A 54,994-nucleotide genomic window follows, 5' to 3' on the forward strand; every position below is an offset into this window, starting at 1 on the left:
GACGGTGATCGCGGGTCTGCTGACGGTCGCGGTGCTGGTGCTGGTGGTGACGGCGGTGCCGTTCATGCGCAAGTTCGTGGTGACGCGGGTGCGGGCGCTGTTCGCGGGCGTGGTGCCGCGCATGCTGGACGTGCTCCAGCGGCCGCAGAAGCTGATGACGGGCATCGGCGGGATGCTGCTGCTGACGGGCTGCTTCGTGATGTGCCTGGACGCGTCGATCCGCGCGTTCGGGGGCGGCGAGGCCATCAGCTACGCGAGCATCGCGGTGGTCTTCCTCGCGGGCAACGCGCTGGGGTCGGCGGCGCCGACCCCGGGCGGCATCGGCGCGGTGGAGACCACGCTGACGCTGGGGCTGATCGCGGCCGGGCTGGAGAAGGAGGTGGCCATCTCGGCGGTGCTGCTGTTCCGGGTGATGACCTTCTGGCTGCCGGTGCTGCCGGGGTGGATCTGCTTCAACTTCCTGACCCGCAAGGAAGCCATCTAGCCGGTCCCCTTCGGAAGGTGCCGGGCCGGGTGCGACCCGGGGCGCCGGGGCGGGGAGCGGGTCAGAAGGCCAGGAGGAGGGTCGCGAGGAGGGCCGCAGAGCAGCCGACCTCGATCGCGCCCACGGCGGTCCGGGAGCCACCGGTACCCGCCCCGGGGCCGCCCGGCTCCGCGCACCGCCCCCGCCGGCGTGCGGGCCGTACCGCGGCCCGGGGCGGGCCCGGCGACCGGGACCGCACCCGCGGCCCGCCCCCCGTTCGGGTCAGCGCGCGGGCGGCCCGGCCGAACCGCGCACAGGATGGGTGCATGCCGAGAAAAGCCTTGCGGGTCACCGCTTCCGCCGCCCTCGCCGCCGCGCTGCTCTCCACCGGCGCCTGCGCGGGCGGAGGGGACGACGGGGAGAAAACGACGGCCGGCGGCACCAAGGAGGCCAAGCCCCTCAAGTGGGCCGCGTGCGAGGCCCCCACGGCCGCCGAGGGCGGCGGCCAGGCACCGGGCAAGGACTGGCAGTGCGCCACCCTCGACGTCCCCCTCGACTACGCCGAGCCCGAGGGCGAGACCATCCCGCTGGCCCTGATCCGCGCCAAGGCCCGCGACGAGAAGAACCGCATCGGCTCCCTCGTCTTCAACTTCGGCGGCCCCGGCGGCTCCGGCCTCACCACCCTCCCCGGCGCCGCCAAGGAGTACGAGGCGCTGCGCGACCGGTACGACCTGGTGAGCTTCGACCCGCGCGGGGTGGGTCGCAGCGCCCCCGTGCTGTGCGAGAACGACAAGCAGCTCGACGCCTACTACGCCCAGGACTCCTCGCCCGCCACGCCGCAGCAGGAGAAGGCCTTCGTCGACAACATCAAGAAGTACCGGCAGGCCTGCGAGCGGAACTCCGCCAGGCTCCTCCCCCACGTGGGCACGTCCAACGCCGCCCGCGACCTGGACCGCATCCGCCAGGCCCTCGGCGACGAGAAGCTGAACTACTTCGGCATCTCCTACGGCACCGAGCTCGGCGGGGTCTACGCCCACCTGTTCCCCAAGAACGTCGGCCGGGCCGTCTTCGACGCCGTCGTGGACCCGACGAAGACCTCAGAGGAGGGGGCGCTGGGCCAGGCCAAGGGCTTCCAGCTGGCCCTCGGCAACTTCGCCCAGGACTGCGTGGACCGCGGCGACGCCTGCCTGCTCCAGGGCTCCACCGCCAAGGAGATCGAGGCCGGCGTCATCGCGCTCCAGAAGCAGCTGGCCGCCAAGCCCATCGCGGGCATCGGCGACCGGCAGCTCACCGAGAGCGCCGCGACCAACGGCATCGCCCAGGCCCTGTACTCCAAGGAGCTGTGGCCACTGCTGGAGCAGGGGCTCGACGAGGCCGGCGGCGGCCAGGGCCAGCTGCTCATGGCACTCTCCGACGCCCTCAACGGCCGCGACCAGCAGGGCCGTTACAGCAACATCGGCGCCGCGAATACCGCGATCAACTGCGCGGACTCCAAGGACCGCTACACGCTGGCGCAGACCAAGGCCGAGCTGCCGTCCTTCCGCGCCGCCTCGCCCGTCTTCGGGGACTTCCTCGGCTGGGCCATGATGAGCTGCACCGACTGGCCGGTCCCGGGCGCCTGGGAGACCCCCGACGTGTCCGCCCCGGGCTCCGCCCCGATCATGGTCATCGGCAACACCGGCGACCCGGCGACCCCGTACGAGGGCGCCCGCAAGATGGTGGAGCGGCTCGGCCCCGGCGTCGGCGTGGAGCTCACGTACAAGGGCGAGGGCCACGGCGCCTACAACAGCGGCGACCCGTGCGTGCAGCGGGCGGTGAACACCTACCTGCTGGACGGGAAGACCCCGGCCGCGGGCACCGTCTGCACCGCCGCCCCCGACCCCACCGGCACGCCCGTCACCCCGGAGCAGTCGCCGCAGGGCACCTGACCCGGCCGCCCGCTCCGGCCAACGCCGCAGGGGCCGTACCGCGCGTGCGCGGTACGGCCCCTGCGGGACGGTCCGGGGTCTAGTAGACCGGCTTGTCCGGCTCGATCTGGTGGACCCAGCCGATGACGCCGCCGCCTACGTGCACCGCGTCGGCGAAGCCCGCGGACTTCAGGACCGCGAGGACTTCCGCACTGCGGACGCCCGTCTTGCAGTGCAGGACGATCCGCTTGTCCTGCGGCAGGTCCTGGAGGGCGGTGCCCATCAGGAACTCGCCCTTGGGGATCAGCTTCGCGCCGGGGATCGAGACGATCTCGTACTCGTTGATCTCGCGGACGTCGATGATCTCGATGGGCTCGTCGTTGTCGATCCACTCCTTGAGCTGCTTGGGAGTGATCGTGGAGCCGAGCGCCGCCTCCTGCGCCTCCTCGGACACGACGCCGCAGAAGGCCTCGTAGTCGATGAGCTCGGTGACGGTCGGGTTCGGACCGCAGACCGCGCAGTCGGGGTCCTTGCGGACCTTGACCTGGCGGTACTGCATCTCCAGCGCGTCGTAGATCATCAGACGGCCGACCAGCGGCTCGCCGATGCCCGTGAGGACCTTGATGGCCTCGGTGACCTGGATGGACCCGATGGACGCGCAGAGCACGCCCAGCACGCCGCCCTCGGCGCAGCTCGGGACCATGCCCGGCGGGGGCGGCTCCGGGTAGAGGCAGCGGTAGCACGGGCCGTGCTCGGACCAGAAGACCGAGGCCTGGCCGTCGAAGCGGTAGATCGAGCCCCACACGTACGGCTTGTTCAGCAGCACGCAGGCGTCGTTGACCAGGTAGCGCGTGGCGAAGTTGTCCGTGCCGTCGACGATGAGGTCGTACTGCGCGAAGATCTCCATCACGTTCTCGGCTTCGAGCCGCTCTTCGTGGAGGACGACGTTCACGTACGGGTTGATGCCCAGCACGCTGTCGCGGGCCGACTCGGCCTTGGACCGGCCGATGTCCGCCTGGCTGTGGATGATCTGGCGCTGCAGGTTCGACTCGTCGACCTCGTCGAACTCCACGATGCCCAGCGTGCCGACGCCGGCCGCGGCCAGGTACATGAGGGCGGGCGAGCCGAGGCCGCCCGCGCCGACGGCCAGCACCTTGGCGTTCTTCAGGCGCTTCTGGCCGTCCATCCCGACGTCCGGGATGATCAGGTGGCGGGAGTACCGACGGACCTCGTCAACGGTGAGCTCAGCAGCTGGCTCTACCAGGGGTGGCAGCGACACGGGGACTCCGTAGATGTGAACGTCTGAACGGTGGTTCTCTCGGTAACACTGCCACGCCCTTCTTCATTCCGAGACACCCGGTCCGATCCGCGAGACGATTTCGTCCCAGTACCCGGGCAGCGAAGCCCAGGGGTCCCGGGCCGCGGTGCCGCGCCGGTCCGTGAACCACACCGTGCCGGCGCCCTGCCAGCGGGCGATCCGCACCGCCTCCTCCAGGTGGGTGCGCGGCACCCCGTGGACGAGGTGGCAGAACCGCTCGGCCGGGTGGTCGGCCGTCCACTCGGCCACCTGGGACCAGCGGTAGTCGGCCCAGGCCCCGGAGAAGGTGACCAGCTGGTCGGCGGCTTCCGTGTAGCCCTCGTACGGATGGATGCCCTGGCCGAGCACGATCCGCAGCCCCGGCCCCAGGCCCCGCAGGGCGTCCGAGACCCGGCGCACCGCGGCCAGTTCGGCCTTGCCCGCCGGGGCCCGGCCGAGGTAGAAGCCGCCCACCCCGTACCAGTCGCGGTAGCGGCAGGCGTCGGACAGGAGCTCCCCGAATGACCGTGTGCCGTCCCGCATCGCGAGATGACCGAGCAGCGTGCCGCCCGCGCCGCGCAGCTTCGCGGCCACCTCGGTGCAGTGCGGGTCGGGGCGGCCGCCCGGCCCGTCCGCCACGTTGAGCACGGCCCAGTGCAGCGGGGTGCCGGGCCGGGTCAGCTCGGCCCATTCGACGGGGGCCAGCAGCGGATGGGCGTAGCCGGGGATGCCGAGACCGGGGCGCGCGGCCCCGGTCTCGGCGGCCACGGCGGCACCGGGAGGCGTGGTCAGATGCGGCACGCCGCCTCCATCCAGATGTCCGCGAGGGACTCCTCCAGATTGATCCGCGGCCGCCAGCCGAGCCGGTCGCGGGCGGTGCGCACGTCGGCCTGCTGCCAGGCCCCGCAGCCGTCGGGGTACGGGTAGGGCTGGGGGGCGGCGGCGAGCTGTTCGGCCGTGGCCTCGGAGCGCGGGGAGCCGATGGCGGAGAGCCCGGCGGGCCGTCCGGGGTGGGCCCGGTCCTGCTGCGGACCGCCGTGCGCGAGGTCCAGCTCGTGCAGGGCGCCGCCGTAGCCGGCGACCCGGGCCAGGACGGCGGCCGCGTCGCGCAGCCGGACCGCGCGGCCGGTGCCGATGTTGACCACGCCCTGCGCGGCCGAGAGGGAGGCGGCGTGCACGGCCCGCGCCACGTCCCGTACGTCCACGAAGTCGCGCTGCACGCCCAGTCCGCTGAGCTTGAGCTCGCCGTCCCCGTTCTGCATGGCGCGGCGCATCGCCTCGGCGAGGCGGCCGAGCGGGGAGCCGGCGGGGGTGCCGGGGCCGACGGGCGAGAAGACCCGCAGCACGACGGCGTCCAGGCCGGAGCCGAGGACGAGCTCGGTGGCGGCCAGCTTGCTTACTCCGTACGGGCCGCCCGGTCTCGGCACGGCGTCCTCGGCCGTGGACGATCCGGGCTGGCTGGGCCCGTACTCGGCCGCGCAGCCGAGCTGGACCAGCCGGGCGCCGCAGCCGCTGCGGCGCAGCGACTCGCAGATGGTGGCGACGGCGACGGTGTTGTGCCGGGTGAGCTCGCGGGCCCCGCCGCGGGTGGCGCCGGCGCAGTTGACGACGACGCCCGGATGGACGGCGTCGAGGAAGCGGGTGAGCGCGCCGGGGCTGCCGGTCGCGAGATCGAAGCGGACGTCGGCGTCGTCCCCGCGGCCGAGCGCGGTGAGCTGGACGGCCGGGTCGGCGAGCAGCCGGTCGGCGACGTAGCGGCCGAGGTATCCGTTGGCTCCGATCAGCAGCACCCTCATCGCGTGGCCCCTCGGTTGGTTGGCTGGCCGGTCATGTCCTGTGTCTCCTTGCGGTGGTGGGTGGGGCGGGGAAGGGGTACGCGCTCCGGCGTCGGCTCCGGAGGGCGGTTTTTCCGTCACGGGACGGAGCTCAGGGCCGCGCGTGCGCGGACGCGCGGGACAGGGCGAGGACGGCGTGGACGAGGAGCCCCGCCGCGGCCGCGAGGGCGGCCGCCGGGACCGGGACGAGGGCGAGGGCGAGCGCGGCGGCGACGGGCCGCCGGTCGGCGCCGTGCCGCAGCAGCAGCCGGGTCAGGAACAGCAGCACGGCGAGCGGTACGGCCGCCGTGAGCGGGGCCCCGGTGAGCACCGCGGCCCCGGCGGCGGCCGCGGTGAACACCGCCAGGGCGCCGACCAGCAGCGGCCGGGCCCGGTCGGAGAACTCGCCCAGGCCGCGGCTGCCGGCGAGCCCGCGGCGGGCCCGCCCGGCGAAGGCGGCGGCGGCGAGGTGGCCGGGGGCCGCGGCCAGCGCGAGGGCGAGGGCGAGGCCGGCCCCGTGCCGGTGCGCGGACCAGCCGACGGCGGCCGCGGCCAGCAGGTGGACGGCGGCCGGGAAGCGGCCGGGGGCCCGGCCGGGCCACACCAGGGCGGCCACGGCGGCGAGGACGGCCGCGGCCCCGGCCCAGGACTGCCCGGCGGCGGCCGCCGCGAGGGCGACGGCGCCCGGCAGCAGGGCGCAGCCGAAGCGCCGCAGGGGGCCCGGCCCGGCCGCGGCCCGGGCCCGGGCGGGGAACGGTCCGGTCCCGGGTGCGGCGGTGTCCTCGGCGCGCGGGGTACGGGCGAAGAGCTCCTCGGCGAGGGAGAAGACGTCGCGGTGGCGGAAGCGGGCGGCGGTGCGGTCGCCGATGCCCCGCGCTTCGAGCCCGGCGGCGATCTCCAGCGGGTCCACGGCCCGTTCGCACAGCTCCCGGTGGCGGTGCAGGAGGGCCTTGACGGGGTCGCCGGCGCCCCGCCGGCGTGCCGGCGCGTACGGTCGTGCGGACCCGTCGGCGGCCGGCTCCCCCGACAGCGGCAGCGGGACGGAGTGCGGCGCGGGCCGCACCGGGCCCGCCGGGCCGGCCGCCGGGGCGGCGGGGACGTCCTCGGGCCGCGGCGGTGCGGTCGCGGTGTCCGCCGGAAGGATCTCGGGGTCGAGGGTGGTCATGCGGTCGCCTCCGGCACGTGGGCCCAGGTGGGGGTGGTCCAGTGGCCGGGGACCCGGGCCTCCGGGGGCTGTGCGAAGGGGATCTCCCCGTCCGGGCGGGTGGCGCCGGCGGCGAGCAGGCGCAGGTATATCTCCCGGAAGGCCGCGACGTTCTGCTCGACGGTGAAGAGCTCCAGGGCCCGGGCGCGGGCCGCCGCGCCGAGCCGCCGGGCCCGGGCGGCGTCCCGCAGCAGGGAGAGGCAGGCGTCGGCCAGGGCCCGCGGGTTGCGGGGCGGGACGACGAGTCCGGTGCCGCCGATGACCTCGCGGACGGCGCCGACGTCGGTGGAGACGGTGGCCCGGCCGCAGAGCATGGCCTCGGCCAGGGTGATCGGGAAGCCCTCCGTCACCGAGGACAGCACCACCACGCGCCCCGACCCGTACGCCTCGGCGGCGGAGGGCGCCTCGGGGCCGCCGATCTCCTCGAAGGTGACGGGGTTCTCGCCCGCGGTCACGGCGTCGACGGCCTCGTCGGGGAAGAGCTGCGCGGCCAGGGAGCGGCAGTCGGCGAGGTAGTCGGGGTCCGCGGCCGTCGCGAAGAGGCGCAGCCGGGCGCCGGGTTCGGCCGTGCGGACCTCGGCGAAGGCGTGCAGCAGGCCGACGAGGTCCTTGGCCGGTTCTATCCGCCCGACCCACGCGAGCGTGCCGGGCTCCCCGCCGTCGGCGGCCTCCCCGACGGTGGCGAATCGGTCCGCCTCCATCCCCGGGTGGACCGTCCGCACCCGGTCCCGGGCGGCCCCGCACCGCTCCTGCCAGCGCCGGGCGTGCGCGTTCCCCGGGGTGAGCAGGTCGGCCCGGGCGTAGATCTCCCCGGCGAGCCGGATGTGGAAGGCGGTGAGCAGCGCCCGGACCGCGGGCCGGGCCCCGGGGCCGCGGTCGAGGTAGTGGGCGCGCAGCCGCACCCCGTACTCGGTGACCAGGAGCGGGACCCCGAAGAAGCGTTTGGCCAACAGTCCGGGCAGCGCGGCGACCCCGCCCGCCGCCGCGTGGCAGACGTCCACCGCGCCGAGGCCGTCGTCCCCGTACCAGTCCAGGGACAGCGGCCGGAGCATGCGCTCCACTTCGTCCGCGCACTCCAGCAGGTCGGGTACGCCGGCGCTCTGCACGGCGCGGTTCACGCCGGGCGCGCGGCAGGCGCCCTCCAGCGCGCGGACGGCGGACTCGGAGCGCAGCGCGGCGTACAGCCCGCCCTGTTCGCGGGCGAGTTCGGCCAGTCCGTACAGGCCGGACGCGAAGGGCTCCGGTTCGCCCGCGCAGACCCCGCGGACCAGTTCCCGGTAGCTCGCGGTGAACCGGCGGCGCTCGCTTCGGGAGTGTGTCCGCCCGTCGTCCGCGGGGGCCCACAGCGGGGCGGTGCGCACGCCGGTGACGTGCTCGGGCAGCGGGACCAGGGTGCGCTCCTGCTCGGCGCTGCGGCTCAGTGCGTACAGCTCGAATTCGTGCTGCGGGAGCCCGCGCACGAGCCGGTCGCACCAGAGCCTCGCCTCGCCGGTGGCATACGGATAACCACCTTCCGTGAGCAGTGCGATCCGCACGAGTGGCACCCCCGATCTCCCGTCCAGGCGGTCGCCGTCGGTCTGGCGACCCGCCGCGGAAGAACTCAAGCGGATGCGCCGCGGACGCGGCGGACGGTTGTCCGTCGCGCCACCGGAAGGGGTGAAGAGTCGTAACTTTCCCGTACGGTTCGCGTTCGAGCGCGCTAGGAACGGTCCCGTACGGGGCCGGGGTCCGCCCCGGGCGGGGTCCGCCCGGGGCGGGCGGGGGCGCTCCGGGCCGTCGCCTCCCGGCGGGCGGCGCGGCGGGCGGCGGCGAGGGACGGGTCGAGGGCCGGTACGGCGGCCAGCAGGCGCCGGGTGTAGGGGTGGGCGGGGCGGTCGTAGACCTCGTCGACCGGGCCCTGCTCGACGATCTCGCCGGCGCGCATGACGGCGACCCGGTCGCTGACCTGCCGGACCACCGCCAGGTCGTGCGCGATGAAGACGAGCGCGATGCCCAGCTCCCGCTGGAGCTCCGCCAGCAGGGCGGTGACCTGGGCCTGCGTGGTCACGTCGAGGGCGGACACCGCCTCGTCGCACACGATCAGCCGGGGGTTGGGGGCGAGGGCGCGGGCGATCCCGACGCGTTGGCGCTGGCCGCCGCTGAACTCGTGGGGGTAGCGGTCGCGGTGTCCGGGGTCCAGGCCGACGCGGCGCAGCAGTTCGCCGACCCGGGCCCGGATCGCGTCCTCGTCGCGCTCGCCGGCCGCGCGCAGCGGATCGGCGACGGACTCGCCGACGGAGCGTCGGGGGTTCAGGGAGGAGACGGGGTCCTGGAACACCATCTGGACGCCCGGGGCCACGCCCGCGACCTCCCGGCCGGCGTGCCGGACCCGTCCCGAGGTGGGCTCCAGCAGACCGGTGAGCATCCGTCCGAGCGTGCTCTTGCCACTGCCCGATTCGCCGACGACGCCCAGGGTCTCGCCGGCCCGTACGGTCAGCGAGACGCCGGCGACGGCCGCGACGGCCCGCTTCCCCCGCCCGAAGTCGCGCCGCAGGTCGACGGCTTCGACCACCGGCACGTCCGCGCCGCCCCGGTGTGCGGCGGCCGCGCCCCGGGGGGACCGGGGCGCGTCGAGCCGCGGGACGGCGTCCAGCAGGGCCCGGGTGTAGGGGTCCGCGGGGGCCGACAGGACGCGGGCGGCGGGGCCCCGTTCCACGGCGGCCCCCTCGCGCAGGACCAGCAGGTCGTCGGTGTTCTCGGCGGCGACGCCCACGTCGTGCGTGACCAGCAGCAGGGCCAGGCCGCGCTCCTCGCGGAGCCCGTGCAGCAGGTCCAGGATCTGCGCCTGGACGGTGACGTCCAGCGCGGTGGTCGGCTCGTCGGCGACCAGCAGTCTCGGCTCGCAGGCCAGGGCCATCGCGATGAGCGCGCGCTGGCGCATGCCGCCGCTGAACTCGTGCGGCCGGGAGCGGCGTGCCGCGTCGGGGATGCCCACCCGGTCCAGCACCTCGACGGCGCGGGCCCGGGCGGCCCGGCGGGAGACGTCGGCGTGGACGCGGTGGACCTCGGCGATCTGGTCGCCGATGGCGTAGTACGGGTCCAGGGAGCCGAGCGGGTCCTGGAAGACCATGGCGGCGGTTGCGCCGCGCAGCCGCCGCAGTGCGGTGGCCGACGCCGTGGCCGGGTCCGTGCCGTCCACGCGGACGGTGCCGGCCAGCCGTGCGCCGGTGCCGCGGTGCAGGCCCAGCAGGGCGGCGGCGACGGTGGACTTGCCGCTGCCGGATTCGCCGACGAGGCCCAGCGCGCGGCCCGCCTCCAGGGTGAAGGAGACCCCGTCGACGGCGCGGGCGTACCCCGGCGGCCCCGCGACGGGGAAGTCGACCACGAGGTCGCGCACCTCGACGAGCGGCGGGGCCGCGGGCGGTCCGGTCACGGGCCGTCCGGCGTCGAGCGGCTGGGTGTCGGGCGGTGCGGTCACGAGAGGGCCACCCTCCGGTCGGCGACGGCGTACAGCAGGTCGGCGACGGCGCCGGCGATCACGACCGCCGCGCCGATGGCGAGGACGACGCCCACGACGACGGGCAGGTCCACGACGCGGACCCCGTCGATGAGCGTCTTGCCCAGTCCGGGGATGCCGAAGAGGGACTCGGTGAGCACGGCGCCGCCGATCATCGTGCCGAAGTCGACGGCGGTGAGGGCGATGACGGGTGCGACGGCGCCCCGCGCCGCGTGCCGGGTGACCAGGGCCCGCTCCCCCACCCCGTAGGCGCGGAAGGTGCGGATGTGGTCCTCGGCCAGGGTCTCCAGGGTGGAACTGCGCGTGATGCGGGCGTACTTGGCGCTCTCGAAGAGGCCGAGCGCGATCCAGGGCAGCAGCAGGTTCCAGGCCCACTGCTCGGGGTCCTCGGTCAGCGGCACGTACGTCGGGAAGGGCAGCCACTGGAGGTAGGCGCAGACGGCCATGAGCAGCAGCAGTCCGAGGATGAAGACGGGGGTGCCGGTGGCCGCGAGGGTCAGGACGGTCAGTGCCCGCTCGGTGAACCCGCCGCGGCGCAGCGCGGACAGCAGTCCGGTGCCGACGCCGACGGCGAGCCAGATCACCAGGGCGCCCAGGGCCAGCGAGACGGTGGCGGGCAGCCGTTCCAGGAGCAGTTCGGTGACCTGCCGGTCGTTCTGGTACGAGAAGCCGAGGCAGGGGGCGTCGCAGTGCACGACCAGCCCGGCGCCGCCGGAGTAGTCGCGGCCGGCCAGGATGCCCTGGAGGAAGTGCAGGTACTGCACGGCGACGGAGTCGTCGAGCCCGAGCTGGGTGCGGACCTGGGCGATCTGGGCCGGGTTGCAGCGTTCTCCGCAGGCGAGGCGGGCGGGGTCGCCGGGGGCCACGTAGAAGAGGGCGTAGACGGCGACGGACAGGGCGAGCAGGACCAGGACCGCGCCGCCGGTCCGGGTGAGCACGAAGCGGGTCACGCCGAGCGCTCCTTTCTGGTGCCGACCCGCAGGCGCGAGCCCTCGCGCGGGTCGAGGGCCGTGCGGACGGCGTCGCCGAGGACGGTGAAGGCGAGCACGGTGACGAAGAGCAGCCCGGCGGGGAGCAGGACGTAGGCGGGGTCGGCGCGGAACCAGGTCTGCGCGCTGGACAGCATCTGCCCCCAGGACGGGGTGGGCGGCTTCACGCCGACGCCGAGGAAGGAGAGCGAGGCCTCGCCGACGATGTTGGACGGGACCATGATCGCGGCGTAGGTGATGACGGGGGCGGCCAGCGACGGCAGCAGCTCGCGGCGGGCGATGCGCAGGGTGCCGTTGCCGGACAGCCGGGCGGCCTCGACGAAGTCCAGCCCGCGCAGGGCGAGGGTCTGGGCGCGCACCATGCGGGCGGTGCCGCCCCAGCCGAGGAGTCCCAGGACGAGGATCAGCAGCAGCGGGCGGGGGAAGTCGGGCGGGACCACGGCGGTCAGGGCGACGGCGAGCACCAGCATGGGCAGGGCGATCATCACGTCGGTGACCCGGCCGATGAACCGGCCGATGAGCCGGCCCGGGACGCGGTGGCCGAGCGCGGCGGTGAGGCCCGCGGTGACGCCGAGGAGGACCTGGAGGGCGGTGGCGCCGAGGGCGACGAGCAGCGAGATCCGCGCGCCGTGGAGGAGTCGGGTGAACAGGTCGCGGCCGCTGCCCGGTTCGACGCCGAGCCAGTGGTCGGCGGAGATCCCGCCGAAGGAGCCGAGCGGGACGCCGCCGCGGGCGGAGTCGACGAGTTCGTCGTGGTAGGCGTTCGGGTCCTGCCCGGTGAGCTGTGCGATCAGCGGGGCGGCGACGGCGAGGAGGACGAGGAGGGCCAGGACGCCGGCGGCGGCCAGCGCGGACGGCCGTCCGCGCAGCCGCCGCAGGACCTGGCGGCCGGTGCCCGCCGCGGGGGCGGCGGACCCCGCGGCGGGCACCGGCCGGTGCGGCAGGACGCTCACTTGACGGAGACCTGCGAGATGTCGAGGACGCCGGTCCAGTCGCTGATGACGACGTTCTTGACGTCCTTGCCGACGAGGCGCTTGTAGACGGGGTGGAAGAGCGGCACGTCCAGGGCCTGCTCGCCGATCTTCTTGTCGAGGGCGCCCCAGCGCTTGCCGGCGGCCGCGAGGTCGGTGAGCTTGGCGATCTCGTCGATCTCGGCGTTGACGGCGGGGTCGTTCAGCTGCGCGTGGTTGTAGTTGGAGCCGTTGGTGACGATCTGGCGGCCGTCGAAGATCGGGGCGAGGAAGGGGCCGCCGGACGGCCAGTCGGCGCCCCAGCGGGAGATGAAGAAGCCGGGCGTGTTCTTGACGTCCCAGCGGGCCTCGTTGAAGGCGTTGGTCTCCAGGCCCTCCAGCTTGACGGTGATCCCGGCGGCGGCGAGGGCCTGCTGGACCGCGGTGGCTATCTCGGGGCTGGTCTGCCGGTTCTGCGCGTTGGAGTGGGTCAGGGTGATGGTGAGCCCGTCGGCGAAGCCCGCCTCCTTGAGCAGTTCCTTCGCCTTGGCCGGGTCTCCGGTCCTGCCCGCCGGGAAGTGGTCGTAGGGCGTGAAGCCGAAGGCCTCGCGCTCGGGCAGGAAGGTGGTGGCGGGTTCGGCGAGCGCGGAGCCGCCGGCCGCGTTGACCACGCTGGTGCGGTTGACCGCGTACGCGATGGCCTGGCGGACCTTCGGGTTGTCGAAGGGGGCGACCTTCGGGTTGAAGGCGAGGTAGTTGACGTAGCCGAAGTGGCCGGTGCCGACGCGCGCCTCCAGCTCCTTGTTCGAACCGATCTGCGCGAGTTCGGCGGGGCCGAGGTTGGTGTCGGTGGTGACGGCGGCGGCGTCGGGGCCGGAGCTGGTGGACAGGCGCTGGTTGATGACGGCCGCGTCGAGTCCGGAGCGGACGTCGATCGTGTCCGGGTACGCCTTGCGCTCCTCGTCGGTCTTGGGGTCCCAGTGCTCGTTGCGCTCCAGCAGCAGGGTCTCGCCGTCGCCGGTGTTCTTGACGACCTTGTACGGGCCGGAGGAGACGGGGTGCTCCTCGTAGGTGACGCCGGTGTCCTTGGCCTTGGGCACGGGGGTGAACTGCGTCTGGGTGGCGACGAAGGGGAACTCGCCCTCGGGCTTGCGGAGTTTGAAGACGATGGTCTTCGGGTCCGGGACCACGATGGAGTCGAGGCCCTTGCCGCCGTCCTTGTACGGGCCCTCGTAGCTCTCGCCGCCGACCAGCCAGTCGCGCAGGTAGGGGGCGCCGCCGGACAGCTCGGCGGCGAAGGACCGCTCGATGCCGTACTTGATGTCGGCGGTGGTGATCGGGGAGCCGTCCTCGTACTTCAGGCCGTCCTTGAGGGTGTACGTCCACTCGGTGGCGTCCGCGTTGGGCCTGCCGAGGTCGGTGGCCAGGTCGGGGACGACCTTGGCACCGGCGGCGCCGTCCTCGCGGTTGCGGGTGGTGAGCGTGCGGAACACCAGCGAGGGAACGTTTCCGCCGCCCGAGGTGTAGAGCCGGGCCGGGTCGAAGTCGCTCTGCGGCTCGTTGTTGAGGACGGTCAGGGTGCCGCCCTTCTGCGGCGCGCCGGCGGCGCCGGCCGGGCCGGCCGGGCCGGCCTTGGCCGTACCGTCCTCGGGCCCGCAGGCGACGGCGCCCCCGGCCAGGACGAGGCTGACGGTGACCGCGGCGAGGCGGCGGGTTGTCTGATGGCGGGCCGGTCGGGACGACGACATGGAAAGAGGACCTCTCGGCGTGAAAGTGGGAAGGGAGGGGCCACGCGAGGGGCAGCGATCATCGGTCGGTCGACGTCGTCGGAGGACGCCGGAACAGGGGAAGGCCGCGCCTGCGGGCATGCGTGCACCCGGGCGCGGCGGAGGAGCAGGGGGTCGCGGCGCGGACGGGTCGGCGTCAGCGACAGAGGATGTCGGCCACGCTGTGCGCGGTCACACCGAGCAGCGCCAGCTCAATGGCGGCGCTCGCGTTCACGGTGTGGAGGTGCGACATGCGGAGAACCATGACCGATGATCGGACACGTTGTCAACGCGGGTTTGCGCCTCCCACCGGCCCGTTCGCGTCAACCTCCCGGGTACACCCAGGGGTTGGGCCTGCACTGGACGCCGTCGATGTCGAGGGACTTCGTCTGCTGCTGCATGATCGGGGCGAGCGCACCGGGGGTGCGGCAGCTCACGTGACCGTGCCCGAGCCGGTGCCCGACCTCGTGGTTGATCAGCATCTGCCGGTAGGCGAACATCTGGTCCGCGCCGAAGGTCACCGATCCCTGCGCCCAGCGGAACGCGTTGATCATGACCCGGTCGGTGGCGGCGGAGTCGCAGGAGACGTTGTCGACGGTGGTGTCCAGCCCGGACTTGGCGCACCAGGCACCGGTGGTCCCCGGGCTGGCCAGGGTGATCACGAAGTCGGCCTCGCCGCCCGGCACCCGCTCGAAGGTCTTGGTGTCCCCGTGGCCCCAGCTGCGCGGGTCGTTGAGGGTGCGGTGCACGGCCTCGGCGAACAGCTGCGGGTCCAGGCCCAGCCCCTGCTCCACGTCGACCCGGTAGCGGATCAGCTTGCCCTTGCCGGGGGCCTTCGCCACGCCCGGCACGGTGTCGAAGCCGCCGGGACCGGCCAGCTTGGCGTCGATCGGCAGCTGCTGGGCCATCTTCTGCTCGTACGTCGGCTCGACCGCGGCGGCCGGCGGCTGCGCCGCCCCGTCCGGCGTGAGCCGGTCCTCGGAGCGGGAGCCGGCGACGTGGCTGTCGGAGGCCCTGCTCGCGGCGCCGCCGGGCGCGGAGGCGGTGGCCGTCTTGGCGCCGTCGCCGTCCGCGGCCACCTGGCCGGCGACCACGACGGCGAGCACGGTGGTGACGGCCGCGGCCGCCATGCCCGTGTACGTACGGACCTTCAGCCCGCGGCCGGAACCGGAGCGCGGGGCGTCCGGGCCGGCCGGCTCGGCCCGCTCGGGACCCTCCGCGCCCCCGCCCGCACCGGCCGCGCCGCCGGGGCGGCGCGGCCCGGGCACGCGAGGGTGCGGACCGGTGGAGGTCAGCGGGTCGGGGCCGGGCTCCACCACGAGCGGCGGCGTCGGGAGGGTGACCTGCGGGAAGCCGACGGCGGGAGTGCCGAAGGCCGGGGTGTGGGCGTCCAGGACGGCCGCGGTCGCCGCCACCACCGGGGCCGCGGGCGCCGGAACCACCGGAGCCGGCGCCACGCCGGCCGGAACCTGCGGGCCCGCCGGCTGCGCGGCCGCGGACCGGGCCCGCGGTACGCCGCGCCGGTCCCCGTGGACGGGGGCGTCGTGCGGGGCGGCCCGCCGGGGGGAGGCGCCGAACACGGAGTCGGGGCCCGCGCCCCAGCCACCGCCGGGCTCGCGCTGCTCGGGGTGGCCGCCGGACCGGGCGCCGCCGGCCGGCCGCTCCCGCGGCGCGTACCCCTGGTGGGCGACGGTGGGTTCGCTCCGGCGCCGCGCGAACGGACCGTCGTACCGGTCGTCGTGCGGGTCGTCCCGGGGCCCGCCCTCCGGTCCGTCGTACGCGGGCGGGCCGGTCCGCGCCGCGGCGGCCGGTTCGGGTGCCCCGGCCGGCCCCGGAGCGGGCTCCGGGCGGGCAGGGGCGGGGTCCTTGCGACTATGTCGTCCCACGGTCGTCAGCCTCTGCCGTCTTCGGTGTCTCGGTCGGTGTCGCCCGCGCCCGCGTCCGAGGCGCGCAGCAGGTCCTCGAAGGCGGCGGCGACCACCTCGGGGTACTCCATCATCGCCACGTGCCCGGCCTCGGGGAGGCACAGCAGCCGCGAACCCCGGAAGGCCGCGGCGGCCTTGCGGGCCATACGGTACGAGACCAACTGGTCCCGGCCACCGTAGACCAGCAGGGCCGGGGCGAGAACCCGCTGGGCCTGGCGCCACAGTCCGTGCTGTCCGCCGAGGGTGTAGGCGTCGACGATGCCGCGCGAGGAGCGGGTCATCGCGTCCCAGAAGTACGGCAGCGCCATCCGGCGCTCCATCTCCTCCACCGCGGCCCCGAAGCCCTCCGGGGTCACCCGGGAGGGGTCTCCGTAGCAGAGGCCCGTCACCCCGCGGGTGCGCTGTTCGGCCGTGACGCCGCGGGTCAGCCGGCCGAAGAGCGCGGCCACTCCGGGGACGGCGAGCAGCGCGGTCGGCACCGCGGAGCGCTGCACGCGCAGCTCGGGCAGGGCCGGCGAGACGAGCGTCAGCGTGCGCACCAGGTCGGGCCGGACGGCCGCGACGCGGGTGGACACGGCGCCGCCCAGGGAGTTGCCGAAGAGGTGCACCGGCCCGCGTCCGGCGGCGTCGAGGTGCCGGATGACGGCGCGGGCGTGCGCGGTCACGGAGTAGTCGCGGTCGGCGGGCGGCGGGGACCAGCCGAAGCCGGGCAGGTCGAGGGCCTCGCCGTCGACGGTGCCGGCCAGTTCGGCCATGAGCGCGGACCAGTTCTGCGAGGAACCACCGAGTCCGTGCACGAAGAGGGCGGGCGGCAGGCCGGTGCGCGCGGACGGCCGGAACCGGAGGTTCAGCTCCAGTCCGGGCAGCACGACGGTGCGCACCTGCTCACCCTCGGCCAGCCGGACCGCTCCCACCAGGGGGGACGGTTCGGCGGTGGACCGCACACCCGGCAGCTCGGTCGAAGACATGCCGCCAATGTTACGAGACGATCACGTCGGTCTTCTTGTGTTCGCGGTCACAGCGTCCGCGCGGTCCGCGTAGCGGGGCGCCCCCGATCCTCCTAGGCTCGAAGGGGGCACGAGGAATCGAGGGCAGCGGTATGACTGTCGACCCTGCGGAGCCGGACACCTTCCGGGACGGGGTGCCCGAGGGCATCGACCCGGAGGCGCCCGAGGCGGACGTCGCCGAGCAGCTCGCGGAGCTGGTCCCGGACGAGGACGAGCCGGTCACCGGCGTGGAGGGGGGCGAGGCCGCGGACGGCGACGCGGCGGAGCAGGCGCGGGTGGTGCCGCTGGACGAGGACGACTACCGCTGACCAGCGTCTCAGGCGGTCCGTACCGCGAGAAAACTCGGCTTGAACCCACCAGATTCGGTTACCGAAAAGTACGATGGCGGGCGCGGCGCAGAGCGCACTGTGTTCTTAGAGAAAGTGGGAGGCGGCGTGAGCGCCATCGAGCAGACCGAAGCAGCGCGTCCGCGGGGAACCCGACTGCCGCGCCGAGCCCGGCGCAACCAGCTGCTGGGCGCGGCCCAGGAGGTATTCGTCGCGCAGGGGTACCACGCCGCGGCGATGGACGACATCGCCGAGCGTGCCGGAGTCAGCAAGCCGGTGCTCTACCAGCACTTCCCGGGCAAGCTCGACCTCTACCTGGCGCTGCTGGACCAGCACTGCGAGTCCCTGCTGCTCGCCGTGCGCACCGCGCTCGCGTCGACCACGGACAACAAGCTGCGCGTGGCCGCCACGATGGACGCCTACTTCGCGTACGTGGAGGACGAGGGCGGCGCCTTCCGGCTCGTGTTCGAGTCGGACCTGACGAACGAGCCGGCGGTGCGCGAGCGCGTGGACCGGGTCTCGCTCCAGTGCGCCGAGGCCATCTGCGAGGTCATCGCGGAGGACACCGGCCTGTCCCGGGACGAGTCGATGCTGCTGGCCGTGGGCCTGGGCGGGGTCTCGCAGGTGGTGGCCCGCTACTGGCTGTCCAGTGCGAGCCCGGTCCCCCGGGACACCGCGGTCGGCCTGCTGACGTCGCTGGCCTGGCGGGGCATCGCCGGGTTCCCGCTGCACGGCAGCGAGGGCGGCGTCGAGGGCTGACCCGGCCCCGCTGTTCGCTGCGAGCGTTTGCGCTGCGCGCGGCTTCGTCCCCTCTCCGGGCTAATGTGGTCCGCGTACGGCGCGGCTGATAGCGCGCAACGGACCGTCGGAGGGACAAAGCCGTGGAGGTCAAGATCGGCGTGCAGCACGCACCCCGGGAGATCGTGCTGGAGAGCGACCTGAGCGCCGAGGAGCTGGAGGGCATCGTCACGGCCGCCCTGTCCGGCACGGCGCCGCTGCTCAGCCTCACCGACGTCAAGGGCCGCAAGGTCCTGGTGCCGTCCGACCGCCTGTCCTACGTGGACCTGGGCGAGCCGAGCACCCGCAAGGTCGGTTTCGGCGCGCTCTGACGCGGTGGCCCGCACGGGCGAGAACTGAGTGGAACGGTCCGGTGGTTGAGTCCGCCGGGCCGTTTCCCTTTGTTCCGGTTCGGGTAGGACGGCAGTGACCCGCTTTGCCCTGACGTACGGGAGGGACCTCCATGCCGCTGATCGAAGTGCTCGGCTCTGCTCTTCTGGGCCTCGCCCTGTCCGGAGCGGCCACGCGAGTGCTGGGACGGCGGCTGCCCTCCAGGAGAGTGGTACTGGTCAGCGGCGTGCTCGGCGCCCTGTTCGGGACGTACCTCACGCACTTCGCGATGGGCCCCGGGGACATCACCGTGACCGTGTCCATCATCGGCGGCGGCCTGGTGTCGGCGGTCGTGCTGTCGCTGCTGCTGCGGCCGGTGCCCGGCGCCCGCCGCCGTCCGCCGCGGACTCCGTTTACGCTCCCCTCGCGGGGGTGAGCGGACACGGCCCGGCCCCGGCGCGGAGGTCTCCGCGCCGGGGCCGGGCCGTGCGCCGTGCCGCCCGGAGGCGGCGTGCCTCAGGCGGCGAGGCCGAGGGCGGCCATGCGCTTGGTGTGGGCCTTGGTGATCCGGGTGAACATCTCGCCCACCGCCGCCAGGTCGAAGCCCGCGGCCATCCCGTCCACGCCCCCGACGAGCATGGTGGAGAGCGCGTCGCGCTCGGCGACCACGCGCTGGGCCTGCGAGAGGGCCTCGCCCATCAGCCGGCGGGCCCACAGCGCGAGCCGGCCGCCGCAGCGCGGGTCGGCCTCGATCGCGGCGCGCACCTTCTCCACGGCGAAGTTGCCGTGGCCGGTGTCGTCGAGCACGCCGAGCACGAGCGCGCGGGTGTCGGTGTCCAGGTGGGTGGCGACCTCGCGGTAGAAGTCGCTGGCGATCGAGTCGCCGACGTACGCCTTGACCAGGCCCTCCAGCCAGTCCGAGGGGGCCGTCTGGCGGTGGAAGTCGTCGACGCCCTTCGCGAAGGGCTCCATCGCCGGGGTGGGCTCGACGTCGATGGCGGAGAGCCGGTCGCGCAGCCGCTCGAAGTGGTGGAACTCGGCGGAGGCCATCGCGGCGAGCTCGGCCTTGTCGTCGAGGGTGGGCGCGAGCTTGGCGTCCTCGGCGAGGCGCTCGAAGGCCGCCAGTTCCCCGTACGCGAGCGCGCCGAGGAGGTCCACGACGGCGGCCCGGTACTGCGGCGAGGCAGAGGCGGTCGCCCAGTCCTGAGCGGCGATGCCCCCGGCTCCGTCGGAGGCGCTGTCGTCGGCGGGCGAGGCGTTTTCTACGGTCGACATGCTCCGCACAATAGCCCGCCGAAAGGCGTCGCAAGTCACCCCGCGCGATCGCCTTCCGTCCACGTAAACGCGCCTACCCAGTGAATTCACCCCACACGGCTGCGCGATTCCGGGGTACAGTGGTAATGCGCCTGCCGGAAACTCGGCGGGCCATCCGAATGAGGATGCCCGGTCGGTGGCCCGATCGGCTCCAACCGACCCGCCCTCGGTGTGGTGCGCGCGCTCATGCGTGCTGCCGCCGCACGAGGGGCCCCCTCAGCGGTACGAGCGCTTGAGCGAAGGCCAGTGGTCCCGCGCAGCTTTGTACGTACGTCGCAGTACTGCAAGCCCGGCACGGTACGACCCCCCTCGCCGCCTCGCGCCGCGTCTCACAGAAGAGGCAGCACCCTGACTACGTTCCGTGACCTCGGGATCCTCCCCGAGACCGCCGAAGCCCTTGAAGCCGTCGGCATCGTTTCCCCCTTCCCGATCCAGGAGATGACCCTCCCCGTCGCCCTTTCCGGCACGGACGTCATCGGCCAGGCCAAGACCGGCACCGGCAAGACGCTGGGCTTCGGCCTGCCCCTGCTGGAGCGGGTCACCGTCCCCGCGGACGTCGAGGCGGGCCGGGCCCGTCCCGACCAGCTGACGGACGCCCCGCAGGCCCTCGTGGTGGTTCCGACCCGCGAGCTCTGCACCCAGGTGACCAACGACCTGCTGACCGCGGGCAAGGTCCGCAACGTCCGCGTCCTCGCCATATACGGCGGCCGCGCGTACGAGCCCCAGGTCGAGGCGCTCAAGAAGGGCGTCGACATCATCGTCGGCACCCCGGGCCGCCTGCTCGACCTGGCCGGCCAGAAGAAGCTCGACCTGTCGCACGTGCGGGCCCTGGTCCTGGACGAGGCCGACGAGATGCTCGACCTGGGCTTCCTGCCCGACGTCGAGCGGATCATGGGCTACCTGCCGCCGAAGCGCCAGACCATGCTGTTCTCGGCGACCATGCCGGGCGCGGTCATCGGCCTGGCCCGCCGGTACATGACGCAGCCCACGCACATCCGCGCCGCCTCGGAGGACGGTGAGGGCGCCACCGTCGCCAACACCGCGCAGCACGTCTTCCGCGCGCACAACATGGACAAGCCGGAGCTCGTCTCCCGCATCCTGCAGGCCGAGGGCCGCGGCCTGGCCATGATCTTCTGCCGCACCAAGCGCACGGCGGCCGACATCGCCGAGCAGCTGGAGAAGCGCGGCTTCGCCTCGGGCGCCGTCCACGGCGACCTGGGCCAGGGTGCGCGCGAGCAGGCGCTGCGCGCGTTCCGCAACGGCAAGGTCGACGTGCTGGTGTGCACCGACGTCGCCGCCCGCGGCATCGACGTCGAGGGCGTCACGCACGTCATCAACTACCAGACGCCGGAGGACGAGAAGACCTTCCTGCACCGGGTGGGCCGCACCGGCCGCGCGGGCAAGAAGGGCATCGCCGTCACCCTGGTGGACTGGGACGACATCCCGCGCTGGCAGCTGATCAACAAGGCGCTGGGGCTGGACTTCCACGACCCGGTCGAGACGTACTCCACGTCTGCGCACCTGTTCGAGGAGATGAACATCCCGGCCGGCACCAAGGGCACCCTGCCGCGCTCCGAGCGCACGCGGGCGGGCCTGAAGGCGGAGGACCTGGAGGACCTGGGCGAGACCGGCGGCCGCGGTGGCCGTGGCGTCCGCTCCGCGCCGGCCGCGGCCGCCGCGGTGGTCGAGGACCGTCCGGCCCGTACCCGTACGCCGCGCCAGCGCCGCCGCACGCGGGGTGGCGCCGAGCTCGGTGCCGAGGTGGCCGGTGTGGCCGCCGTGACGCCGGTGACCCCGGTGGAGGCCCCCGCGGACTCCCCGGCCGCCGACGAGCCGCGCAGGCCGCGCCGCCGCCGTACCCGGGCGACCGTCCCGGCGCCGGCCGCCGCGGTCGAGGCCGCCGCGGTCGTCGTGGCCGAGGCGGCTCCCGTCGCCGAGGCCGTCGCGGTGTCCGAGGCTCCGGCCGCGGTCGCCGACGAGGCTCCGGCCAAGCCGAAGCGCACCCGGACCCCCCGCAAGGCCGCCGCCGCGGTCGTCGAGGCCGCCGTGGTCGAGGCTCCGGCCGTGGTCGAGGCTCCGGCCGTGGCCGAGGCCCCCGCCCCGGTCGCCGAGGAGGCTCCGGCCAAGCCGAAGCGCACCCGGACCCCCCGCAAGGCCGCGGTCGCCCCGCTGCCCTCGGTGGTCCAGGTCGAGGAGGCCCCCGAGCAGCCCCGCCGGCCCCGCATGCGCCGGGTCGTCGAGACCGCGCCGGAGCCCGACTTCCAGATGGCCCCGCCGGTGGAGCCGGTGAAGGCCCGCCGGACCACTCGGCCGCGCAAGGCCGCCGCGTCCGCTCCGGAGGCTCCGGCCGCCGCCGCGGGCGAGGAGGCCGCGGTCAAGCCGAAGCGCACCCGTACGCGCAAGACGGCGTCCGCGCCCGAGGCGTAGGCACCGCCGTCGAAGGCCCGGCCCCCCTGTGCGGGGGCCGGGCCTTCGGCGCATCCGCCGGGCCCGCACCGGTACGGGCCGGTAGCCTCGGGGCCATGAGCAAGCCGCCGCGCCTCACCCTGCCGCCCACCGCCCGCGCGTACCTCCTGGACACCGGGCGCGGTGGTTTCGCCGTGCACGAGGCCGGCGAGCCGGTCCGCGGCACCGCCCTGCTGCTCCCCGGGTTCACGGGCAGCAAGGAGGACTTCGTCGCCCTGCTGGAGCCGCTGGCGGCCGCCGGGTACCGGGTGCTGGCGGTCGACGGGCGCGGGCAGTACCAGAGCCCGGGACCGCGCGAGGAGGACGCGTACGCGCTGGAGGAACTGGCGCGGGACGTCCTCGCACAGGTCCGCGCGCTGGACGCGGGTCCGGTGCACCTGGTCGGGCACTCGCTGGGCGGTCTGATCGCCCGCGCGGCCGTCCTGCGCGACCCGGCGCCCTTCGCGTCGCTGACCCTGCTGAGCAGCGGGCCGGCCGCCATCGCCGAGGAGCAGCAGGCCCGTACGAAGCTGCTGGTGGCCGCCTTGGAGGCGCTGCGGGAGGACATGCCCGGGGTCTGGGCGGCGATGCGCGCGCACGACCCGCAGGACGCGTCGCCGGACTCCGGCGAGCTGACCGCGTTCCTGCGCGAGCGGTGGCTGGAGACGGTCCCGGAGCAGCTGATCGCCACGGGCCGCGCACTGATCTGCGAGCCGGACCGGGTGGCGGAGCTGGCGGCCGTGGCGCTGCCGAAGCTGGTGCTGTCGGGGACGGTGGACTACGCGTGGCCGGTGCCGCTGATGGACGACATGGCGCGGCGGCTGGGAGCGGCCCGGGTGGTGGTGGAGGGCGCCGAGCACTCCCCGAACGCGGAGAATCCGCAGGTCACGGCAGGTGCACTGGCCTCGTTCTGGGACTCCTGCTGCCGTGCGTGACGAGGCTAGTGCTTAGGCTGTGAAAAAATTTCCTTAGCGTAGGGAATGTTTGCCTCTTGCACTTCGTTAACCCTGTACAAGGAGAAACACCGACGAAGGGAGACGCCCCGTGCGCTTCGAGATTCTGCGCCTGGACGACGTCGACGGGTCCGCCGTGGACAGCACCGTCGTGGACGCGGCCTCCGTCAACCGGATCGTGCAGCAGGCCGCCGCTGTCGGCCAGCGCATTCTGATCCGACCGGCCGAGTCGGCGTCCGTCTGACGCCCGTCCGTTCTCGCACACGTCGACGCCCCCGCACCGTCACCGGTCCGGGGGCGTTCGCATGTGCGGGGTCGGGCGCGGGGCCCTCAGGCGCCGCGCACGACCTGGAGCACGCCGTTGATGATCTGCTGTACGGCGATCGCGGAGAGCATCATGCCCGCCAGCCGCGTCACGAGGACGACGCCGCCGTCCTTGATCACCCGGATGATCACCAGCGAGTAGCGCATGGTGAACCAGAGCACCAGGTGCATGGCGACGATCGCCGACCAGACGGAGACCTGACCGGTGACCCCGTCGGCCTTCTGCACGGCCAGGATGACCGAGACGATCGCGCCGGGACCGGCCAGCAGCGGCATGCCGAGCGGGACCAGGGCGACGTTGACGTCCTTGGTCTGCTTGGGCTCGTCGGTCTTGCCGGTGAGCAGGTCGAGGGCGATCAGCAGGAGCAGCAGCCCGCCGGCGATCATCAGGGCCGGGACCGAGACGTGCAGGTAGTCCAGGATCTGCTGGCCGCAGAGGCCGAAGACGGCGATGACGCCGAAGGCCACGCAGACCGCCTGCCAGGCCATGCGGCGCTGCACCTTGGCGGGGCGGCCCGAGGTCAGGGCGAGGAAGATCGGCGTGATCCCCGGGGGATCCATGATCACGAAAAGGGTGAGGAAGAGGGAGCCGAAGACGGCGAAGTCGAACACAGTGATGCCTTGCGGGAGAGGGGGTGGTGCGAAGAGGGCGGGACGGGGGGAGCGGGCGCGCGGCCCTGCTACCGGTGCCGTCCGCCGGCGCCCGGCACGGGGAAGGCCCCCGTCGCGCGGCGGGTGATCTCGCCGTAGATCTCGGGGTCGGTGGTGTACTCCCCGAGGCGGCAGGTCTTGCGGCTGCCGTGGTAGTCGCTCGACCCGGTGGTGAGCAGGTCCAGGTCCGCCGCCAGGGCGCGCAGCCGCGCGCGGGTGGCGGGGTCGTGGTCCATGTGGTCGACCTCGATGCCGTCCAGGCCCGCTCCGGCCAGGGCGGCCAGCGCGGAGTCGGGCACGCAGCGGCCGCGCCGGGCGGCCGCCGGGTGCGCGAGGACGGTGACGCCGCCGGCCGCCTTGACGAGGCGCACGGCGTCGAAGGGGTCGAGCTCGTGCTTCTCCGCGTGCGCGCGGCCGCCGTCGGCGAGCCAGTCGGGGGTGAAGGCGTCCGAGACGCTCGCCACGACCCCCAGCTCCACCAGCGCGGCCGCGACGTGCGGCCGGCCCACGGAGCCCTCGCCGGCGATCCGGGCGACCTGCTCCCAGGTGATGTCCACGCCGAGGGCGCGCAGCGCGGCGACCATGGCCCGGGCGCGCGGGACGCGGTCGTCGCGGACGAGCTCGCGCTCGCGGGCGAACTCGGGCTCCTCGGGGTCGAAGAGGTAGGCGAGCAGGTGCACCCCGACCCCGTCGAGCCGGCAGGACAGCTCGGCCCCGGTCACCAGCGTCAACCCGGCGGGCAGCGCCGCCAGGGCCTCGGCGTACCCGCCCACGGTGTCGTGGTCGGTCAGCGCGACCACGTCCAGCCCGGCACCGGCGGCGTTGCGCACCAGCTCGGCGGGGGTGTCCGTACCGTCGGACGCCGTGGAGTGGGCGTGCAGGTCGATGCGCACAGCCTGACTCCGGGGATCGTACGGACGGGGGACGCTCCAGGATAACCGCGCCGCGGGCCCCCGCGATCCGCCCCGACCGGCCGCGGCCCCGCGCCGCCGCAGGTCAGCCCGGCGCGGGGCGGTGCGACGGGCCCGGTCGGGCCTCCCCGGTCAGGACGGGCCGAGGACGCGGGGGCTCAGGGCGCCGCAGGGCAGCAGTTCCACTTCGGCGCCGGCGTCGCGCAGGTCGGTGAGGACCAGTTCGTCGTACATCAGCAGGCCCGACTGCTCCGGCCAGACGATCGCCCAGAGCCACAGGCCGCGCGCCTCGCCCGCGAAGACCGCCCGGTCGTCGGGGGCCCCGGTCACGTGCCACAGCGGGGTGGGGCGGCCGGCCGCGACGACCTTGGCGTGCGGCGGCGCGGAGACGTCGATGGCGGAGCCGGGGTCCGGGCCGTCGATGCCGGCGTACCGCGCGCCCAGGCCCACGCCCAGTTCCTCGGCCACGAGCAGCAGCTCCCCGATGCCGCCGAGCGGCCCGGGACCGGAGCAGGCGACGGCCGTGGCCCGCCCGCCGCTGCGGTCGTCACCGGCGGACGCCACTCCGGTGAACAGCCAGCCCACCGGCAGCGGCCACGGCATCCACACCGGCACCCGGGCCCGGTGCACCACGACGCCCAGGCCCTCGACGCTGGGCGGGATGACGGGTTGCAGGGGGTGGACGGTGCCGTGCGCGGCGCACTGCCAGGAGTCGGAGAAGAGGCCGGGCGCCCTGACCCGGCCACCGCACTTCGGGCAACTCGGTTCGCCCCTCATAAGATGCCACGCTCCTCCCCGCCCGGCGCGCCGTCAAGACGCGATCACCCTTCCGGGCGCCCGGTGCCGGTACGGGTACGGGTTCAGTCCAGGGCGACCGCCGTACGCAGAGGGTCCCGCAGATCCGTGCCGCGCGCGAGCCATCGCTCCTGGAGGGCCGCCGCACCGTGCACGCGCTTCCAGGCCGCCTCGTTCGCCGTCATCGGCAGGAGCGGCAGGAAGTGCACCGGGTCCAGCGGCTCGTCCAGTTCCAGGTCGTCCACCAGACCGCCCGGCTCGGCGACCAGGACCGAGCTGAACGGCGCCCCGTCCCAGAGCGGCGCCCCCACGTCCAGCGAGGCACCGGGGGCCACGATCAGGCCCTCCACCTGCGGGGACGCGGCCAGCACGGCGAGCGGCCGGAGCAGCTTGTCGGTGGGCGCCCGCCCGGCCCGCACGGTCAGCACCAGCTCGGCGCGCGGGCCGCGCACGGGGTCGGCGACCACGGCGGTCGGATCGGTCATCGGGTGTGCGGACATCCCGAGGGTCGCGTACCGCACGAGGTCGCCCTCGGCGAAGCGGAGTACCTCGATGCGGTCGGTGCCCAGGAAGGTGACGGCGGCGCGGGCGTCGGGCTCGCCGAACGCGGTGCGCAGCCGGGCCTCGACGAGGGCCAGAATTTCTGCCATGAAGTGAGCATAGAACTCGTATCAGCCGGGTAAAGGGCGGGTCTTGACCATCCGTCGGCTGTTAGTGTGGTCAGCTGGTCGGGGCCGCACGCAGCGGGCCCCGTCCAGCGTTGGCCGGGGGAGCCGCATCGGCACCGCCCGGCAACAGGACGTCCCTCACGGGGGACCGGCCGGAGGAGGTGGGGCTGCGGTGGATCGAAGTCGATCGTGCAGTACCAGCCGCTCTTCCGCTTCTGTGACGGGCGCTTCCCGCCCCCTGTGATCTTCTGATCAGTAGAAGAGCGACGGCAGAACTTTGTCCTCCGTCCTGTTACCCCCTGCCCAGGCCCGTCCGCCCGCAGCGGCCGCGCCTCCGGAGGGGGCCTCCCACCCGTACGGCCCGCTGCCGTGCGCGCGAAGGAGCCTGCCATGTCGATGCTGCCCTACCTGCGTGCGGCCGTCCGTCCGTCGCTGCGCAAGACCGCCCCGGCCCAGTCCGGCTACGACACCACCCGCGATCCGTCCGCGAGCAGCGCGGTCGTCGACTGCGCCGTGTACCGCGACGGCCGGCGCGTCCCCTCGGGTCCCGGGCCCGCGTGCCTGACGCCCCGCGAGGCGATGCGGCGGGTACGCGAGGACGGCGGCTTCGCCTGGATCGGGCTGCACGAGCCGACCGAGGCCGAGTTCGCCGGGATCGCCGCGACCTTCGGGCTGCACCCGCTGGCGGTCGAGGACGCGGTGCACGCGCACCAGCGGCCCAAGCTGGAGCGCTACGACGACACCCTGTTCACCGTCTTCAAGACGATCCACTACGTGGAGCACGCCGAACTGACCGCCACCAGCGAGGTGGTGGAGACCGGTGAGGTGATGTGCTTCACCGGCCCCGACTTCGTCATCACCGTGCGGCACGGCGGACAGGGCTCCCTCAAGGGCCTGCGCCACCGCCTCCAGGGCGACCCCGACCTCCTCGCCAAGGGCGCCTCGTCGGTGCTGCACTCCATCGCCGACCACGTCGTGGACGGGTACATCGCGGTCGCCGCGGCCGTCCAGGACGACATCGACCAGGTGGAGAGCGAGGTCTTCGCGGCGCCCGCCAAGGGGGCCGTGCGCGGCGGCGACGCGGGCCGCATCTACCAGCTCAAGCGCGAGGTGCTGGAGTTCAAGCGGGCCGTCTCCCCGCTGCTGCGCCCGATGGAGCTGCTGAGCGAGCGGCCGATGCGGCTGGTGGACCCGGACATCCAGAAGTACTTCCGGGACGTAGCCGACCACCTGTCCCGGGTGCACGAGCAGGTCGTCGGCTTCGACGAGCTGCTGAACTCCATCCTCCAGGCCAACCTGGCGCAGGCGACGGTCGCCCAGAACGAGGACATGCGCAAGATCACCTCCTGGGCGGCGATCATCGCCGTGCCCACGATGATCTGCGGGGTGTACGGGATGAACTTCGAGCACATGCCCGAGCTCCAGTGGAAGTACGGCTACCCGATGGTGATGGCCTCGATCGTGGGGATCTGCTTCACCATCCACCGGGCGCTGCGCCGCCACGGCTGGCTCTGAACCGCACCGCCCCAGCCCCTACTCTGGTCCGCATGACTCTGACCACGCTCGACCTGGCCCTCGTCGAGGAGGCCACGAAGAAGTCCGGTCTCATCTGGGTCCGGGGCGCCGGGGCCGACCGCGCCCTGTGGCACGCCTGGGTGGACGGCGCGGCGCACGTGCTGGGCGACGGGCCCGGTGAGCAGCCGTTCCCCGGGCTGGCGGACGGCGCGCCCGCGGAGGTGACCGTGCGCAGCAAGGACAAGGGCGGCCGGCTGGTGGCCTGGACGGCGACGGTACGGGAGCTGGCGCCCCGCGGCGAGGAGTGGACGGCCGCGGTCGCCGAGCTCAAGGGCAAGCGGCTGAACGCGCCCGACTCGGAGGGGATGACGGAGCGGTGGGCGCGCGAGTGCCGGCTGCTGCGGCTGGAGCCCCGGTCGGTGCACCCCGGGCTGCCGGACGGCTCGCTGGCCGCCGTCCCGCCGGGCTCCCCCGCGACGACCCGCCGGCCCGTCCCGGCGGCGCTGCCGAGGCTGCTGCTGAAGCGGAAGCGGAAGCCGGCCTAGGATCCCGGGACCCGCCCTACGGGGTGCCCGGGTTCGAGCCCTGGCCCGCGCCCTTGGAGGGGGCCGGGACCGCGCCGCCGGCGCTCTGGTCCTTGGTGGTGGGCAGCTGGGAGCCGTAGTCGACGGTCTGGTCCTCGGCCGGCGGTGCGAGCGGGAACGGCTTGCCCCACTCGGCGAGTTCCACCCGGCCGGCGCCGCCCGCGCGCTCCAGGAGCAGCGGGTAGGGGGTCCCCTCCAGGGACACCGACAGCTTGCCGCCCTTGCCCTGGTCCGCGGTGACCTGCACGACGCGGGTGTGGCCGACCTTGGCGTAGGAGCCCTTGGCCAGCGTGCCCTGGAGGCCGAGCAGCCCGTCGAGCAGGACGTCCATCTCGGTGAAGCCGCGGAACTGCTTGTAGGTGGGGTCGCTCTGGGGCACCTTGACGTACTTGTCGCCGAGCTTGCCGGCCGAGTCGGACTGGCCCCAGAAGGCGGCGCTCGCCTTCAGGTACAGCTGGTCGCCGACCCGCAGCAGCTGGAAGGTGTCCTCGGACGACTTCACCTCGCCCGAGCCGCCGTCCGACTTCAGCCGCATGTCGAGGGTGAAGGACTTGCCGCCGCTCACCAGCGTGCCGGACAGGTGCACCGCCTCGGCCTCGGTCGCCGCGGCCTTCGCCTTCGCCTCGATCTTGTCGGCGGTGAGCTTGCCGACCCCGTTGGTGCCCTCGTCGGGGTCCTCGCCGCAGCCCGTACCGGTGACGGCGAGGCCCGCGCACAACGCACCGACCAGGGCGGCCCGGCGCAGCCGTGCGGCGGGGAAGTAGGCGGTCACGTGCGCGTGCCTCTCGTCGTGCGTCTGCGGGCAGCAGGCAGCGTACCCGCCCGTAGGCCGGGCGCCGTCAGCCCCCCGGGCGCACCCCGGCCGGACCGCCCCACCAGGACGGTCGGCGGCGGCACGGGCTAGCCTGAGGGGCGGCAGGACTGGTGGATGACGCTCTAGGAGGCGCTCGGATGGCTGCAGGCGCCCCGCGGATCTTCGTCTCGCATCTGTCGGGTGTGCCCGTCTTCGACCCCAACGGCGACCAGGTCGGCCGCGTCCGCGACCTCGTGGCGATGCTGCGCGTCGGCGGCCGCCCGCCGCGGCTGCTGGGTCTGGTGGTCGAGGTGGTCAGCCGGCGCCGGATCTTCCTGCCGATGACCCGGGTCACGGGCGTGGAGTCCGGGCAGGTCATCACGACCGGCGTGGTCAACATGCGGCGCTTCGAGCAGCGCCCCACCGAGCGGCTGGTCCTCGGCGAGCTGCTGGACCGCAGGGTCAGGCTGGTCGCGGACGGCGAGGAGGTCACCGTCCTGGACGTGGCCATCCAGCAGCTGCCGGCCCGCCGGGACTGGGAGATCGACCGCATCTTCGTGCGCAAGGGCAAGTCGGGGGCGCTGCGCCGGCGCGGCGAGACCCTGACGGTGGAGTGGTCGGCGGTGACGGGCCTCTCGCTGGAGGAGCACGGGCAGGGCGCCGAGAACCTGGTCGCGACCTTCGAGCAGATGCGCCCGGCCGACGTGGCGAACGTGCTGCACCACCTGACGCCCAAGCGTCGCGCCGAGGTGGCCAACGCCCTCGACGACGACCGGCTGGCGGACGTCATGGAGGAGCTGCCGGAGGACGAGCAGGTGGAGATCCTCGGCAAGCTGAAGGAGGAGCGGGCCGCCGACGTCCTGGAGGCGATGGACCCGGACGACGCGGCCGACCTGCTGTCCGAGCTGCCGGAGGACGACAAGGAGCGGCTGCTCACGCTGATGCGGCCGGACGACGCGGCCGACGTGCGGCGGCTGATGTCGTACGAGGAGAACACCGCGGGCGGGCTGATGACGACCGAGCCGATCGTGCTGCGGCCCGACGCGACGGTGGCCGACGCGCTGGCCCGGGTGCGCCAGTCGGACCTGTCGCCGGCCCTGGCGGCGCAGGTGTACGTGTGCCGGCCGCCGGACGAGACGCCGACGGGCAAGTACCTGGGCACGGTCCACTTCCAGCGGCTGCTGCGGGACCCGCCGTTCACGCTCGTCAGCTCGATCGTGGACACGGGGCTGCCGCCGCTGCGCCCCGACGCCTCGCTGGCGGTGGTGACGAGCTACCTGGCGGCCTACAACATGGTGGCGGTGCCGGTGGTCGACGAGAGCGGCTCGCTGCTGGGCGCCGTGACCGTGGACGACGTGCTGGACCACCTTCTGCCGGACGACTGGCGGGAGACGGACTTCCATTCCGAGGAGGCCGTACGTGGCCACTGAGCGGGGACGCGGCGAGCGCGACCGGCGCCGGGACCAGGGCCGCTCGCGCGGGCGCGACCAGGGTCTGTCGGACCGGCTGGAGGACGCGGCCGACCGGGTGCAGAAGAACGCCGACCGGGCCGAGCGGGCGGAACGCGCCGAGCGGGCCGAGCAGCGGGCCGAGCGGGCCAAGGCGGCCGCCGGGCCGGGGGCGCTGGCCCGGCAGCGGGCCCGCCTCGACCTGCCGCGGGCCCCGCGGCGCTCGCTGCTGCCCGAGTACGACCCGGAGGCCTTCGGGCGGCTCTCGGAGCGGGTGGCGCGCTTCCTCGGCACGGGCCGGTTCATCGTCTGGATGACGATCGTCATCATCGCCTGGGTGCTGTGGAACATCTTCGCCCCGGTCCACCTGCGCTTCGACCAGTACCCCTTCATCTTCCTGACGCTGATGCTGTCCCTGCAGGCCTCCTACGCCGCCCCGCTGATCCTGCTCGCGCAGAACCGGCAGGACGACCGCGACCGGGTCAACCTGGAGCAGGACCGCAAGCAGAACGAGCGGTCCATCGCCGACACGGAGTACCTGACGAGGGAGATCGCCGCCCTGCGGATGGGTCTGGGCGAGGTCGCCACGCGCGACTGGATCCGCTCCGAGTTCCAGGACCTGATCAAGGAGATGGACGAGCGGCGGCTGCTGCCCGCCGAACGTGACGAAGGCGACCGCTGACGGGCTTTCCTGGCGCGCGCCGCGGCGCCGTACCATCGGGTCATGGCTACCGACACAAGCTCCGCCGACGCCGCCGCAGTACCCGGGCAGGACGCGATCCTGGACGCGCTGGCGACGGTGAACGACCCCGAGATCCACCGGCCGATCACCGAGCTCGGCATGGTCAAATCGGTGGAGATCGGCGACGGCGGCGCGGTCGCGGTCACCGTGTACCTGACGGTGTCGGGCTGCCCGATGCGCGAGACCATCACCAAGAACGTCACCGAGGCCGTGGAGACGGTCCCGGGCGTCACCTCCGTCGCGGTCACCCTCGACGTGATGAGCGACGAGCAGCGCAAGGACCTGGCGGCCACGCTGCGCGGCGGCACCGCCGAGCGCGAGGTGCCGTTCGCCAAGCCGGGCTCGCTGACCCGCGTGTACGCGGTCGCGTCCGGCAAGGGCGGCGTCGGCAAGTCCTCGGTCACCGTCAACCTGGCCGCGGCGATGGCGGCGGACGGGCTGAAGGTCGGCGTGGTCGACGCGGACATCTACGGCCACAGCGTGCCGCGGATGCTGGGCGTCGAGGGCCGTCCCACCCAGGTCGAGAACATGATCATGCCGCCATCGGCACACGGCGTGAAGGTCATCTCCATCGGCATGTTCACCCCCGGCAACGCGCCGGTGGTCTGGCGCGGCCCGATGCTGCACCGCGCCCTCCAGCAGTTCCTGGCCGACGTGTTCTGGGGCGACCTGGACGTCCTGCTGCTGGACCTGCCGCCGGGCACCGGCGACATCGCGATCTCGGTGGCCCAGCTGGTGCCGAACGCCGAGATCCTCGTGGTCACCACCCCGCAGCAGGCCGCGGCCGAGGTCGCGGAGCGGGCCGGCTCGATCGCCGTGCAGACCCACCAGAAGATCGTCGGCGTCGTCGAGAACATGTCGGGCCTGCCCTGCCCGCACTGCGACGAGATGGTCGACGTGTTCGGCTCGGGCGGCGGCCAGAGGGTCGCCGACGGCCTGACCAAGACGGTCGGCGCGTCCGTGCCGGTGCTGGGTTCCATCCCGATCGACGTCCGGCTGCGCGAGGGCGGCGACGACGGCACGCCGGTCGTGCTGTCCGACCCGGACTCCCCGGCCGGCGCGGCGCTGCGGGCCATCGCGGGCAAGCTGGGCGGCCGCGCGCGCGGCCTGTCGGGCATGTCCCTGGGCATCACCCCGCGCAACAAGTTCTGACCCGCCCGGACCGGGCGCCCGACCCGGACGGACCACGCGCGACGGCCCCGCGGAACGCTCCGCGGGGCCGTCGCGCGTGCCGCGGGCGGTCTACTCGTACGAGCCGAGGTCCTCGATCGCGCAGAACCCGAGGCCGTACGCGCTCATGCCCCGCCCGTACGCGCCGAGGTGCACCCCCGCGCCGGTGGAGCCGGCCAGGACCCAGCCGAACTCCGACTCGCGGTAGTGGAAGGGCGTCGGCTCCCCGTCCACCGGCAGGGACAGCGTCGACCAGTCCTCGCCGCCGAGGTCGTCGGCGAGCTCCCAGGCGGCCTCCGTCTGCTGGTCCAGCCATTCGCTGCGCAGGGTGTGGTCCATCTGCCCGGGCCAGCTGTAGGCCAGCAGCCCGGAGCCGGCCAGCCAGGCCGCCGTGGCGACCGAGGTGGCCTCCAGGGTGCCGGTGCCGTCGGCGCTGCGGCGCAGCGGGTTGCTCGCGACGGTGACGACCACCGCGAAGCGCTCCTTCTCCCCGGTGGCGAGCTCTCCGCGGACGGAGGGCTCGTCGCCGTGGCCGGTGGAGCCGTGCTCCACGGTGCCGTCGGCGGCGGCGCCGACCTGCATCAGCCAGCGGGGGCCGGTGAAGGCGCCGTCCAGCCCGTACCAGGGGAAGTCGGCGGCGAGGAACGGCGCTGCCGTCCGGCGGGGTGCCGGGGCGGGCGCGGCGGGGTCCTGCGGGTCCGCGGGCGCGGCCTGCGCGCCCTGCGGGTCGTGCGGTGCCTGCGGGTCGTTCGGGTCGTGCTCGGCTGCTGCGGCGGTCGGCGCTTCGGCGGGCTGCACCGCGAACCGGCTGCTGCTCGTCGTCTCCATCTGGGCGGCCTTTCGTTCCGTGGGGTCCGGAACGGCCCTCCCCCTCGCTTCGCTGGGGGGACCCCCTCCCTCGGGCGGTCCAGGGTCCGGACTCATGGAGGATAGCCATGGGACCGCGGATCGTCGGGCAGGCGGCGCCTCAGGTGGCGTCGGCGTCGAAGCGGGCGTGCTGCTCCGCGGCGGGCGCGGCGGGCTTCTTCAGCAGGTCGGGACCGGCCGCGGCGGGCGGGGCGGACGGCGCGGCGGCGGGCGCCGCGGGCTCGGCCTCCCTGCCGTTCACGGCGTCGGTGACGTCGGTGAGCTCCTTGCGGAGGTCGAAGCTGCTGCGGATCTCCTTGAGGTCCTCGTTCTCGCCCAGCTGCTTGCGGATGAAGGTCTTCGGATTCAGGTCCTCGAACTCGAAGTCCTTGAATTCGGGGCCGAGTTCGGAGCGGATGTCCTGCTTGGCGCTGTCCGAGAAGGCGCGGATCTTCCGGATGACGCCGGTGACGTCCTGGATGACCTTGGGCAGCTTGTCCGGGCCGAAGACCAGGATGGCCAGCACCACGATCGTGACAAGTTCGAGTGCGCCTATGTCGTTGAACACCTTGCCGCTCCTCGGCTCTCTTCACTCCGGCCCCGACACACGGTACCCGGCCTTCTCCGCGTGGCCCTACCCGCGTACCGCACCGGAAACGGTTTCACCCGCGCGTCACGCGGCGCTCATGAGCCGTTCGCCGATCCGAGGACCACTTCCAGCGTGCGCTCCCGGCCGTCGCGGACCACGGTGAGGGCCAGCGGATCACCCGGCCGGTGGGCCCTGATCTTGATGATGAGCTCGTCACCGCCCCGGACGCGCTGTCCGTCGACCTTGGTGATGACGTCCCCGGCCCTGATGCCGGCGCGGGCGCCGGGCCCGTCGGCCACCACGGAGGGCTTGCCGTCCGCGCCCTTGTCCCCGACCCGGGCTCCGTCGCCCGTGTACTGCATGTCGAGGGTGACTCCGATGACGGGGTGGGTGGCGCGGCCGGTGCGGATGAGCTCTTCGGCGACGCGCTTGCCCTGGTTGACCGGGATGGCGAAGCCCAGTCCGATGGAGCCGCCCTGCCGGACCCCTTCGGCCCCGTCCCCGTCGGCCTTGTCCGCGCCCCGGATCGCACTGTTGATGCCGATCACGCGGGCCCGGGAGTCGAGGAGGGGGCCGCCCGAGTTGCCGGGGTTGATGGGGGCGTCGGTCTGGAGGGCGTCCACGTAGCTGATGTCGCTGCCGTCGCCCTTGTCCCCGCCTGCGGTGACCGGGCGGCCGGTGGCGCTGATGATGCCGGCCGTGACCGTGTTGGACAGGTCGAACGGCGCTCCGATGGCCACCACCGGATCGCCGACCTTCACGTTCTCCGAGTTGCCCAGGCTCAGCGGCCGCAGCCCGCGCACCCCGCTGACCTTGACCACGGCGAGGTCGTAGCCGGAGTCGCGGCCGACCAGCTCGGCGCTGACGCTCTCGCCGGTGCTGAAGGTGACCGTTATCGCCTTGGCGTCGGCGACGACGTGGTTGTTGGTGAGGATGTGGCCCTGCCCGTCGAGGACGAAGCCGGTGCCCGTGCCGCCGCCGGAGGCGGCCCGTACGTGCAGGGTCACCACGCCGGGCAGGGCGGTGGCCGCGATCCCGGCCACGCTGTCGGGCGCCCGGCCCCGGTCCGCCTCGGCGGCCGCCTGGGGCAGCTCCAGCCGGGTGCTGCTCCGCCGTTCGGCCAGCACGCCGAGGTAGCCGCCGATGCCGCCGGCGAGCAGCGCGGTGCCCAGGCCGAAGGCGACGAGGTGCCACAGCCGGAAACCACCGCGCCCGCGGCCCCGGTCCACCGTCTGGAGCGGCTGTTCGCCCCAGGGGTCGTACCGCACCGCGGGCGGCGCCCCGGCCGGATCACCGGCGTCCTCGGGCGCGGCCCCCGGCCCGGTCCCGGGCCCGGCCTCCGGCAGCGGGTCGGGAGCCGTGGCCGTCCCCGGCCGCGGCGGGGGAACCCCGTCGGGGCGCGGATCGGCCGCGGCCTCGGGCCGGCTCCACCACAGTGGAGCCGGTTCGGTGTGCTGCCTGTCGGCCATGGGCGCTCCCCGCGTGCTCGTGCGCATGTGCCGCAGATTCAATCAGGTCCCGGGTCAGCGCAGCAGGGAGACGGGTCGAGCCGACGTCACGGGGGACGGGTGGAGCGGCGGGAGCGGCGCCGGCAGGGACGAGGCGAGTCCCGGCCCGGGGACGGCGGCGGGCGTGGGCAGCCGGTCGCGCACGACCGCGTCGGCCACGGAGACGCCCGGTCCGGGTCGGGAGGCGGGCGCGGGGGACTCACCCCGGGCGTTCGGCTCCACTCCGTCCAGCGGCAGCGAGCCGCCGAGCGCGAGCGCGGCCAGCGACACGGCTCCGGCGGCCACGAACGCCAGCCGCCGGCGCGGTCGGCCCACCTCGTGGATGCGGAACCCCTCCTGGCGCGCCGGGGCGGCCGGGGGCAGGGCGTAGGCGAACGAGGAGAAGGGGTCGGCCCCGGGCGGGGCCGCCCTCCGGCCTGCGGAACCACCGGGCCCGGCGGGACCGGGCGGGCCGTCCGGGCCGCCGCCCGGCAGCCCTTGGAGCCGGGCCAGCAGCCCGGCGGACAGCGGCGGCGGGGCGCTCTCCACGAAGAGGGTCTTCAGGCGGCGCTGCGCATCGGCCTCGGCCTTGCACTTGGCGCAGGTGGCGAGGTGCGACAGGACCCGCTCGCGGGCGTCGTGGTTCAACTCGCCGTCCACCAGTGCGGCGAGGCGGTCGCCCAGGTGTTGTTCGGCAGGGGACGGACTGGCTCCGCTCACTCGGCTCCGCCCTCTCCCCCGGCACCGGGCGTGCCCACCGCCGCTCCCGCCAGCGCGCGCTGCTCCGCACGGGCCTCGGGAGACCGGTGCTTGAGCGCCTTGCGCAGGTGCGAGCGGCCGCGGTGGATGCGGCTGCGGACGGTGCCGAGCTTCACGCCGAGGGTGGCGGCGATCTCCTCGTACGACAGCCCCTCGATGTCGCACAGCACCACGGCGGCGCGGAACTCGGGCGCGAGGGTGTCCAGCGCCTGCTGCACGTCCGCGTCGAAGTGGGTGTCGTGCAGCACCTGCTGCGGGGAGGGCTCGCGGCTCGGCAGCCGCTCCGCGGCGTCGTCGCCGAGCGCGTCGAAGCGGATGCGCTGCTTGCGGCGGACCATGTCCAGGAACAGGTTCGTGGTGATCCGGTGCAGCCAGCCCTCGAAGGTGCCGGGCGTGTACGTGGACAGCGACCGGAAGACACGGACGAAGACCTCTTGCGTCAGGTCCTCGGCATCGTGCTGGTTGCCCGTCAGACGGTAGGCGAGACGGTAGACCCGCGCACTGTGCGTGCTGACGATCTCCTCCCACGAGGGAGGCGTCCACGCCTGCGAGCCCGCATCGGCGGCAAAGGTCGCGGTGGTTGCGGTGTCGGCGGTGTGGAAGCGGTCAGCAATGTCGGTCACGGATTTCGGCTCACCCGCCGACCAGAAGAGACGCCTGAACACGCCTCCACGATCCACAGGGGCAGCCGCACCTCCCCTGTCGGCTCTGGTGGTGTCCAGTGGAGTCCCTACCATAGCCACCCCCTCCGTCAGCTCGGGATAAGCATTTTTGCAGTATCTTTGCCCTGGTCCGGGACCCCGGAAGGACGCGTACCGCCGATCTGCCCGGCGCCGTCCCTTCTGATCCCGCCTCCACCCTTCACAACGCCCGGTCCCATCTGCGGGTTCCCGACGCCAGCGGATACAGTCACCGTTGCCACAACTATGGGGACAGGAGAGGGTCATTACCGGCAACCGGCAGACGAGCTGGGCGTTCGCCGACGCGTTTGTCGCCGAGGACGACGCTCTGCGGTGGGCCCGCGACCGGTCCAGGGAAGCGGGACTGCGGTCCGTCTCCCCCGGTACCGGGGCCGCGCTGCGCCTGCTCGCCGCCACCGCGGACGCCAAGGCGGTGGCCGAGATCGGTACCGGAACGGGCGTCTCCGGCATCCACCTGCTCCACGGAATGCGCCCCGACGGGGTCCTGACCACGGTCGATCCCGAGGCCGACCGGCAGGCCTTCGCCCGCCAGGCCTTCCGCGCCGCCGGCTTCGCCGGCAACCGCGCCCGCTTCATCCCCGGCCGCGCCCTCGACGTGCTCCCCCGTCTCGCCGACGGCGGGTACGACCTCGTCTTCTGCGACGGGGACCCCACCGAGTCCCTGGACTACCTCGCCGAATCGTTGCGGCTGCTGCGCCCCGGCGGGCTGGTCTGCTTCGAGGGGGTCTTCTCCGACGGCCGCACGGTCGACTCGGCGGCCCAGCCCGTGGAGGTGCTGCGCGTGCGCGAACTGCTCCGCAGCGTCCGGGAGAGCCCGGCCCTGGAGGCCGCCCTGCTCCCGGTGGGCGACGGCCTGCTGTGCGCCGTGCGGCGCTGACCCCCCTGCGACCGCACGCCCCTGCGCACCCGGGGGCCGCCCGTCAGCGCAGCAGGGCGAAGGCGAGCGCGGAGACGGCCCCCAGCGCCGCCCCGGCCGCCACCTGCGCCGGGGTGTGCGCCCGCAGCACCAGGCGCGCCCAGCCGACGGCCGGGAGGAGGGGCAGGGCGAGCAGGGCCACGGGTCCGAGGGCGGTCAGCAGGACCGTGAGCGTGCCGCCGGCCACCGACAGGTGGACGGATATCTGCCAGCCCACCGTGACCAGCAGCGTCGCGACGAGGCCGACGAGCATCGCGGCGACCAGCGCGAGGACCTCGGACGGGGCCCCGAGGGCGCGCAGCAGTGCGGTCCCGGCGGCCACGGAGGCGAGGCTGAGCACCATCGGCGCGACCCGCTGGCGCCGCACCCGGATGTGCTGGTCGGTCAGCCTCCCGCGCCGCACCCCGTACGCGATGATCCCGAGCGGGACGCCGCCGCAGAACAGGGCCGCGAGCAGCCCCCAGCCCAGGCCCGGCCAGGACCCGGTGGCGTGCGCGCCGATCAGCAGGAGCTGCGCGATCACCAGGTTGGCGGGGGCCAGGACGTCGGACAGCACCCGCGCCGCCTTCTGCCGCGGCGTGCAGTCGGCGAAGACGGGCGGGGCGGGCGGGGCGAAGGACACGCATGACTCCGGAGCGGCGGGGAAGGCGCGCGGGGACGCGGAGAGCGGACCGGCGGGCCCTGGCGGGGGCCGGCCGGTCCGGGGTACGGCACTGCCCCGGCCGCTCGTCGGGACGAGCGGCCGGGGCAGTGCGGAGAACGCAGAGGGTGCCGACGGTTCAGCCGACGACCTTCTTCAGGGCGTCACCCAGGGCGTCCGCCTCGTCGGGGGTCAGCTCGACGACAAGCCGACCACCGCCTTCGAGCGGTACGCGCATGACGATGCCCCGCCCCTCCTTGGTGACCTCGAGCGGGCCGTCGCCCGTCCGCGGCTTCATGGCCGCCATGCTCGTTCCCCTTCCTGAAACCAGCTCATCGTCAGCCGACGGCCCCGTTCAGGCGCCTAGTACCCGGCATCGAACACATTGCTTCTTGGCCATTATCCCGCATGTCAGGACCCGATGACCAACATCGCCCGTGAACGGTTCGGCAACGCGCTCGGCCAAAACCACTCATTTCGGGGACCCGCCTGCGATACTTCGCCGCCGCTCCCGGCGAACGGGCTCCGCTTTCTTTGACGCACATCACATGTGTGCCCGCCGCCCGGTCCGCCATGCTGGCCCTTGCACCGGCAAGTACCGGCCGGTAGCCAAGCCCGCGACGAAGGGGGACCCCCTGCCATGGCCGACAGCGTGCTCTACGAAGTGACCGACGGACTCGCCACCATCACGATCAACCGTCCGGACGCGATGAACGCGATGAACACCGAGGCCAAGGTCGCCCTGCGCGACGCGGTCCGGGCGGCGGAGCAGGACACCGCGGTGCGCGCGGTCCTGCTGACGGCCGCCGGCAACCGCGCCTTCTGCGTCGGCCAGGACCTCAAGGAGCACATCGGCAACCTCGCGGCGGACCGCGAGGGGGGTTCCTCGCTCACCATGAGCACCGTCGCCGAGCACTACAACCCCATCGTCCGGGCCCTGGCCGGGATGCCCAAGCCGGTGGTGGCCGGGGTGAACGGGGTGGCGGCCGGGGCGGGCTTCGGCTTCGCGCTCGCCGCGGACTTCCGCGTCGTCGCCGACACGGCCTCCTTCACCACCTCCTTCGCGGGGGTCGCCCTGACGGCCGACTCCGGGGTGTCCTGGACTCTGCCGCGCCTGATCGGCGCCTCCCGCGCGTCCGACCTGCTGCTGTTCCCGCGCCCGGTCCGCGCCCAGGAGGCGTTCGAGCTGGGCATCGCCAACCGCCTGGTGCCCTCGGAGTCACTGCACGCCGAGGCCGAGGCGCTCGCCCGCACGCTGGCGGCCGGTCCGACCGTGGCGTACGCGGCGCTGAAGGAGTCCCTGGCGTACGGGGCGGCGCACTCGCTGTCGCAGGCGCTGGACCGCGAGGACGCGCTGCAGACCCGTGCGGGCGCCTCCGAGGACCACGCGATCGCCGTCCAGGCCTTCCTCGACAAGCGGCCGCCCCGGTACCTGGGCCGCTGAACCGGCGCTCTCCCGCGGCGCTCAGGCCCCGCGGGAGACGCAGTCCGCCAGGTGGTCGTCGACCAGTCCGCAGGCCTGCATGAGGGCGTAGGCGGTGGTCGGGCCGACGAAGCGGATGCCCGCCTTCTTCAGGGCCTTGGCCAGTGCGGTGGATGCGGGGGTCACCGCGGGAACGTCGGCGGTGGTCCGCGGGGCCGGACCCGGCTCCTCGGGGGCGTACGACCAGATGAGGGTGTCCAGTTCGCCCGGCTCCCAGTCGGCCAGCACCTTCGCGTTGGCCAGGGTGGCGTCGATCTTGGCCCGGTTGCGGATGATCCCCTCGTCGGCGAGGAGCCGCTCCGCGTCGGCCGGGCCGAACGCGGCCACCTTCGCGATCTCGAAGGAGGCGAAGGCGGTACGGAACCCCTCCCGCCGGCGCAGGATCGTCAGCCAGGACAGCCCCGACTGGAAGGCCTCCAGGCACAGCCGCTCGTACAGCGCGTCGTCGCCGTGGACCGGACGGCCCCACTCCGTGTCGTGGTACGCGACGTAGTCCGCCGTCGACAGCCCCCACGGGCAGCGCGGCAGCCCGTCGGGGCCCGCCACGGTACCGGTCACCGTCCGCCGTCCTTGGTGAGGTCGACCCGGTCGGCGTCGGGGGCGCCCGCACCGTCGCCGCCCGCCGCGGCCGTCAGCTCGGCGATCCGCGCGTCGCGCTCCGCCAGCTCGGCCGCGAGGCGCTCCAGTACGTCGTCCACCTCGGCCATCCGGTACCCGCGCGGCGCCACCGGCAGCCGCAGCGCGTCGATGTCCGCCCGGACGACCGGCCGGGTCTCCGGCAGCCCGTCGGCCACCCGGTCCGGCTCCGCTTCCGGCAGGACGGCTTCCGAGCCGCCGCCGATCACCGCGAGGGTGACCGCTGCCACGACCACGACCAGCGCGATCATCAAGAAGAAGAACACGATCAACTCCCCTGAGAGACTTCCGGCCACCAGGTTAAGGTCGCTGGCGAGGCGCGAGGGCCGCCGAAGGAGGAAAGAGCAGGATGCTGCGACTGGGCAGGCGCGAGTTCGACACCCACGAGCCGGTGATCATGGCCATCGTGAACCGGACTCCCGACTCCTTCTACGACCAGGGCGCGACGTTCCGCGACGAGCCGGCGCTGGACCGGGTGGAGCGGGCGGTGGCCGAGGGCGCCGCCATCGTCGACATCGGCGGAGTGAAGGCGGGCCCGGGCGAGCACGTGGACGCGGCCGAGGAGGCCCGGCGCACGGTGGGCTTCGTGGCCGAGGTGCGCCGCCGCCACCCGGACGTGGTGATCAGCGTGGACACCTGGCGGCACGAGGTCGGCGAGGCCGTGTGCGAGGCGGGCGCGGACGTGCTGAACGACGCGTGGGGCGGGGTGGACCCGAAGCTGGCGGAGGTCGCCGCCCGGTACGGCGCGGGCCTGGTCTGCACCCACGCGGGCGGGGCCGAGCCGCGCACCCGGCCGCACCGGATCGCGTACGAGGACGTGATGGCGGACATCCTGCGGGTGACGGTGGGCCTGGCCGAACGCGCCGCGGCCCTCGGCGTGCCGCGCGAGTCGATCATGATCGATCCGGGTCACGACTTCGGGAAGAACACCCGGCACTCCCTGGAGGCCACCCGCCGGCTGCCGGAGATGGCCGACACGGGCTGGCCGGTGCTGGTCTCCCTGTCGAACAAGGACTTCGTCGGCGAGACCCTCGACCGGCCGGTCAAGGAGCGGCTGCTCGGGACGCTGGCGACGACGGCCGTCTCGGCCTGGCTGGGCGCCCGGGTCTACCGGGTCCACGAGGTGGCGGAGACCAGGCAGGTGCTGGACATGGTCGCCTCGATCGCGGGCCACCGACCCCCGGCGGTCGCCCGGCGCGGCCTGGCCTGACCCGGTCCCGGCCGGGCCGCGGGCGGCAGCTGCTGCCGGCTCCGCGTCCCGGACCGCCGGGCCGGTCGGCCGGTCCTACTTCCCGACTTCCTTCGTCACCAGCGCGATGGCCTCGTCCACGTCGTCCGTGACGTGGAACAGGTAGAGGTCCTTCTCCGAGGCCTTGCCCTGCGCGATCACCGTGTCGCGCAGCCAGTCGATCAGGCCGCTCCAGTACGCCGTGCCGAACAGCACGATCGGGAAGCGGGTGATCTTCTGGGTCTGCACCAGGGTCAGCGCCTCGAACAGCTCGTCGAGCGTGCCGAGGCCGCCCGGCAGGACCACGAAGCCCTGGCTGTACTTCACGAACATCGTCTTGCGGACGAAGAAGTACCGGAAGTTCAGCCCGAGGTCGACGTGCTCGTTGAGCCCCTGTTCGAAGGGGAGCTCGATGCCGAGCCCGACGGAGATGCCGCTGCCCTCCCGGGCGCCCTTGTTGGCCGCCTCCATGGCGCCCGGACCGCCGCCGGTGATCACCGCGAAACCGGCGTCGACCAGGGCCCGCCCGATCCGTACGCCGGCCTCGTACTCCGGCGAGTCCACCGGGGTCCGCGCCGAGCCGAACACGCTGATCGCGGGCGGCAGCTCGGCGAGCGTGCCGAAGCCCTCGATGAACTCCGACTGGATGCGCAGGACCCGCCAGGGATCGGTGTGCACCCATTCGGAGGGCCCGGCCGAATCCAGCAGCCGCTGGTCCGTCGTACTGCCCGCCTGCACCTGGCTCCGCCTCCTCAGCACCGGCCCGAGCTGCTGCTCCTCGGGCCGACGCGCGGAACCTTCGGGGTTGCCCATGACGTGCTCCCTCCTGCTGATCGTTGGATCAGGGTAGGCGCACGAAGGTGACGAGCAGCGGAATTCAGTCGGTCAGCCAGGAACGGAGTCGTTCTTCGCAGTGCAGGATCGCCTTCGTCTCGACGCGTTCGTCGACCTTGTGCGCCAGCAGCGCGTCGCCCGGGCCGTAGTTGACGGCCGGGACGCCCAGCGCGCTGAAGCGCGCGACGTCCGTCCAGCCGAACTTCGGCATGGCGCGGCCGCCGACCGCCGCCATGAAGGCCGCGGCGGCGGGGTGGGCGAGCCCCGGGAGCGCGCCGCCCGAGGAGTCGTCGACCACGAACTCGGCGACGTCGCAGTCGGCGAAGACCTCCCGCACGTGCGCGAGCGCCTCGGCCTCGCTGCGGTCGGGGGCGTAGCGGAAGTTGACGGTGACCGTGCACGCGTCGGGGATGACGTTGTTGGCGACGCCGCCCTCGATGCGGACGGCGTTGAGGCCCTCGTGGTACTCCAGGCCGTCGATGAGCGGCCTGCGCGGCTCGTACGCCGCGAGCTTCGCCAGGATCGGGCCGGCGGTGTGGATCGCGTTGGACCCCATCCAGCTGCGGGCGGAGTGGGCGCGTTCGCCGGCGGTGCGCAGCAGGACGCGCAGGGTGCCCTGGCAGCCGCCCTCGACCTCGGCGTCGGAGGGCTCCAGCAGGACCGCGAAGTCGCCGGTGAGCCAGTCCGGATGGGCCTCGGCGACCTTGCCGAGGCCGTTGAGGTCGGCGGCGACCTCCTCCTGGTCGTAGAAGACGAAGGTGAGGTCCCGGTTGGGCTCGGGCACGGTGGCGGCGATGCGCAGTTGCACGGCCACCCCCGACTTCATGTCCGTCGTGCCGCAGCCCCACAGGACGTCGTTCTCGTCGAGCCGCGAGGGGACGTTGTCGGCGATCGGCACGGTGTCGAGGTGGCCCGCGAGCACGACGCGCTCGGCGCGGCCCAGGTGCGTGCGGGCGACGACGTTGTTGCCGAAGCGGTCCACGGTGAGGTGCGGCAGGGCGCGCAGCGCGTGTTCCACGAGGTCGGCGAGCAGCTTCTCGTCGCCGCTCACGGAAGGGATGTCGACGAGCCGGGCGGTCAGCTCGGCGGCGTCCAGGGTGAGGTCCAGCTCGGATTCGGCCATGCACCCGACCCTAACGCCCCGGGCCCCGCCGGGGCCGTGTCGTCCGGCCGGTGGACGCGACATGTGCCTCAAGTACGGTGGGCCGGTGTCCGAGACCCGTCGTCCCCGCCCCCGCCGCCGCAGGCTCCTGCGCGCGGCCGTCGGCTTCCTGGTCCTGCTCGCGGTCGTCGGGTACGCCGCCGTGCAGCGGTACTACAACGGCGGGGGCGCCCCGTACTGCGTCGCGCGGGCCGCGGGGGCGGGTGCCGGGCCGGGCGCGGCCGGCGGGACGTACGAGCTGACGCCGGAGCAGGCGGCGAACGCGGCCACGATAGCCGCGGTCGGCATCGTGCGGGGGCTGCCGGACCGGGCGGTGACGATCGCGCTGGCCACGGCCATGCAGGAGTCGGCGCTGCGCAACCTCGACCACGGGGACCGCGATTCGCTGGGCCTGTTCCAGCAGCGGCCCTCCCAGGGCTGGGGCGCGCCGGAACAGGTCATGGACCCGGTCTACTCGGCCGGGGTCTTCTACGACCGTCTCGCCGAGGTGCCGAGGTACGCGGAGCTCCCGCTCGCGGAGGCGGCGCAGACGGTGCAGCGCAGCGGCTTCCCGGACGCGTACGCGAAGCACGAGCCGGACGCGGCCGTGCTGACGGCGGCCATCGGCGGGGCGGGTTCCCTGTCCTGTTCGGGCCCCGAGGCCGCGGCGGGCGATCCGCAGAAGGTGCGTGCGGAGCTGTCCCGGACCTTCGGCGCGCAGGCGCTGGCCGGCGGCGGCGACGGACGGCCCGGCGTCACCGGGGCGGACGGGGCGGACGGGGCGCGCGAGGCCGAGGTGAACCTGCGGCTGGACGGCGGCGGCGCGGCCGAGGTGCGGCGCGGGCGGGCGATGGCGCAGTGGGCGGTGGCCCGCTCCGGGGAGCTGGGGATCGCGCGGGTCTCGTACGCGGGCGGCGCGTGGGCCGCCGGCCTCTCGGGCGCCGCGTGGCAGCCGTCGGGCGGCGACGGGACGGGCGGGCGGCACGCGTCCGGGGCGGGCGAGATCCGGATCTTCGTGGCCCGCTGAGCGGCCGCCGACCGGCCCCGGAGCACCCGGGCGTGCGTGCGAGACGTCACCCGTGCGGGGGTGGCCGCGGCGTCGCGCCGACAGGTCCGCGTGCACGGGAAGCCCTGGTGGGAGCGGGTGCGATGCGTTTGTCACGGAAGCCGATAAAACGATGCGTTGCCGATCCTTTACCCGCGACCTGCGCAACCCGACCCACCCCGCGGGCGGTTGTACACGGCGTACGCAGCCGCTACCGCTTAGGAGCAACATGTCCCTCCCCCTGACCCGCCGGATCGCCCGTGCCGCGCTGCTCCTCGCAGCCGGGGCGGCGCCCGTGGTCGGTGCGGCCGGCGCGGCCAGCGCCGCGGGCCTGGAGTCCGTGCCGCAGCTTCCGCAGCTGAACGCGCTCACCGCCCCGGACACCGCCGACGCCTCGGCCGCCACGGACACCGTGACGCGCACGGCCACCCAGGCCGTGCCGGCCGCCGCGCCCGCCACCGACCTGGCCGGCAGCGCCGGGCAGATGCTCGGCGGCCTGCCCACCGCGCAGCAGCTGCCGGTGGGCCAGCTCCCCACCGGCGGGCTGCCGCTGGCGGGTCTGCCGCTCGGCGGCTGACCCGCCCCGCGCGCGGGGCGCGGAAGACTCCGAAGGGGCCGGGAGCACGAACTCCCGGCCCCTTCGGGCTGTCCGGCCGGGCCCGGCGGTACTGCCGGGGCCGGGCTCAGGCCAGGCGCTTGACGGCCGCCTCGACACGCTCGTCGGTGGCGGTGAAGGCCACCCGGACGAACCGCGCGCCCGCCTCGCCGTAGGTGTCGCCGGGCGCGACCAGGATGCCGAGACCCGCGAGGTGGGCGACGGTGTCCCAGCAGGGCTCGTCGCGGGTCACCCACAGGTAGAGGCTGGCCTCGCTGTGCTCGACGCGGAAGCCGTGGGCCTCCAGGGCGGTGCGCAGGGCCGCACGGCGGGCGGCGTAGCGCTCGCGCTGCTCGGCCACGTGCGCGTCGTCGCCGAGCGCGGCCACGGTGGCCGCCTGCACGGGCGCGGGGGTCATCATCCCGCCGTGCTTGCGGATCTGCAGCAGCTCGCCGAGGACGTCCGCGTCGCCGGCGGCGAAGGCGGCCCGGTAGCCGGCCAGGTTGGACCGCTTGGACAGCGAGTGCACCGCGACGAGGCCCTCGTAGGAGCCGCCGCACACGTCGTCGTGGAGCACCGAGACCGGCTCCGCCTCCCAGCCCAGTTCCAGGTAGCACTCGTCGCTGAAGACCAGGACTCCGTGCGCGCGCGCCCAGGCCACGATCCGGATCAGCTCCTCCTTCGGGAGGACCTTGCCGGTGGGGTTGGAGGGGGAGTTGAGCCACAGCAGCTTCAGGCCGGCCGGGTCGAGCGCGGTCGGGTCGTCGTACACCACGGGCTCGGCCCCGCACAGCCGCGCGCCGACCTCGTACGTGGGGTAGGCGAGCCGGGGGTAGGCGACCTCGTCGCCCGCGCCCAGGCCCAGCTGGGTCGGCAGCCACGCCACCAGTTCCTTGGAGCCGACGACCGGCAGGACGTTGTGGTGCCCGACGCCGCTCGCGCCGAGCCGGCCGCGCACCCAGCCCGTGATCGCGTCGCGCAGGGCGGCCGTGCCCCACACCGTCGGGTAGCCCGGGGAGTCGGCGGCGCCGGCGAGGGCGCGCTGGATCAGCTCGGGGACCGGGTCCACGGGGGTGCCGATCGACAGGTCGACGATGCCGTCCGCGTGGGCCGCCGCCGTGGCCTTGTACGGCTCCAGCTTGTCCCAGGGGAAGACGGGAAGACGGTCGGATACTGCGGCCACGGTGTCTCTGCTCTCTGCCTGGAGGGGGCGGGGGCGCCCCGGGAACGGGAAGCGGCGGCGCTCGCCGGAAACACCTCGGTCCCGTGCGGCGGGCAGGCCGTACGGGACCGGGGGGCGTGTCCGACGTGAAGGGTCAGTGCTCGCCGTTGATGCCGGCGGGAAGCCCCGCGACGAAGGGGTGGTCGCGCTCGATCAGGCCGAGCTTGGAGGCACCACCGGGCGAACCGAGCTCGTCGAAGAACTCGACGTTCGCCTTGTAGTAGTCCTTCCACTCCTCCGGGGTGTCGTCCTCGTAGAAGATGGCCTCGACCGGGCAGACCGGCTCACACGCACCACAGTCGACGCACTCGTCCGGGTGGATGTACAAGGACCGCTGGCCCTCGTAGATGCAGTCGACGGGGCACTCTTCGATGCATGCCTTGTCCTTGACGTCGACACAAGGCTCCGCGATGACGTAGGTCACGCTCTCGTTCCTCCTCGGTAGGGCTTTCCATATCGCGCGGGAGCGCGGCGTCGTCGATGCCCGCATCTAGTATCTCCGTTCCCGGGCACGATCCGAACAGGAGGGGCGGACAGAGCTGTGGAAATCACTGCCGGCGGGCTGCTGGAGGTCCGTATCACCCCCGCTGACGTGGGTAAACGAGTCTCTGTACGACGGGTGGAGCCCGGGTCGGGCGGATCGCCCGGTTTCACGGACACGGTCGGCGTTCTCACATCCTGGTACGAGGGTGTGCTGCTGATCACACGAAAGGACGGCCGGACCGTCCGCATCGCGCAATCGGCGCTGGTCGCGGGCAAGGTCGTGCCCCCGGCACCGGCCCGCCGGCGGGGTCCCGCGGCCTCCTTCGAGGAGCTGGCGCGGGTCACCGCGCGGGCCTGGCAACCGCTGGAGAGCGAGGCGCTGGGCGACTGGACGCTGCGGGCGACCGCCGGTTTCACCCGCCGGGCCAACTCGGTGCTGCCGCTCGGCGACCCCGGGATACCGGTGGAGGAAGCACTCGCGCGGGTGACGTCCTGGTACGCGCGCCGGGGCCTGCCGGCCTACGTGCAGGCCGCGACGGGCGCCGCCGGCACGCAGGAGCTCCTCTGCGCGGAGCTGGAGCGGCTGGGCTGGGCCGCGGAGGTCTCGGCGCAGGTGCGGATCGCCGCGCTGGCCCCGGTGGGCGACGTGGACGCCCCGGCGGCCGGGGCCGTACGGCTGACGCGCACCCCGGGCGAGGAGTGGCTCGGGCGCTACGGGAAGGTCGGCGATCCGGAGCCGGCCCGGCGGATGCTGGTGGCGGGGCCGTCGGTGTGGTTCGCGTCGCTGGACGGGGGCCGGGCCGTCGGCCGGTGCGTGGTGGACGGCCGGTGGGCCGGCTTCGCGGCGGTGGCGGTCGATCCGGCGCACCGGCGGGAGGGCCTGGCGACGGCGGTGATGGCGGCGCTGGCGCGCCGGGCGCTGGAGGAGGGCGCGTCGGCGGCCTGGCTCCAGGTGGAGGCGGACAACGCGGGGGCGCGGGCGCTGTACGACGGACTGGGCTTCGCCACGCACCACGCCTACCACCACTTCCGGGCGGCGGCGTGATCTCCGCGGGGCGGGAGCGGTTCGCGGCGGAGGCGCGCTCGGAGCGGCCGGACCTGGCGCTGCTGTGCCTGCTGCTGGCCGCGGAGGGCGATCCGGAGCTGGACGAACGGGCCCTGGACTGGGCGCAGATCGAGTTGGACCGGCTGGCCGGGATGCTGCCGTACGGGCTGCGCGGCGGCCGTGCCTGGGCCTCGGCGGTCACGGAGCTGCTCGGCGGCCGGCTCGGCTTCCACGGCACCCCGGCCGACTACGACCGGCTGTCGTCCTCGCTGCTGCACGAGGTGCTGAGGCGGCGCAGGGGGCTGCCGATCCTGCTGTCGGTGGTGTGGCTGGAGGTGGCGCGGCGGGCCGGGGCGCCGGTGTACGGGCTCGGGCTGCCGGGCCACTTCGTGGTGGGCTTCGGCGATCCGGAGGAGGGCGTGGTGGTAGACCCGTTCGCGGGCGGGGCCTCGCTGGGCGCGGGGCCGGCGGAGCTGGCGCAGGGCCCCCGGACGCCCGCGCGGACCCTGGACGTCGTCCTGCGCATCCTGAACAACATCCGGGCGTGGGCCTCGACGCGTCCGGAGCAGTCCGGGGTGGCGCTGTGGGCGCTGGAGCTGTCGCTGCTGCTGCCGTCGCACCCGGCGTCGCTGCGCTACGAGCGGGCGCGGCTGCTGGTGGAGCGGGGCTCCTTCCGCGAGGGTGCGGCGGAACTGGACGCGTACGCGACGGTGGTGGACGCGATCGACACCGGCGCGGCGGGCCGCATCCGCGCGGAGGCCGCCTCCGCCCGGGCCCTGCTGAACTGACCCGCCCCGGCCCGCGGCCCCGGCGGTGCGCCGGCGGCGCGTCCCCGCCCGGCGGCGCCCGCGTACCGGACGTACGCGGGCGGCCCCGCGGCGAGGTGCGGTGCGGTGCGGTGCCGGGCAGCGGGTCCGGCACCGCGCGAACGGGACCGCCTGGGTCGTCTCTTTCGGATCTTGTCGGCCGAGCCCGCGGCGTCTGGTGCCGTGCCTGGGCGTGCTGCCGGGGCGCTCGCGTACTGGACGTACGTGGTCGCCTCGGCAGTGCGGCCAGGCACGGTGCCAGGCGTCGCGGGCCCGGCACGATCCGAAAGAGACGACCTAGCCCGCGTTGGTGTCGATGACCGCGGTCCGCTCCGCCGGGGTCTTGCCGCGCAGGGCCTCGCCGAGGGCTCCGGCGACGTCCTGCGGGGTGACGGCGGTCTTGGCGCCGGTGCCCCGGGTGATCAGGATGCCGTCGAAGGTGTTCCCGTAGGTCTCCTTGAGGACCTCCAGGTCGAACTTGGGCACCAGGTGGCCGTCCACCGGCTGCATGCTCAGGATGCGCGGCAGGGACCGGCTGCCGAAGGGCAGGGACTTGGCGCCGGCCTTGACGGTGGCGTTGCCCGACATCGCCGGCTCGGCGAACTCCTTCATGGCCCGGTCGAGTTCGGCCTGGTCGATGGTGGGCGCCTTGGCGGTGACGGGCAGTTCGACCGGGGCCGCCTTGCCGTCGGCCACCATCGCGCGGAAGGCCTTGGAGACGAGTTCGGCCGAGGCGTCCGCGTCGAGCGTGGTGCCGGGCTTGCCGGCGACGGCGACGGCCTTGCCGGTGTCGAAGGTGATGGTGCCCTCGGTGACCGTGCCGGCCGTGCCCGCGAGCTCTTGGAGCGCGACCTGGAGCTTCTCGTCGTCGACCGGCATCACCGGCTCCGCGGTGCGCTCCTCGCCGAGGAGGGAGCCGATGACGGTGACGGGGTTGTAGTCGCTGCCCGCCGCGTTGCGCACGGTGGTCTGGCTGTCGAGGGTCAGGCCGGCCTTCTCGGGCTTCAGTTCGACCTGCTTGCCGCCGACCGTCAGCTGGAGCGGCGCGGTGGCTCGGGCGCCGAAGGCGTTCTGCAGCTTGGCCACGGCCTCGTCGCGGCTGCCGCTGATGTCGACGCCGAGGACGGTGGTGCCCTTGGGCACGTCGGAGTGGTTCAGGAGCAGTCCGGCCCCGTAGGCCACGCCGAGGACGCCGACGATCCCGACGCCGAGGAGGACCAGCTTGGAGCGGCCCTTCTTGGCGGCCTTGGCGGGTGCGGCCTTCTGCTTCGGCGGCGCGGGCCGGGCGGCGGCGGGCGACGGGGCCGGTGCGGGCGACGGGGCCGGTGCGGGGCCGTCGAGCCCGGGTCCGGGCCAGCGGCCGTCGCCGCGGGGGGCGTCGTACGCGCCGGGAGGACCGCCGGCGGGGCCACCGGCGGGACCACCCGCCGGGCCGTCCCCGGGACCGGCTCCGAAGCCGGGGCCGCCGGTGGGTCCGGCGGGGCCGCCGCCGTACGCGGGGAACGCCTCGGTGACGGGGTCGGCGCCGGCTCCGTCACCCGGGTAGCCGGGGAAGCCCTGGGGCGCGCCGGCGCCGGGGCGCGGGCCGGGCGCGGCGGCGGACCCCGGCGGCACGAAGTTCGGCGCGGGGGCCCCGGTGGCGGGCGACGGAGCGAAGCCCGCGCCCGGGACCGGTGCGGGGGCCGGGCCGCGTCCGGCGGCGGGGCCGTGCTGCGGTGCGGGGGCGGGCGCCGGAGCGGCGCCGCGCGGGGGTGCGGGTGCGGGGGCCGCGTCGGCCGGGGGCCGGGTGGCGCCCTTGCGGGGGGCGAACCAGTTGCCGGCGGCCTCCCCGCCCTCGCCCCGGTCGCCGGACGGCTCGCGCTCGGCCTCGATCCGGGTCGGCAGGGGCGGCTTGGGCTGCGCCGCGGAGGGCGCCCGCCCGGACGGCGCGGGGGCCGGGTCCTGGTGGGGCCGCGCGGGGTCGGCGTTCGCGTCGTCGGCGCCCATCGGCTTGCGCACGACCACCGGCGGGATCGGCCGGGAACCCGGGATGTTGATCCGGATCCGGGTCGTCAGGGTGGTCTCGGTCTTGGGCCCGTCGGATTCGGGCGTGGACGGGTTCGAGGTCACAGGGTTCTCCTCCGGGGCGGTCGTCGCGCCAGGCCCGGGCGGCACAGTCGTGGACGGATACTGGCCGGTTCCATACGGCGGCGTGCCCGAGGGGTACGCGGCTCCACCGCGCCCCTGGGGCCCGGAGGACGAACTGTCGGTTTCACGACTCAAGGCAGGTTCTCCCGGTTGGCTCCGCCGCCCGTCATACCGTGCGCGGGCAGCTCGGCGGCCCGTCCACCATACTGGCCGCCGCCCGTGCACAACTGACCACCGGGAATCAGGGGTTCCTCACGGGCCCCGGCGCACCCCTCCGGCGTGTCCTTCTCGCCCCTGTCCGTCCCGCTTGGGTCCTTCCCCCGACACGGTTCTCCCGCACGTCACTTGGCGGTGCGGGCGTCCGAAACCGGCCGTTGGAGCGGACCGCGCATCGTGGCGCACATCACAGCGAGCACGGTGCCGCCCAAAAGGTAGGCGTACATGCCGATTCCGGACGAACCCAGCAGGAAGTCCCCTTCGGGGCGCGGGATGCTGAGCACCACGTAGGCGAGGAACCAGCCCGCCGCCGCGCCGCCCACGCCCGGGCCCGTCCCGAGGGCGAGCCGTCCGCCGAGGAACAGCCCGAAGAGGGCGAGCAGGCCGAGCAGCAGCCCGCCGGGGAACCAGAGGTCCACCACGAGCCAGCCCGCCGCCCCGGTCACCGCGCCGAGCACCAGCAGGCCGAGGCAGCCGGCGATCCGCGCCGGGTTCAGTGCGGTGCTCACGCGTCCACCCCCGCGAAGAGGTCGCGTTCGCGTTCGCCGGCGGGGGCGCCCGGCCGGCCCGCGACGAGTTCGTAGTACTCGCGGACGAAGAGCGGCTGCCCGAGGTCGTTGGAGAGGGCGAAGAAGGGCCCGTCCACGGCGATCTGGGTGGCGTGCGCCCGCATGGCGGCGGTCTTGGCGGCCGCGTGGGCCTCCTCCCCGCCGATCTCGGCGGTGATCCGCCCGTCGTCGACGACGCCGGGCACGTCCTGTGGCGAGGCCGTGCCGGGGAAGGGTCCCGCGCCGCTCGCCCGCAGCCGGGCGAAGCCCTCCTCGGCCACCGAGAGCGGCACCCGGTTCCAGTAGGTCTTCGCGATGCGGTGCGGCTCTCCGGCCCCGGGGCGGTGGCCGGGGTCGGCGGCCAGTTCGGCGGCGCGGGTCGCGACGCGGTGGGCCTGGATGTGGTCGGGGTGGCCGTAGCCGCCGTCGGGGTCGTAGGTGACGAGCACCTGCGGCCGCACCTCCCTGATCACCTCGACGAGGTGTCCGGCGGCCTCGTCCACGTCGGCGGACCAGAAGGCTCCGGGGCGGGTGTTCTGGGGCGCGCCCATCATCCCGGAGTCGCGGAAGCGGCCGGCGCCGCCGAGGAACCGGTGGTCGGTGACGCCCAGTTCGGCCATGGCGGCGGCGAGTTCGCCGACGCGGTGGGGTCCCAGGGCGTCGTCGCGGTCGGCGGCCAGGTGGGCGAGGCCGGGCGGGATGACCTCGCCCTCTTCGCCGAGGGTGCAGGTCACCAGGGTGACGTGGGCCCCCTCGGCCGCGTACTTGGCCATGGTGACGCCGTTGTTGATCGACTCGTCGTCGGGGTGCGCGTGCACGAGCAGCAGACGACGGGCGGGAAGACCGTTCATGGGGCAAGCGTAGGCCGAGCGGCCCGGAACCCTAGAACTTGAGCCCGCTGATCATGCTGGCCACGTTGGACGTGAGCTGGCTGAGGGTCGGGGCGATGGTGGAGCTCGCCAGGTAGAAGCCGAGCAGGACACAGACCACCGCGTGTCCCGCCTTCAGGCCCGACCTTCGGACCAGCAGGAAGACGACGATCGCCAGCAGCACCACGGCCGAGATCGAGAGTGCCACGGCGTTTCACCTCCACGTCGAGCGGACATCGGTACGCGTATCTGTGCTCGGCGAGAGTCATACCCACCATGCGCTACGAATCATAACTATCCGTGCCACTGGACCGGTCGAATTCCGGCAGCGCGAGGGGCGTACGCGGCGCACGGTCGGGGTCACGGGGGAGGCCGACCGGACAGGCTGAGCGCCCGTCCGGCCGGCTCTCGGCACCCGCACGGCCGCACCGGACCCAGGCTGCACGGTCCAGATCTCGGGGCAGAAACGGTCAAGTTGCCCCTGTGTTAACACTGTTGGGGTACCCGATCACCGCTCCGGGGGGTGCCGCGCGGGGTGGCGAGAAATGATCGCTCCGGCGCGGCCCCGCGCCGGCCTCCCGTCCGCTCTGCGGTGTCCCCCGTCCGCCTACCGGTGCCGGCCTTCCGCACACTTCCGCTAGGGCCCCGCTTCCTCCGGCGGCGGGGGGAGCACCCGGCGCTCGGCCGCGAAGTGGCAGGCAGACGGGTGGGCGGCCGGGCCATCGGGGAAGACCGCCGGGACGGCGAGCAGCGGCTCCTCGGAGGCGCAGCGCGGCTGGGCCTTCCAGCAGCGGGTGCGGAAGCGGCAGCCGGAGGGCGGGTTGGCCGGGGACGGGACGTCGCCGCTGAGGATGATCCGGTCGCGGTGGGCGCGGGCCTCGGGGTCCGGGACGGGGACGGCCGACAGCAGGGCCTGGGTGTACGGGTGGGTGGGGTGGTCGTAGATCTGCTCGTCGGTGCCGATCTCCACGACCCGGCCCAGGTACATCACGCCGACCCGGTCGGAGATGTGCCGGACGATGGACAGGTCGTGCGCGATGAACACGTAGGAGAGGCCGAACTCGTGCTGGAGCCGGCCCATCAGGTTGATGACCTGCGCCTGCACGGAGACGTCGAGGGCGGAGACCGGTTCGTCGGCGACGATGACCTCGGGCCGCAGGGCCAGGCCGCGGGCGATGCCGATGCGCTGGCGCTGGCCGCCGGAGAACTGGTGCGGGTAGCGGTTGATGTACTCGGGGTTGAGGCCGACCACGTCGAGCAGGTCCTGGACCTTGCGCCGCCGGTCGCCCTTGGGGGCCACCTCGGGATGGATCTCGTAGGGCTCGCCGATGATGTCGCCGACCGTCATGCGCGGGTTCAGCGAGGTGTACGGGTCCTGGAAGACCATCTGGATGTTGCGGCGGACGGCCTTCAGGGCGCGGCCGGACAGCTTGGTGATGTCCTCGCCCTTGTACGAGATCGCGCCCGAGGTCGGCCGCTCCAGGTTGACGAGCATCTTGGCGACGGTGGACTTCCCGCAGCCGGACTCCCCCACGATGCCCAGGGTCTCGCCGGCCGCCAGCGTGAAGGAGACCCCGTCGACGGCCTTGACGGCGCCGATCTGCTTGCGGAAGACGATGCCCTGGGTCAGCGGGTAGTGCTTCACCAGGCCGGTCACTTCGAGGAGGGGCTCAGCCATGGAGGCACTCCGTCCAGAAGAAGCAGGCACTGGAGCGCTCCGGGGCGACGGGGGCCAGCGGGGGCACCTCGGCCCGGCAGACGGCCCGGGCCATCGGGCAGCGGGGGTTGAAGGCGCAGCCGGGCGGGATGGCCAGCAGGTTGGGCGGCAGGCCCTTGATGGCGTACAGCTCCTGGCCCTTCTGGTCGAGGCGCGGGATGGAGTCCAGCAGGCCGCGGGTGTACGGGTGGGCGGGCGCCCGGTAGATCTCGTGGACGGGAGCGGCCTCGACGATCCGGCCGGCGTACATGACCGCGATCTTGTCCGCGACGTCGGCGACGACGCCGAGGTCGTGGGTGATCAGGATCAGGCCCATGTTCAGCTCGCGCTGGAGCTCGGCCAGCAGGTCCATGACCTGGGCCTGGACCGTCACGTCGAGGGCCGTGGTCGGCTCGTCGGCGATGATCAGCGAGGGTTCCAGGGCCAGCGCCATGGCGATCATGATGCGCTGGCGCATGCCGCCCGAGAACTGGTGCGGGTAGTCGCCCACCCGCTCC

At 74.2% G+C, this 54,994-nt stretch carries 58 protein-coding genes (2 of these 58 cut by a window edge); 21 read left to right on the plus strand and 37 right to left on the minus strand.

What is annotated here, in order from left to right:
* Both CP968_RS11870 and CP968_RS11875 read left to right on the plus strand, forming a co-directional pair.
* Positions 1 to 484, plus strand: the final stretch of a protein-coding gene (locus CP968_RS11870) for a lysylphosphatidylglycerol synthase transmembrane domain-containing protein (protein WP_373304102.1). It extends 2,312 nt beyond the left edge of the window; the window shows 484 of its 2,796 coding nt (coding positions 2,313-2,796); its start codon lies off the left edge, out of view; it ends in the stop codon at positions 482 to 484.
* A gap of 305 nt (positions 485 to 789) precedes the next feature.
* A complete protein-coding gene (locus tag CP968_RS11875; protein ID WP_150517982.1) occupies positions 790 to 2,391 on the plus strand; it encodes an alpha/beta hydrolase in 1,602 nt (533 codons plus the stop codon).
* 79 nt (positions 2,392 to 2,470) lie between these two features.
* On the opposite strand, the gene moeZ is transcribed toward CP968_RS11875, so the two are convergent.
* The 12 genes from moeZ to CP968_RS11930 form a co-directional block, all read right to left on the minus strand.
* On the minus strand, positions 2,471 to 3,649 hold the full coding sequence (moeZ, locus tag CP968_RS11880; protein ID WP_150517983.1) for an adenylyltransferase/sulfurtransferase MoeZ: 1,179 nt from the start codon (positions 3,647 to 3,649) through the stop codon (positions 2,471 to 2,473).
* A 63-nt stretch (positions 3,650 to 3,712) separates the two neighbouring features.
* A complete protein-coding gene (locus tag CP968_RS11885) occupies positions 3,713 to 4,468 on the minus strand; it encodes a spherulation-specific family 4 protein (RefSeq protein WP_150517984.1) in 756 nt (251 codons plus the stop codon).
* Positions 4,456 to 5,463, minus strand: coding sequence for an NAD-dependent epimerase/dehydratase (locus CP968_RS11890; protein WP_150517985.1), 1,008 nt, complete (start codon positions 5,461 to 5,463; stop codon positions 4,456 to 4,458). The genes CP968_RS11885 and CP968_RS11890 overlap by 13 nt, the downstream gene beginning before the upstream one ends.
* Before the next feature lie 130 nt (positions 5,464 to 5,593).
* Entirely contained in the window at positions 5,594 to 6,646 is a 1,053-nt protein-coding gene (locus CP968_RS11895) for a hypothetical protein (RefSeq protein WP_150517986.1), read from the minus strand.
* The gene (locus CP968_RS11900) at positions 6,643 to 8,220 is read right to left on the minus strand and encodes a DUF3492 domain-containing protein (protein WP_150517987.1); all 1,578 of its coding nucleotides are present in this window, start codon (positions 8,218 to 8,220) and stop codon (positions 6,643 to 6,645) included. The genes CP968_RS11895 and CP968_RS11900 overlap by 4 nt, the downstream gene beginning before the upstream one ends.
* Before the next feature lie 164 nt (positions 8,221 to 8,384).
* On the minus strand, positions 8,385 to 10,097 hold the full coding sequence (locus CP968_RS11905) for a dipeptide ABC transporter ATP-binding protein (RefSeq protein ID WP_150521872.1): 1,713 nt from the start codon (positions 10,095 to 10,097) through the stop codon (positions 8,385 to 8,387).
* 41 nt (positions 10,098 to 10,138) lie between these two features.
* Positions 10,139 to 11,131 carry an ABC transporter permease gene (locus tag CP968_RS11910; RefSeq protein WP_150517988.1) on the minus strand — a complete coding sequence of 331 codons (993 nt, stop codon included), beginning with the start codon at positions 11,129 to 11,131 and terminating at the stop codon, positions 10,139 to 10,141.
* Entirely contained in the window at positions 11,128 to 12,123 is a 996-nt protein-coding gene (locus CP968_RS11915) for an ABC transporter permease (RefSeq protein WP_341873752.1), read from the minus strand. Before CP968_RS11915 ends, CP968_RS11910 begins: the two co-directional genes overlap by 4 nt.
* Positions 12,120 to 13,868 (minus strand): ABC transporter substrate-binding protein, encoded by a 1,749-nt coding sequence (locus CP968_RS11920; protein ID WP_150517989.1) that lies wholly within the window; start codon positions 13,866 to 13,868, stop codon positions 12,120 to 12,122. Before CP968_RS11920 ends, CP968_RS11915 begins: the two co-directional genes overlap by 4 nt.
* Before the next feature lie 175 nt (positions 13,869 to 14,043).
* Entirely contained in the window at positions 14,044 to 14,151 is a 108-nt protein-coding gene (locus tag CP968_RS35555; protein ID WP_412126258.1) for an Ms4533A family Cys-rich leader peptide, read from the minus strand.
* A gap of 58 nt (positions 14,152 to 14,209) precedes the next feature.
* Positions 14,210 to 15,772, minus strand: coding sequence for a DUF3152 domain-containing protein (locus CP968_RS11925; protein WP_150517990.1), 1,563 nt, complete (start codon positions 15,770 to 15,772; stop codon positions 14,210 to 14,212).
* 5 nt (positions 15,773 to 15,777) lie between these two features.
* Entirely contained in the window at positions 15,778 to 16,779 is a 1,002-nt protein-coding gene (locus tag CP968_RS11930) for an alpha/beta fold hydrolase (protein ID WP_150517991.1), read from the minus strand.
* Between the two features lie 131 nt (positions 16,780 to 16,910).
* Here CP968_RS11930 and CP968_RS11935 point away from each other — a divergent pair, with 131 nt between their 5' ends.
* The 4 genes from CP968_RS11935 to CP968_RS11950 all read left to right on the plus strand — a co-directional run bounded on the left by CP968_RS11935 (position 16,911) and on the right by CP968_RS11950 (position 18,687).
* The gene (locus CP968_RS11935) at positions 16,911 to 17,126 is read left to right on the plus strand and encodes a hypothetical protein (protein WP_150517992.1); all 216 of its coding nucleotides are present in this window, start codon (positions 16,911 to 16,913) and stop codon (positions 17,124 to 17,126) included.
* Positions 17,127 to 17,252: 126 nt separating this feature from the next.
* Positions 17,253 to 17,903 (plus strand): TetR/AcrR family transcriptional regulator, encoded by a 651-nt coding sequence (locus CP968_RS11940; RefSeq protein ID WP_150517993.1) that lies wholly within the window; start codon positions 17,253 to 17,255, stop codon positions 17,901 to 17,903.
* Positions 17,904 to 18,025: 122 nt separating this feature from the next.
* On the plus strand, positions 18,026 to 18,253 hold the full coding sequence (locus tag CP968_RS11945; RefSeq protein ID WP_150517994.1) for a DUF3107 domain-containing protein: 228 nt from the start codon (positions 18,026 to 18,028) through the stop codon (positions 18,251 to 18,253).
* A 131-nt stretch (positions 18,254 to 18,384) separates the two neighbouring features.
* Positions 18,385 to 18,687, plus strand: coding sequence for a hypothetical protein (locus CP968_RS11950; protein WP_150517995.1), 303 nt, complete (start codon positions 18,385 to 18,387; stop codon positions 18,685 to 18,687).
* A gap of 80 nt (positions 18,688 to 18,767) precedes the next feature.
* On the opposite strand, the gene CP968_RS11955 is transcribed toward CP968_RS11950, so the two are convergent.
* Positions 18,768 to 19,526: a ferritin-like fold-containing protein gene (locus CP968_RS11955; RefSeq protein ID WP_150517996.1), complete on the minus strand. Its 759-nt coding sequence runs from the start codon at positions 19,524 to 19,526 to the stop codon at positions 18,768 to 18,770.
* 477 nt (positions 19,527 to 20,003) lie between these two features.
* Here CP968_RS11955 and CP968_RS11960 point away from each other — a divergent pair, with 477 nt between their 5' ends.
* From CP968_RS11960 to CP968_RS34065, 3 genes are all read left to right on the plus strand, one after another.
* On the plus strand, positions 20,004 to 21,992 hold the full coding sequence (locus tag CP968_RS11960; protein ID WP_229886763.1) for a DEAD/DEAH box helicase: 1,989 nt from the start codon (positions 20,004 to 20,006) through the stop codon (positions 21,990 to 21,992).
* A gap of 95 nt (positions 21,993 to 22,087) precedes the next feature.
* On the plus strand, positions 22,088 to 22,945 hold the full coding sequence (locus tag CP968_RS11965) for an alpha/beta fold hydrolase (RefSeq protein ID WP_150517998.1): 858 nt from the start codon (positions 22,088 to 22,090) through the stop codon (positions 22,943 to 22,945).
* Between the two features lie 109 nt (positions 22,946 to 23,054).
* Positions 23,055 to 23,207, plus strand: a complete 153-nt coding sequence (locus CP968_RS34065; RefSeq protein WP_167536794.1) for a hypothetical protein — start codon at positions 23,055 to 23,057, stop codon at positions 23,205 to 23,207.
* Positions 23,208 to 23,293: 86 nt separating this feature from the next.
* Here the strand turns inward: CP968_RS34065 and CP968_RS11970 are convergent, their stop codons facing one another.
* From CP968_RS11970 to CP968_RS11985, 4 genes are all read right to left on the minus strand, one after another.
* A complete protein-coding gene (locus tag CP968_RS11970) occupies positions 23,294 to 23,899 on the minus strand; it encodes a MarC family protein (protein ID WP_150517999.1) in 606 nt (201 codons plus the stop codon).
* A 68-nt stretch (positions 23,900 to 23,967) separates the two neighbouring features.
* On the minus strand, positions 23,968 to 24,831 hold the full coding sequence (locus CP968_RS11975; protein WP_150518000.1) for a PHP domain-containing protein: 864 nt from the start codon (positions 24,829 to 24,831) through the stop codon (positions 23,968 to 23,970).
* Between the two features lie 150 nt (positions 24,832 to 24,981).
* Entirely contained in the window at positions 24,982 to 25,626 is a 645-nt protein-coding gene (locus tag CP968_RS11980) for a DUF6758 family protein (protein ID WP_150518001.1), read from the minus strand.
* An 83-nt stretch (positions 25,627 to 25,709) separates the two neighbouring features.
* Positions 25,710 to 26,294 (minus strand): suppressor of fused domain protein, encoded by a 585-nt coding sequence (locus CP968_RS11985; RefSeq protein ID WP_150518002.1) that lies wholly within the window; start codon positions 26,292 to 26,294, stop codon positions 25,710 to 25,712.
* 408 nt (positions 26,295 to 26,702) lie between these two features.
* Here CP968_RS11985 and CP968_RS11990 point away from each other — a divergent pair, with 408 nt between their 5' ends.
* Positions 26,703 to 27,827, plus strand: coding sequence for a magnesium and cobalt transport protein CorA (locus CP968_RS11990; RefSeq protein WP_150518003.1), 1,125 nt, complete (start codon positions 26,703 to 26,705; stop codon positions 27,825 to 27,827).
* Positions 27,828 to 27,859: 32 nt separating this feature from the next.
* Positions 27,860 to 28,372 (plus strand): hypothetical protein, encoded by a 513-nt coding sequence (locus tag CP968_RS11995; RefSeq protein WP_150518004.1) that lies wholly within the window; start codon positions 27,860 to 27,862, stop codon positions 28,370 to 28,372.
* 16 nt (positions 28,373 to 28,388) lie between these two features.
* Here CP968_RS11995 and CP968_RS12000 read toward each other — a convergent pair whose 3' ends face one another.
* On the minus strand, positions 28,389 to 29,183 hold the full coding sequence (locus tag CP968_RS12000) for a hypothetical protein (RefSeq protein ID WP_229886764.1): 795 nt from the start codon (positions 29,181 to 29,183) through the stop codon (positions 28,389 to 28,391).
* 179 nt (positions 29,184 to 29,362) lie between these two features.
* Here CP968_RS12000 and CP968_RS12005 point away from each other — a divergent pair, with 179 nt between their 5' ends.
* The 3 genes from CP968_RS12005 to CP968_RS12015 all read left to right on the plus strand — a co-directional run bounded on the left by CP968_RS12005 (position 29,363) and on the right by CP968_RS12015 (position 32,546).
* A complete protein-coding gene (locus CP968_RS12005) occupies positions 29,363 to 30,634 on the plus strand; it encodes a magnesium transporter MgtE N-terminal domain-containing protein (RefSeq protein WP_150518005.1) in 1,272 nt (423 codons plus the stop codon).
* A 193-nt stretch (positions 30,635 to 30,827) separates the two neighbouring features.
* On the plus strand, positions 30,828 to 31,334 hold the full coding sequence (locus CP968_RS12010; RefSeq protein WP_150521875.1) for a DUF1003 domain-containing protein: 507 nt from the start codon (positions 30,828 to 30,830) through the stop codon (positions 31,332 to 31,334).
* 96 nt (positions 31,335 to 31,430) lie between these two features.
* Positions 31,431 to 32,546 carry an Mrp/NBP35 family ATP-binding protein gene (locus CP968_RS12015; RefSeq protein WP_150521876.1) on the plus strand — a complete coding sequence of 372 codons (1,116 nt, stop codon included), beginning with the start codon at positions 31,431 to 31,433 and terminating at the stop codon, positions 32,544 to 32,546.
* A 90-nt stretch (positions 32,547 to 32,636) separates the two neighbouring features.
* On the opposite strand, the gene CP968_RS12020 is transcribed toward CP968_RS12015, so the two are convergent.
* The 5 genes from CP968_RS12020 to sigE form a co-directional block, all read right to left on the minus strand.
* Entirely contained in the window at positions 32,637 to 33,392 is a 756-nt protein-coding gene (locus CP968_RS12020) for a hypothetical protein (protein WP_150518006.1), read from the minus strand.
* A gap of 139 nt (positions 33,393 to 33,531) precedes the next feature.
* Positions 33,532 to 33,978: a sec-independent translocase gene (locus CP968_RS12025; protein WP_150518007.1), complete on the minus strand. Its 447-nt coding sequence runs from the start codon at positions 33,976 to 33,978 to the stop codon at positions 33,532 to 33,534.
* Positions 33,979 to 34,094: 116 nt separating this feature from the next.
* Complete coding sequence (locus tag CP968_RS12030) at positions 34,095 to 35,468, minus strand: S1C family serine protease (RefSeq protein ID WP_150518008.1); 1,374 nt, start codon at positions 35,466 to 35,468, stop codon at positions 34,095 to 34,097.
* 54 nt (positions 35,469 to 35,522) lie between these two features.
* A complete protein-coding gene (locus CP968_RS12035; RefSeq protein ID WP_150518009.1) occupies positions 35,523 to 36,206 on the minus strand; it encodes an anti-sigma factor family protein in 684 nt (227 codons plus the stop codon).
* Positions 36,203 to 36,982 (minus strand): RNA polymerase sigma factor SigE, encoded by a 780-nt coding sequence (gene sigE, locus CP968_RS12040; RefSeq protein ID WP_150518010.1) that lies wholly within the window; start codon positions 36,980 to 36,982, stop codon positions 36,203 to 36,205. Before sigE ends, CP968_RS12035 begins: the two co-directional genes overlap by 4 nt.
* A gap of 178 nt (positions 36,983 to 37,160) precedes the next feature.
* Here sigE and CP968_RS12045 point away from each other — a divergent pair, with 178 nt between their 5' ends.
* A complete protein-coding gene (locus tag CP968_RS12045) occupies positions 37,161 to 37,823 on the plus strand; it encodes an O-methyltransferase (RefSeq protein ID WP_150518011.1) in 663 nt (220 codons plus the stop codon).
* A gap of 43 nt (positions 37,824 to 37,866) precedes the next feature.
* Here CP968_RS12045 and CP968_RS12050 read toward each other — a convergent pair whose 3' ends face one another.
* On the minus strand, positions 37,867 to 38,484 hold the full coding sequence (locus CP968_RS12050) for a hypothetical protein (protein WP_150518012.1): 618 nt from the start codon (positions 38,482 to 38,484) through the stop codon (positions 37,867 to 37,869).
* 157 nt (positions 38,485 to 38,641) lie between these two features.
* Positions 38,642 to 38,809, minus strand: a complete 168-nt coding sequence (locus tag CP968_RS12055) for a DUF3117 domain-containing protein (RefSeq protein WP_003966491.1) — start codon at positions 38,807 to 38,809, stop codon at positions 38,642 to 38,644.
* A gap of 333 nt (positions 38,810 to 39,142) precedes the next feature.
* Here CP968_RS12055 and chcB point away from each other — a divergent pair, with 333 nt between their 5' ends.
* Positions 39,143 to 39,946 carry a 2-cyclohexenylcarbonyl CoA isomerase gene (gene chcB, locus CP968_RS12060; RefSeq protein ID WP_150518013.1) on the plus strand — a complete coding sequence of 268 codons (804 nt, stop codon included), beginning with the start codon at positions 39,143 to 39,145 and terminating at the stop codon, positions 39,944 to 39,946.
* A gap of 21 nt (positions 39,947 to 39,967) precedes the next feature.
* On the opposite strand, the gene CP968_RS12065 is transcribed toward chcB, so the two are convergent.
* Together CP968_RS12065 and CP968_RS12070 are read right to left on the minus strand one after the other, a co-directional pair.
* On the minus strand, positions 39,968 to 40,543 hold the full coding sequence (locus CP968_RS12065) for a DNA-3-methyladenine glycosylase I (RefSeq protein ID WP_150518014.1): 576 nt from the start codon (positions 40,541 to 40,543) through the stop codon (positions 39,968 to 39,970).
* Entirely contained in the window at positions 40,540 to 40,893 is a 354-nt protein-coding gene (locus CP968_RS12070) for a DivIVA domain-containing protein (protein WP_150521877.1), read from the minus strand. The genes CP968_RS12065 and CP968_RS12070 overlap by 4 nt, the downstream gene beginning before the upstream one ends.
* 77 nt (positions 40,894 to 40,970) lie before the next feature.
* Here CP968_RS12070 and folP point away from each other — a divergent pair, with 77 nt between their 5' ends.
* Positions 40,971 to 41,831: a dihydropteroate synthase gene (folP, locus tag CP968_RS12075; RefSeq protein ID WP_150518015.1), complete on the plus strand. Its 861-nt coding sequence runs from the start codon at positions 40,971 to 40,973 to the stop codon at positions 41,829 to 41,831.
* 75 nt (positions 41,832 to 41,906) lie between these two features.
* On the opposite strand, the gene CP968_RS12080 is transcribed toward folP, so the two are convergent.
* Together CP968_RS12080 and dapE are read right to left on the minus strand one after the other, a co-directional pair.
* A complete protein-coding gene (locus CP968_RS12080) occupies positions 41,907 to 42,662 on the minus strand; it encodes an LOG family protein (RefSeq protein ID WP_150518016.1) in 756 nt (251 codons plus the stop codon).
* A gap of 64 nt (positions 42,663 to 42,726) precedes the next feature.
* Entirely contained in the window at positions 42,727 to 43,806 is a 1,080-nt protein-coding gene (gene dapE / locus CP968_RS12085) for a succinyl-diaminopimelate desuccinylase (RefSeq protein ID WP_150518017.1), read from the minus strand.
* A gap of 61 nt (positions 43,807 to 43,867) precedes the next feature.
* On the opposite strand from dapE, the gene CP968_RS12090 reads away from it, so the two are divergent.
* Complete coding sequence (locus CP968_RS12090; RefSeq protein ID WP_150518018.1) at positions 43,868 to 44,851, plus strand: hypothetical protein; 984 nt, start codon at positions 43,868 to 43,870, stop codon at positions 44,849 to 44,851.
* Positions 44,852 to 45,098: 247 nt separating this feature from the next.
* Positions 45,099 to 45,446 (plus strand): ATP-binding protein, encoded by a 348-nt coding sequence (locus CP968_RS12095; protein WP_150518019.1) that lies wholly within the window; start codon positions 45,099 to 45,101, stop codon positions 45,444 to 45,446.
* Between the two features lie 106 nt (positions 45,447 to 45,552).
* Here CP968_RS12095 and dapC read toward each other — a convergent pair whose 3' ends face one another.
* The gene (dapC, locus tag CP968_RS12100; RefSeq protein WP_150518020.1) at positions 45,553 to 46,647 is read right to left on the minus strand and encodes a succinyldiaminopimelate transaminase; all 1,095 of its coding nucleotides are present in this window, start codon (positions 46,645 to 46,647) and stop codon (positions 45,553 to 45,555) included.
* Between the two features lie 133 nt (positions 46,648 to 46,780).
* Entirely contained in the window at positions 46,781 to 47,110 is a 330-nt protein-coding gene (gene fdxA / locus CP968_RS12105; protein WP_030027294.1) for a ferredoxin, read from the minus strand.
* A gap of 117 nt (positions 47,111 to 47,227) precedes the next feature.
* On the opposite strand from fdxA, the gene CP968_RS12110 reads away from it, so the two are divergent.
* Both CP968_RS12110 and CP968_RS12115 read left to right on the plus strand, forming a co-directional pair.
* The gene (locus tag CP968_RS12110) at positions 47,228 to 48,214 is read left to right on the plus strand and encodes a GNAT family N-acetyltransferase (RefSeq protein WP_150518021.1); all 987 of its coding nucleotides are present in this window, start codon (positions 47,228 to 47,230) and stop codon (positions 48,212 to 48,214) included.
* Complete coding sequence (locus tag CP968_RS12115; RefSeq protein WP_150518022.1) at positions 48,211 to 49,002, plus strand: transglutaminase-like domain-containing protein; 792 nt, start codon at positions 48,211 to 48,213, stop codon at positions 49,000 to 49,002. Before CP968_RS12110 ends, CP968_RS12115 begins: the two co-directional genes overlap by 4 nt.
* 315 nt (positions 49,003 to 49,317) lie before the next feature.
* On the opposite strand, the gene CP968_RS12120 is transcribed toward CP968_RS12115, so the two are convergent.
* The 6 genes from CP968_RS12120 to CP968_RS12150 all read right to left on the minus strand — a co-directional run.
* A complete protein-coding gene (locus CP968_RS12120) occupies positions 49,318 to 51,282 on the minus strand; it encodes a peptidoglycan binding domain-containing protein (RefSeq protein ID WP_167536795.1) in 1,965 nt (654 codons plus the stop codon).
* A gap of 206 nt (positions 51,283 to 51,488) precedes the next feature.
* Complete coding sequence (locus CP968_RS12130; RefSeq protein ID WP_150518024.1) at positions 51,489 to 51,872, minus strand: DUF6113 family protein; 384 nt, start codon at positions 51,870 to 51,872, stop codon at positions 51,489 to 51,491.
* Positions 51,869 to 52,762: an N-acetyl-1-D-myo-inositol-2-amino-2-deoxy-alpha-D-glucopyranoside deacetylase gene (mshB, locus tag CP968_RS12135; RefSeq protein WP_150518025.1), complete on the minus strand. Its 894-nt coding sequence runs from the start codon at positions 52,760 to 52,762 to the stop codon at positions 51,869 to 51,871. Before mshB ends, CP968_RS12130 begins: the two co-directional genes overlap by 4 nt.
* Before the next feature lie 31 nt (positions 52,763 to 52,793).
* Entirely contained in the window at positions 52,794 to 52,988 is a 195-nt protein-coding gene (locus CP968_RS12140; RefSeq protein WP_053677094.1) for a hypothetical protein, read from the minus strand.
* Between the two features lie 429 nt (positions 52,989 to 53,417).
* On the minus strand, positions 53,418 to 54,458 hold the full coding sequence (locus tag CP968_RS12145) for an ABC transporter ATP-binding protein (protein ID WP_150518026.1): 1,041 nt from the start codon (positions 54,456 to 54,458) through the stop codon (positions 53,418 to 53,420).
* Positions 54,451 to 54,994 carry the 3' portion of an ABC transporter ATP-binding protein gene (locus CP968_RS12150; protein WP_150518027.1) on the minus strand. Its footprint extends 431 nt past the window's final position, so only the last 544 of its 975 coding nucleotides appear in the window; the start codon falls outside the window, past its right edge; its stop codon occupies positions 54,451 to 54,453. The genes CP968_RS12145 and CP968_RS12150 overlap by 8 nt, the downstream gene beginning before the upstream one ends.

This window comes from Streptomyces subrutilus (assembly GCF_008704535.1).
In the GTDB taxonomy this organism is placed as follows: Bacteria; Actinomycetota; Actinomycetes; order Streptomycetales; family Streptomycetaceae; genus Streptomyces; species Streptomyces subrutilus.

Bases quoted from the DNA above. Each gene is read 5' to 3' on its own strand.
- CP968_RS11875 (WP_150517982.1), top strand. From the start codon at position 790: ATGCCGAGAAAAGCCTTGCGGGTCACCGCTTCCGCCGCCCTCGCCGCC.
- CP968_RS11890 (WP_150517985.1), bottom strand. From the start codon at position 5,463: ATGAGGGTGCTGCTGATCGGAGCCAACGGATACCTCGGCCGCTACGTC.
- CP968_RS11895 (WP_150517986.1), bottom strand. From the start codon at position 6,646: ATGACCACCCTCGACCCCGAGATCCTTCCGGCGGACACCGCGACCGCA.
- CP968_RS11920 (WP_150517989.1), bottom strand. From the start codon at position 13,868: ATGTCGTCGTCCCGACCGGCCCGCCATCAGACAACCCGCCGCCTCGCC.
- CP968_RS35555 (WP_412126258.1), bottom strand. From the start codon at position 14,151: ATGGTTCTCCGCATGTCGCACCTCCACACCGTGAACGCGAGCGCCGCC.
- CP968_RS11930 (WP_150517991.1), bottom strand. From the start codon at position 16,779: ATGTCTTCGACCGAGCTGCCGGGTGTGCGGTCCACCGCCGAACCGTCC.
- CP968_RS11935 (WP_150517992.1), top strand. From the start codon at position 16,911: ATGACTGTCGACCCTGCGGAGCCGGACACCTTCCGGGACGGGGTGCCC.
- CP968_RS11950 (WP_150517995.1), top strand. From the start codon at position 18,385: ATGCCGCTGATCGAAGTGCTCGGCTCTGCTCTTCTGGGCCTCGCCCTG.
- CP968_RS11955 (WP_150517996.1), bottom strand. From the start codon at position 19,526: ATGTCGACCGTAGAAAACGCCTCGCCCGCCGACGACAGCGCCTCCGAC.
- CP968_RS11960 (WP_229886763.1), top strand. From the start codon at position 20,004: ATGACCCTCCCCGTCGCCCTTTCCGGCACGGACGTCATCGGCCAGGCC.
- CP968_RS11965 (WP_150517998.1), top strand. From the start codon at position 22,088: ATGAGCAAGCCGCCGCGCCTCACCCTGCCGCCCACCGCCCGCGCGTAC.
- CP968_RS11980 (WP_150518001.1), bottom strand. From the start codon at position 25,626: ATGAGGGGCGAACCGAGTTGCCCGAAGTGCGGTGGCCGGGTCAGGGCG.
- CP968_RS11985 (WP_150518002.1), bottom strand. From the start codon at position 26,294: ATGGCAGAAATTCTGGCCCTCGTCGAGGCCCGGCTGCGCACCGCGTTC.
- CP968_RS11990 (WP_150518003.1), top strand. From the start codon at position 26,703: ATGTCGATGCTGCCCTACCTGCGTGCGGCCGTCCGTCCGTCGCTGCGC.
- CP968_RS11995 (WP_150518004.1), top strand. From the start codon at position 27,860: ATGACTCTGACCACGCTCGACCTGGCCCTCGTCGAGGAGGCCACGAAG.
- CP968_RS12005 (WP_150518005.1), top strand. From the start codon at position 29,363: ATGGCTGCAGGCGCCCCGCGGATCTTCGTCTCGCATCTGTCGGGTGTG.
- CP968_RS12020 (WP_150518006.1), bottom strand. From the start codon at position 33,392: ATGGAGACGACGAGCAGCAGCCGGTTCGCGGTGCAGCCCGCCGAAGCG.
- CP968_RS12030 (WP_150518008.1), bottom strand. From the start codon at position 35,468: ATGGCCGACAGGCAGCACACCGAACCGGCTCCACTGTGGTGGAGCCGG.
- sigE (WP_150518010.1), bottom strand. From the start codon at position 36,982: ATGGTAGGGACTCCACTGGACACCACCAGAGCCGACAGGGGAGGTGCG.
- CP968_RS12055 (WP_003966491.1), bottom strand. From the start codon at position 38,809: ATGGCGGCCATGAAGCCGCGGACGGGCGACGGCCCGCTCGAGGTCACC.
- chcB (WP_150518013.1), top strand. From the start codon at position 39,143: ATGGCCGACAGCGTGCTCTACGAAGTGACCGACGGACTCGCCACCATC.
- folP (WP_150518015.1), top strand. From the start codon at position 40,971: ATGCTGCGACTGGGCAGGCGCGAGTTCGACACCCACGAGCCGGTGATC.
- CP968_RS12080 (WP_150518016.1), bottom strand. From the start codon at position 42,662: ATGGGCAACCCCGAAGGTTCCGCGCGTCGGCCCGAGGAGCAGCAGCTC.
- dapE (WP_150518017.1), bottom strand. From the start codon at position 43,806: ATGGCCGAATCCGAGCTGGACCTCACCCTGGACGCCGCCGAGCTGACC.
- CP968_RS12090 (WP_150518018.1), top strand. From the start codon at position 43,868: ATGTGCCTCAAGTACGGTGGGCCGGTGTCCGAGACCCGTCGTCCCCGC.
- CP968_RS12095 (WP_150518019.1), top strand. From the start codon at position 45,099: ATGTCCCTCCCCCTGACCCGCCGGATCGCCCGTGCCGCGCTGCTCCTC.
- mshB (WP_150518025.1), bottom strand. From the start codon at position 52,762: ATGAACGGTCTTCCCGCCCGTCGTCTGCTGCTCGTGCACGCGCACCCC.
- CP968_RS12145 (WP_150518026.1), bottom strand. From the start codon at position 54,458: ATGGCTGAGCCCCTCCTCGAAGTGACCGGCCTGGTGAAGCACTACCCG.